The organism is Microvirga sp. RSM25 (assembly GCF_044784385.1).
Taxonomy (GTDB): domain Bacteria; phylum Pseudomonadota; class Alphaproteobacteria; order Rhizobiales; family Beijerinckiaceae; genus Microvirga; species Microvirga tunisiensis.
In genome coordinates, this window is the sequence record NZ_CP173040.1 from 55,494 (window position 1) to 113,164 (window position 57,671).

At 63.2% G+C, this 57,671-nt stretch carries 43 protein-coding genes and 11 pseudogenes (2 of these 54 cut by a window edge); 38 read left to right on the forward strand and 16 right to left on the reverse strand.

The features are described 5' to 3' along the window. The 12 genes from nifH to ACD578_RS26270 all read left to right on the forward strand — a co-directional run. Nucleotides 1-837: the 3' portion of a nitrogenase iron protein gene (nifH, locus tag ACD578_RS26215; protein ID WP_404294791.1), read on the forward strand. It extends 57 nt beyond the left edge of the window; 837 of the gene's 894 nt are visible here — the last part of the coding sequence; its start codon lies off the left edge, out of view; its stop codon occupies nt 835-837. A 103-nt stretch (nt 838-940) separates the two neighbouring features. Next, nucleotides 941-2,443 carry a nitrogenase molybdenum-iron protein alpha chain gene (gene nifD, locus ACD578_RS26220; protein WP_404294792.1) on the forward strand — a complete coding sequence of 501 codons (1,503 nt, stop codon included), beginning with the start codon at nt 941-943 and terminating at the stop codon, nt 2,441-2,443. A 125-nt stretch (nt 2,444-2,568) separates the two neighbouring features. After that, nucleotides 2,569-4,110, forward strand: coding sequence for a nitrogenase molybdenum-iron protein subunit beta (nifK, locus tag ACD578_RS26225; protein ID WP_404295598.1), 1,542 nt, complete (start codon nt 2,569-2,571; stop codon nt 4,108-4,110). A gap of 61 nt (nt 4,111-4,171) precedes the next feature. Then, nucleotides 4,172-5,662, forward strand: a complete 1,491-nt coding sequence (gene nifE, locus ACD578_RS26230; protein WP_404294793.1) for a nitrogenase iron-molybdenum cofactor biosynthesis protein NifE — start codon at nt 4,172-4,174, stop codon at nt 5,660-5,662. A 9-nt stretch (nt 5,663-5,671) separates the two neighbouring features. After that, complete coding sequence (gene nifN, locus ACD578_RS26235) at nt 5,672-7,054, forward strand: nitrogenase iron-molybdenum cofactor biosynthesis protein NifN (RefSeq protein ID WP_404294795.1); 1,383 nt, start codon at nt 5,672-5,674, stop codon at nt 7,052-7,054. Then, on the forward strand, nt 7,020-7,511 hold the full coding sequence (gene nifX, locus ACD578_RS26240; protein ID WP_404294797.1) for a nitrogen fixation protein NifX: 492 nt from the start codon (nt 7,020-7,022) through the stop codon (nt 7,509-7,511). The genes nifN and nifX overlap by 35 nt, the downstream gene beginning before the upstream one ends. Nucleotides 7,512-7,527: 16 nt before the next feature. Then, the gene (locus ACD578_RS26245; RefSeq protein WP_404294799.1) at nt 7,528-8,007 is read left to right on the forward strand and encodes a NifX-associated nitrogen fixation protein; all 480 of its coding nucleotides are present in this window, start codon (nt 7,528-7,530) and stop codon (nt 8,005-8,007) included. A gap of 26 nt (nt 8,008-8,033) precedes the next feature. Next, complete coding sequence (locus ACD578_RS26250; protein WP_404294801.1) at nt 8,034-8,237, forward strand: CCE_0567 family metalloprotein; 204 nt, start codon at nt 8,034-8,036, stop codon at nt 8,235-8,237. Beyond that, a complete protein-coding gene (gene fdxB, locus ACD578_RS26255) occupies nt 8,234-8,551 on the forward strand; it encodes a ferredoxin III, nif-specific (protein WP_404294802.1) in 318 nt (105 codons plus the stop codon). Before ACD578_RS26250 ends, fdxB begins: the two co-directional genes overlap by 4 nt. An 84-nt stretch (nt 8,552-8,635) precedes the next feature. Next, nucleotides 8,636-8,779, forward strand: a complete 144-nt coding sequence (locus tag ACD578_RS26260) for an exopolysaccharide production repressor protein (protein ID WP_404295601.1) — start codon at nt 8,636-8,638, stop codon at nt 8,777-8,779. A 111-nt stretch (nt 8,780-8,890) separates the two neighbouring features. Then, entirely contained in the window at nt 8,891-9,904 is a 1,014-nt protein-coding gene (locus tag ACD578_RS26265) for a 1-aminocyclopropane-1-carboxylate deaminase (protein ID WP_404294804.1), read from the forward strand. Nucleotides 9,905-10,208: 304 nt separating this feature from the next. Further along, complete coding sequence (locus ACD578_RS26270; protein WP_404294806.1) at nt 10,209-11,582, forward strand: IS110 family transposase; 1,374 nt, start codon at nt 10,209-10,211, stop codon at nt 11,580-11,582. 7 nt (nt 11,583-11,589) lie between these two features. Here ACD578_RS26270 and ACD578_RS26275 read toward each other — a convergent pair whose 3' ends face one another. Continuing rightward, on the reverse strand, nt 11,590-13,269 hold the full coding sequence (locus ACD578_RS26275) for an IS1182 family transposase (RefSeq protein WP_404294807.1): 1,680 nt from the start codon (nt 13,267-13,269) through the stop codon (nt 11,590-11,592). 141 nt (nt 13,270-13,410) lie between these two features. Between ACD578_RS26275 and ACD578_RS26280 the strand changes: the two genes are divergently transcribed. Next, nucleotides 13,411-14,112, forward strand: coding sequence for a transposase (locus ACD578_RS26280; RefSeq protein ID WP_404294809.1), 702 nt, complete (start codon nt 13,411-13,413; stop codon nt 14,110-14,112). A gap of 7 nt (nt 14,113-14,119) precedes the next feature. Here ACD578_RS26280 and ACD578_RS26285 read toward each other — a convergent pair whose 3' ends face one another. Then, complete coding sequence (locus ACD578_RS26285) at nt 14,120-15,493, reverse strand: IS110 family transposase (protein ID WP_404294811.1); 1,374 nt, start codon at nt 15,491-15,493, stop codon at nt 14,120-14,122. Nucleotides 15,494-15,772: 279 nt separating this feature from the next. On the opposite strand from ACD578_RS26285, the pseudogene ACD578_RS26290 reads away from it, so the two are divergent. Further along, a pseudogene (locus ACD578_RS26290) lies at nt 15,773-16,871 on the forward strand (IS3 family transposase); the annotation flags it as partial. Here ACD578_RS26290 and ACD578_RS26295 read toward each other — a convergent pair. Further along, entirely contained in the window at nt 16,871-18,940 is a 2,070-nt protein-coding gene (locus ACD578_RS26295) for a recombinase family protein (RefSeq protein ID WP_404294813.1), read from the reverse strand. The pseudogene ACD578_RS26290 and the gene ACD578_RS26295 sit on opposite strands and share 1 nt — an antisense overlap. Beyond that, on the reverse strand, nt 18,930-19,169 hold the full coding sequence (locus ACD578_RS26300; protein WP_404294815.1) for a hypothetical protein: 240 nt from the start codon (nt 19,167-19,169) through the stop codon (nt 18,930-18,932). The genes ACD578_RS26295 and ACD578_RS26300 overlap by 11 nt, the downstream gene beginning before the upstream one ends. A gap of 447 nt (nt 19,170-19,616) precedes the next feature. Between ACD578_RS26300 and ACD578_RS26305 the strand changes: the two genes are divergently transcribed. Together ACD578_RS26305 and ACD578_RS26310 are read left to right on the forward strand one after the other, a co-directional pair. Continuing rightward, nucleotides 19,617-21,263, forward strand: coding sequence for a recombinase family protein (locus tag ACD578_RS26305; protein ID WP_404295604.1), 1,647 nt, complete (start codon nt 19,617-19,619; stop codon nt 21,261-21,263). A 478-nt stretch (nt 21,264-21,741) separates the two neighbouring features. Further along, nucleotides 21,742-22,776: an IS630 family transposase gene (locus ACD578_RS26310; RefSeq protein ID WP_404292134.1), complete on the forward strand. Its 1,035-nt coding sequence runs from the start codon at nt 21,742-21,744 to the stop codon at nt 22,774-22,776. A 171-nt stretch (nt 22,777-22,947) separates the two neighbouring features. On the opposite strand, the gene ACD578_RS26315 is transcribed toward ACD578_RS26310, so the two are convergent. Continuing rightward, complete coding sequence (locus ACD578_RS26315) at nt 22,948-23,922, reverse strand: D-alanine--D-alanine ligase (RefSeq protein ID WP_404294817.1); 975 nt, start codon at nt 23,920-23,922, stop codon at nt 22,948-22,950. 766 nt (nt 23,923-24,688) lie between these two features. Here ACD578_RS26315 and ACD578_RS26320 point away from each other — a divergent pair. Then, a pseudogene (locus tag ACD578_RS26320) lies at nt 24,689-25,042 on the forward strand (transposase); the annotation flags it as partial. 306 nt (nt 25,043-25,348) lie between these two features. On the opposite strand, the pseudogene istA reads toward ACD578_RS26320, so the two are convergent. Beyond that, nucleotides 25,349-26,887: pseudogene (istA, locus tag ACD578_RS26325) on the reverse strand (IS21 family transposase). A 176-nt stretch (nt 26,888-27,063) separates the two neighbouring features. Between istA and ACD578_RS26330 the strand changes: the two are divergent. The 3 genes and pseudogenes from ACD578_RS26330 to ACD578_RS26340 form a co-directional block, all read left to right on the forward strand. After that, on the forward strand, nt 27,064-27,516 hold the full coding sequence (locus ACD578_RS26330; RefSeq protein ID WP_404294819.1) for a group II intron maturase-specific domain-containing protein: 453 nt from the start codon (nt 27,064-27,066) through the stop codon (nt 27,514-27,516). Between the two features lie 82 nt (nt 27,517-27,598). Beyond that, complete coding sequence (locus ACD578_RS26335; protein WP_404295606.1) at nt 27,599-27,796, forward strand: HNH endonuclease; 198 nt, start codon at nt 27,599-27,601, stop codon at nt 27,794-27,796. Between the two features lie 525 nt (nt 27,797-28,321). Further along, a pseudogene (locus ACD578_RS26340) lies at nt 28,322-28,624 on the forward strand (maturase); the annotation flags it as partial. Between the two features lie 123 nt (nt 28,625-28,747). On the opposite strand, the pseudogene ACD578_RS26345 reads toward ACD578_RS26340, so the two are convergent. After that, nucleotides 28,748-28,900, reverse strand: a pseudogene (locus ACD578_RS26345) (reverse transcriptase N-terminal domain-containing protein); the annotation flags it as partial. Between the two features lie 800 nt (nt 28,901-29,700). Here ACD578_RS26345 and ACD578_RS26350 point away from each other — a divergent pair. Beyond that, nucleotides 29,701-30,003, forward strand: a complete 303-nt coding sequence (locus tag ACD578_RS26350; RefSeq protein ID WP_404294820.1) for a helix-turn-helix domain-containing protein — start codon at nt 29,701-29,703, stop codon at nt 30,001-30,003. Nucleotides 30,004-30,176: 173 nt separating this feature from the next. Then, nucleotides 30,177-31,550, forward strand: coding sequence for an IS110 family transposase (locus ACD578_RS26355; protein WP_404294694.1), 1,374 nt, complete (start codon nt 30,177-30,179; stop codon nt 31,548-31,550). Nucleotides 31,551-31,557: 7 nt separating this feature from the next. Here the strand turns inward: ACD578_RS26355 and ACD578_RS26360 are convergent, their stop codons facing one another. Then, nucleotides 31,558-33,237 (reverse strand): IS1182 family transposase, encoded by a 1,680-nt coding sequence (locus ACD578_RS26360; protein ID WP_404294568.1) that lies wholly within the window; start codon nt 33,235-33,237, stop codon nt 31,558-31,560. A gap of 241 nt (nt 33,238-33,478) precedes the next feature. On the opposite strand from ACD578_RS26360, the gene ACD578_RS26365 reads away from it, so the two are divergent. The 6 genes and pseudogenes from ACD578_RS26365 to ACD578_RS26390 all read left to right on the forward strand — a co-directional run bounded on the left by ACD578_RS26365 (nt 33,479) and on the right by ACD578_RS26390 (nt 39,037). Beyond that, the gene (locus ACD578_RS26365) at nt 33,479-33,661 is read left to right on the forward strand and encodes a winged helix-turn-helix domain-containing protein (protein WP_404294822.1); all 183 of its coding nucleotides are present in this window, start codon (nt 33,479-33,481) and stop codon (nt 33,659-33,661) included. Nucleotides 33,662-33,699: 38 nt separating this feature from the next. Further along, entirely contained in the window at nt 33,700-34,839 is a 1,140-nt protein-coding gene (locus tag ACD578_RS26370; RefSeq protein ID WP_404294824.1) for an IS110 family transposase, read from the forward strand. A gap of 282 nt (nt 34,840-35,121) precedes the next feature. After that, nucleotides 35,122-35,433 (forward strand): hypothetical protein, encoded by a 312-nt coding sequence (locus ACD578_RS26375; protein WP_404294826.1) that lies wholly within the window; start codon nt 35,122-35,124, stop codon nt 35,431-35,433. A 338-nt stretch (nt 35,434-35,771) separates the two neighbouring features. Further along, entirely contained in the window at nt 35,772-37,247 is a 1,476-nt protein-coding gene (gene ltrA / locus ACD578_RS26380; protein WP_404294828.1) for a group II intron reverse transcriptase/maturase, read from the forward strand. Between the two features lie 16 nt (nt 37,248-37,263). Next, nucleotides 37,264-38,326 (forward strand): annotated as a pseudogene (locus ACD578_RS26385) (IS110 family transposase). Between the two features lie 243 nt (nt 38,327-38,569). Next, nucleotides 38,570-39,037 carry a transposase gene (locus ACD578_RS26390; protein WP_404295609.1) on the forward strand — a complete coding sequence of 156 codons (468 nt, stop codon included), beginning with the start codon at nt 38,570-38,572 and terminating at the stop codon, nt 39,035-39,037. A gap of 2 nt (nt 39,038-39,039) precedes the next feature. On the opposite strand, the gene ACD578_RS26395 is transcribed toward ACD578_RS26390, so the two are convergent. The 3 genes and pseudogenes from ACD578_RS26395 to ACD578_RS26405 all read right to left on the reverse strand — a co-directional run. Further along, complete coding sequence (locus tag ACD578_RS26395; RefSeq protein ID WP_404294830.1) at nt 39,040-39,687, reverse strand: transposase family protein; 648 nt, start codon at nt 39,685-39,687, stop codon at nt 39,040-39,042. 295 nt (nt 39,688-39,982) lie between these two features. After that, nucleotides 39,983-41,293 (reverse strand): glutamine synthetase, encoded by a 1,311-nt coding sequence (locus ACD578_RS26400; RefSeq protein WP_404294832.1) that lies wholly within the window; start codon nt 41,291-41,293, stop codon nt 39,983-39,985. Nucleotides 41,294-41,616: 323 nt separating this feature from the next. Then, nucleotides 41,617-41,838, reverse strand: a pseudogene (locus ACD578_RS26405) (SDR family NAD(P)-dependent oxidoreductase); the annotation flags it as partial. An 827-nt stretch (nt 41,839-42,665) separates the two neighbouring features. On the opposite strand from ACD578_RS26405, the gene ACD578_RS26410 reads away from it, so the two are divergent. Further along, entirely contained in the window at nt 42,666-43,892 is a 1,227-nt protein-coding gene (locus ACD578_RS26410) for an ATP-grasp domain-containing protein (RefSeq protein ID WP_404294834.1), read from the forward strand. A gap of 218 nt (nt 43,893-44,110) precedes the next feature. Next, nucleotides 44,111-44,971 carry a MurR/RpiR family transcriptional regulator gene (locus ACD578_RS26415; protein WP_404294836.1) on the forward strand — a complete coding sequence of 287 codons (861 nt, stop codon included), beginning with the start codon at nt 44,111-44,113 and terminating at the stop codon, nt 44,969-44,971. Nucleotides 44,972-45,183: 212 nt separating this feature from the next. Here ACD578_RS26415 and ACD578_RS26420 read toward each other — a convergent pair whose 3' ends face one another. Continuing rightward, nucleotides 45,184-45,579, reverse strand: a complete 396-nt coding sequence (locus tag ACD578_RS26420) for an IS110 family transposase (protein WP_404294837.1) — start codon at nt 45,577-45,579, stop codon at nt 45,184-45,186. A 79-nt stretch (nt 45,580-45,658) separates the two neighbouring features. Here ACD578_RS26420 and ACD578_RS26425 point away from each other — a divergent pair, with 79 nt between their 5' ends. Together ACD578_RS26425 and ACD578_RS26430 are read left to right on the forward strand one after the other, a co-directional pair. Continuing rightward, complete coding sequence (locus ACD578_RS26425; protein WP_404294839.1) at nt 45,659-46,684, forward strand: IS110 family transposase; 1,026 nt, start codon at nt 45,659-45,661, stop codon at nt 46,682-46,684. Nucleotides 46,685-47,405: 721 nt separating this feature from the next. After that, on the forward strand, nt 47,406-48,389 hold the full coding sequence (locus ACD578_RS26430) for an IS110 family transposase (RefSeq protein WP_404294841.1): 984 nt from the start codon (nt 47,406-47,408) through the stop codon (nt 48,387-48,389). Between the two features lie 7 nt (nt 48,390-48,396). Here ACD578_RS26430 and ACD578_RS26435 read toward each other — a convergent pair. Both ACD578_RS26435 and ACD578_RS26440 read right to left on the reverse strand, forming a co-directional pair. Continuing rightward, nucleotides 48,397-50,096: pseudogene (locus ACD578_RS26435) on the reverse strand (IS1182 family transposase). A gap of 80 nt (nt 50,097-50,176) precedes the next feature. Next, complete coding sequence (locus ACD578_RS26440) at nt 50,177-51,550, reverse strand: IS110 family transposase (protein ID WP_404294843.1); 1,374 nt, start codon at nt 51,548-51,550, stop codon at nt 50,177-50,179. 280 nt (nt 51,551-51,830) lie between these two features. On the opposite strand from ACD578_RS26440, the pseudogene ACD578_RS26445 reads away from it, so the two are divergent. Then, nucleotides 51,831-52,091 (forward strand): annotated as a pseudogene (locus ACD578_RS26445) (transposase); the annotation flags it as partial. Nucleotides 52,092-52,149: 58 nt separating this feature from the next. After that, nucleotides 52,150-53,308: pseudogene (locus tag ACD578_RS26450) on the forward strand (IS30 family transposase). Between the two features lie 9 nt (nt 53,309-53,317). Here the strand turns inward: ACD578_RS26450 and ACD578_RS26455 are convergent. Further along, nucleotides 53,318-53,497, reverse strand: a pseudogene (locus tag ACD578_RS26455) (transposase); the annotation flags it as partial. 178 nt (nt 53,498-53,675) lie between these two features. Here ACD578_RS26455 and ACD578_RS26460 point away from each other — a divergent pair. Further along, a complete protein-coding gene (locus ACD578_RS26460; RefSeq protein ID WP_404294845.1) occupies nt 53,676-54,662 on the forward strand; it encodes an IS481 family transposase in 987 nt (328 codons plus the stop codon). A gap of 94 nt (nt 54,663-54,756) precedes the next feature. On the opposite strand, the gene ACD578_RS26465 is transcribed toward ACD578_RS26460, so the two are convergent. Beyond that, nucleotides 54,757-55,704 carry a LuxR family transcriptional regulator gene (locus ACD578_RS26465; protein WP_404294847.1) on the reverse strand — a complete coding sequence of 316 codons (948 nt, stop codon included), beginning with the start codon at nt 55,702-55,704 and terminating at the stop codon, nt 54,757-54,759. 440 nt (nt 55,705-56,144) lie between these two features. Between ACD578_RS26465 and ACD578_RS26470 the strand changes: the two genes are divergently transcribed. The 3 genes from ACD578_RS26470 to ACD578_RS26480 form a co-directional block, all read left to right on the forward strand. Beyond that, nucleotides 56,145-56,315 (forward strand): hypothetical protein, encoded by a 171-nt coding sequence (locus tag ACD578_RS26470; protein ID WP_404295638.1) that lies wholly within the window; start codon nt 56,145-56,147, stop codon nt 56,313-56,315. A 200-nt stretch (nt 56,316-56,515) separates the two neighbouring features. Continuing rightward, nucleotides 56,516-57,049, forward strand: a complete 534-nt coding sequence (locus ACD578_RS26475) for a transposase (protein ID WP_404294849.1) — start codon at nt 56,516-56,518, stop codon at nt 57,047-57,049. Beyond that, nucleotides 57,046-57,671, forward strand: the 5' portion of a protein-coding gene (locus ACD578_RS26480) for an IS630 family transposase (protein WP_404295611.1). 409 nt of this gene lie beyond the right edge of the window; only the first 626 of its 1,035 coding nucleotides appear in the window; it begins with the start codon at nt 57,046-57,048; the stop codon falls past the right edge of the window. Before ACD578_RS26475 ends, ACD578_RS26480 begins: the two co-directional genes overlap by 4 nt.

The following is a 57,671-nucleotide window of genomic DNA, read 5'->3' on the forward strand; positions in this document are numbered from 1 at the left end:
ACCTCCCAAAACACGCTCGCCGCCCTTGTCGACCTCGGGCAGAAGATCCTCATCGTCGGCTGCGACCCCAAAGCCGACTCCACCCGCCTGATCCTGAACGCGAAGGCGCAGGACACCGTCCTGCATCTCGCGGCGCAGGAAGGCTCGGTGGAAGACCTCGAACTCGAGGACGTACTCAAGGTCGGCTACCGAGGCATCAAGTGCGTGGAGTCCGGCGGCCCCGAGCCGGGCGTCGGCTGCGCCGGCCGCGGCGTCATCACCTCGATCAACTTCCTCGAGGAGAACGGCGCCTATGACGATGTCGACTATGTCTCCTATGACGTGCTCGGCGACGTGGTGTGCGGCGGCTTCGCGATGCCGATCCGCGAGAACAAGGCCCAGGAAATCTACATCGTCATGTCCGGCGAGATGATGGCGCTCTATGCCGCCAACAACATCGCCAAGGGCATCCTGAAATATGCCCATGCGGGCGGCGTGCGGATCGGCGGTCTGATCTGCAACGAGCGCCAGACCGACCGTGAGCTCGACCTCGCCGAGGCGCTGGCGGCCAAGCTCAATTCCAAGCTCATCCACTTCGTGCCGCGCGACAACATCGTCCAGCACGCCGAGCTCAGGAAGATGACAGTGATCCAGTACGCGCCGGACTCCAAGCAGGCCGGGGAATACCGCGCGCTGGCCGAGAAAATCCATGCTAATTCGGGCCAGGGCACCATTCCGACCCCGATCACCATGGAAGAGCTCGAGGACATGCTGCTCGACTTCGGCATCATGAAGACCGACGAGCAGATGCTTGCCGAGCTTCAGGCCAAGGAAGCGACGCGGGCGGCCGCCCGGTAACCGCCGCTGCCGACAGGAGGCGCCGACCTTGACCCGGCGTGCCTTTCCACGAACGGCGCCTCGTCGGCGAGGCGTCACCCGAACCTTGAAAGGGGCAGGGCCCATGAGCCTGGACCACGAGAATAACGGCGCTCTCCATGAGAAGCTCATCGAGGAAGTGCTGTCGCAATATCCAGATAAGGCGGCGAAGCGCCGCAAGAAGCACCTCAGTGTTGCCACGCGCAGGGATGAGATCGGCGAGGCGGGCAAGGTCCTGTCCGAATGCGACGTCAAATCGAACATCAAGTCCATTCCGGGCGTGATGACAATCCGCGGCTGCGCCTATGCCGGCTCCAAAGGTGTGGTGTGGGGTCCGGTCAAGGATATGGTCCACATCTCGCACGGGCCAGTCGGTTGCGGTCAATATTCCTGGTCGCAGCGCCGCAACTACTACACTGGCATGACGGGCATCGACACGTTCGTGACGATGCAGTTCACCTCCGACTTCCAGGAGAAGGACATCGTTTTCGGTGGCGACAAGAAGCTGGAACAGGTCATCGACGAGATCGAGGAACTGTTTCCGCTGAACAAGGGCATTACCGTGCAGTCCGAATGCCCGATCGGCCTGATTGGCGACGATATCGAGGCGGTGTCGCGCAAGAAGGCCAAGGAGCACGACAAGACGATTGTGCCGGTGCGCTGCGAGGGTTTCCGCGGCGTCTCGCAATCGCTCGGCCACCACATCGCCAACGACGCGATCCGCGACTGGGTCTTCGACAAGAAGGAAGTCGAGTTCGAGTCCAGCCCTTACGACGTCAACGTCATCGGCGACTACAATATCGGCGGCGACGCCTGGGCCTCGCGCATCCTGCTCGAGGAGGTGGGGCTGCGCGTGGTCGGCAACTGGTCCGGGGACGCCACGCTCGCCGAGATCGAGCGCGCGCCGAAGGCTAAGCTCAACCTCATCCACTGCTACCGGTCGATGAACTACATCTGCCGGCACATGGAGGAAAAGTACGGCATCGCCTGGATGGAATACAATTTCTTTGGCCCCTCCCAGATCGAAGCCTCTCTGCGCAAGATTGCCAAGCATTTCGGGCCGGAAATCGAGGACAAGACCGAGGCGGTCATCGCCAAGTACCGGCCCTTGGTCGATGCGGTCATCGCCAAGTATCGGCCGCGCCTCGAGGGCAAGACGGTGATGCTCTATGTCGGCGGCCTGCGTCCCCGTCACGTCATCACGGCCTACGAGGATCTCGGCATGGAGATCGTCGGCACCGGCTACGAGTTCGGCCACAACGACGACTATCAGCGCACTGGCCATTACGTGAAGAAGGGTACGCTGATCTATGACGACGTGACCGGTTACGAGCTGGAGAAATTCATCGAGGGGATCCGCCCTGATCTCGTTGGCTCCGGCATCAAGGAGAAGTACCCGGTACAGAAGATGGGCATCCCGTTCCGTCAGATGCACTCCTGGGATTATTCCGGCCCGTATCACGGCTATGACGGGTTTGCCATCTTCGCCCGCGACATGGATCTGGCCATCAATTACCCGGTCTGGGACCTCTACGACGCCCCCTGGAAGAAAAAGGCCGTGCCGCCGGCAGCGATCGCAGCCGAATGAGAACCTAGCCTCCCAGAGACAGGGAGGCCGATGAACGCCCGCGGGCTTTGATCCGCGGGAGACCTGAAACGTCTCGACATCCCTGTGCCGCCGTATGGCGCGGCCAGATGGAAGAGGTGACCACCATGCCGCAGTCGGCCGAAAAAGTTCTCGATCATGCTCCCCTGTTTCGCGAGCCGGAATACAGGCAGATGCTCGCCGCGAAGAAGCTGAATTTCGAATGTCCGCACCCGGATCAGGTCGTTGCTGATCAACGCGAGTTCACCAAGACCTGGGAATACCGCGAAAAAAACCTCGCTCGCGAAGCGCTCGTCGTGAACCCCGCCAAGGCCTGCCAGCCGCTCGGCGCAGTGTTCGCGGCCGCGGGCTTCGAGCGGACGATGTCCTTCGTCCATGGCAGCCAGGGTTGCGTGGCCTATTACCGCTCGCACCTGTCGCGCCATTTTAAGGAACCTGCGTCCGCCGTTTCCTCCTCGATGACCGAGGACGCGGCAGTGTTCGGCGGCCTGAAGAACATGGTTGACGGGCTCGCCAACACCTACACGCTCTACGACCCAAAGATGATCGCCGTCTCGACCACCTGTATGGCGGAGGTCATTGGCGACGACCTGCACGGCTTCATTGAGAACGCCAAGAACGAAGGCTCAGTCCCGCGTGACTTCGATGTGCCTTTCGCTCACACGCCGGCGTTCGTCGGCAGCCATATCGATGGCTATGACGGCATGGTGGAAGGCGTGCTGGAGCATTTTTGGGATGGCAAGGAGCGCACGCAAGCCGCTGGCACCATCAACATCATTCCGGGTTTCGACGGCTTCTGCGTCGGCAACAACCGGGAAGTGAGGCGCCTGCTCGACCTGATGGATGTGTCCTACATCTTCATCCAGGACGCCTCTGACCAGTTCGACACGCCGTCGGACGGCGAGTTCCGCATGTATGACGGCGGCACCAAGATCGAGGACGTGAAGGCGGCGCTTAACGCCGAGGCGACACTGTCGCTACAGCATTACAACACCCGCCATACGCTGAACTATTGCGCGGAAGTCGGGCAGACGACGGCCTCGTTCCATTACCCGCTCGGCGTCCAGGCGACCGACGAGTTCCTGATGAAGGTGTCGGCGATCTCCGGCAAGGAAATCCCCGAGGCCATCCGCCTGGAACGCGGCCGATTGATCGACGCCATGGCAGACAGCCAGTCCTGGCTGCACGGCAAGAAATACGCGATCTACGGCGATCCTGACTTCGTCTACGCCATAACCCGGTTCATCATGGAGACCGGCGGCGAGCCGACCCACTGCCTCGCCACCAACGGCACGGCGACCTGGGAAGCCGAGATGAAGGAACTACTTGCATCCTCGCCTTTCGGCAAGGATGCCCAGGTCTGGGCGGGCAAGGACCTCTGGGCGATGCGCTCGCTACTCTTCACCGAGCCGGTGGACCTGCTGATTGGCAACTCCTATGGCAAGTATCTGGAGCGCGACACCGGTACGCCGCTGATCCGGCTGACGTTTCCGATCTTCGACCGGCACCATCACCATCGCTTCCCGCTCATGGGCTACCAAGGCGGGCTGCGCGTCTTAACGACGATCCTCGACAAGATCTTCGACAAGCTCGATCGCGAGACGATCGAGCCGGGCGTGACGGACTATTCGTACGATCTCACCCGCTAAGAGTGGCGGCCGGCCTTCGTCGAGGCCGGCCGTCTTCCGATGGCCTTTGGAGACCGGCGCCATGTCCTCGCTCAGTGCCAAAATCCAGGATGTCTTCAACGAGCCCGCCTGCGAGAAGAACCACGGCAAGGATGCCAAGGCGCGCAAAAAGGGCTGTTCGAAGCCGCTGACCCCCGGGGCGGCAGCCGGCGGCTGCGCCTTCGACGGCGCCAAGATTGTGCTGCAGCCGATCACCGACATCGCGCATTTGATCCATGCGCCGCTCGCCTGCGAGGGCAATTCCTGGGACAACCGCGGCGCGGCTTCGTCCGGGCCAACGCTGTGGCGCACAAGCTTCACGACCGACCTCAGCGAACTCGACATGGTCATGGGGCAGAGTGAGCGGAAGCTCTTCAAAGCGATCCGCGAGATCAAGGAAGCGTATGCGCCGCCGGCGATCTTCGTCTATTCGACCTGCGTGACGGCGTTGATCGGCGACGACATCGAGGCCGTCTGCAAGCGCGCGGCGGAAAAGTTCGGCTTGCCGGTGGTGCCGATCAATGCGCCAGGCTTCGTCGGCTCCAAGAACCTCGGCAACAAGCTCGCCGGCGAGGCGTTGCTCGATCATGTCATCGGCACGGTGGAGCCCGACGATGCCGGCCCTTACGACATCAATATCCTTGGCGAATTCAACCTCTCCGGCGAGTTCTGGCTGGTGAAGCCGCTTTTGGACAAGCTCGGCATCCGGGTGCGTGCCTGCATTCCGGGCGACGCGCGCTACCTCGACGTTGCCTCCGCGCACTGCGCCCGGGCGGCGATGATGGTGTGCTCGACCGCGCTCATCAATCTCGCCCGCAAGATGGAGGAGCGCTGGGACATCCCGTTCTTCGAGGGCTCCTTCTACGGCATTACCGACACCTCGGAAGCACTTCGGCAGATCGCTGACCTGCTCGTGAGGAAGGGCGCCGATCCGGAGATCCTCGACCGCACCGAGGCGCTGATTGCAGAGGAGGAGGCAATTGCGTGGAAGAAGCTTGAGGCTTACCGGCCGAGGCTCGAAGGCAAGCGCGTGCTGCTCAACACCGGCGGTGTGAAGTCCTGGTCGGTCGTCCATGCGCTGATGGAAATCGGCATTGAGATCGTCGGCACCTCGGTCAAGAAATCAACGGTGGAAGACAAGGAGCGCATCAAACAGATCCTCAAGGACGAGAACCACATGTTCGAGTCGATGGCGCCGCGCGAGCTTTACGCCATGCTCTCAGAGCACAAGGCCGACATCATGCTGTCGGGCGGGCGCACGCAATTCATCGCGCTGAAGGCCAAGATCCCCTGGCTCGATATCAACCAGGAGCGTCACCATCCCTATGCCGGCTATGACGGCATGGTGGAACTCGTACGCCAGATCGACCTCGCCATTCACAACCCGATCTGGTGTCGAGTGCGGGAGCCGGCACCGTGGGATTACCTGCCTGCCGTGGAGGACGAGATGCTGGGAGAAGAGGGAGCAAGAGCTACCGTCGACGCCTTCAAAAAATTCGCCGGCACGACGGCCGGCGACTTCGGCGAGTGTTGAGGTAAGCCGATGGTCCGCATCCTTCCCCAGACCAAATCGGCGGCGGTCAACCCGCTGAAGTCGTCGCAGCCACTGGGCGCGGCCTTCGCCTTTCTTGGCGTCGAGGGTGCGATGCCGCTGTTTCACGGCAGCCAAGGCTGTACCAGCTTCGCGCTGGTGCTCTTCGTGCGGCACTTCAAGGAGACGATCCCGCTGCAGACAACGGCGATGGATGAGGTCGCGACGATCCTCGGTGGGGCGGACCATTTGGAGGAGGCGATCCTCAACCTCAAGACCCGCACCAATCCGAAGCTGATCGGGGTCTGCACGACGGCACTGGTGGAAACCCGTGGTGAAGACTTCGCAAGCGACATCGCCAATATCAGAGCGAAACGTGGCGAAGAACTCGCCGGCACGAAAGTCGTGCTGGCCAACACACCGGATTTCCACGGCGCGATCGAAGACGGCTGGGCCACGGCCGTCACGGCCATGATCGAGACCATCACGCGGTCAGGCAAACAGGCGCGAGACACAAAAAAGATCGCCATCCTGCCCGGCTGGAATCTGACCGTGGCCGATATCGAGCATCTACACGAGACAGTGGAGAGCTTTGGACTGCAAGCGGTGATTTTCCCGGATGTTTCCGGCGCACTCGACGGCACGGTTCCTGATCGCTGGATTCCGACCACATATGGCGGGACGACCATCGACGAGATCCGCGAGCTTGGCACGGTGGCGCACTGCATCGCCATCGGCGAGCATATGCGCCGCCCGGCTGAGGTGCTGCAGCGGCTGACCGGCGTGCCTTACGTGCTGTTCCAGTCGCTGACCGGATTGAAAGGCGTCGACCGGTTCGTCTCGCTGCTGTCCGCGATTTCGGGCGCCGCGGTGCCGGCCAAGCTCCGCCGTCGCCGGGCGCAACTGCTGGATGCGTTGCTCGACGGACACTTCCATTTCGGCGGCAAGAGAATTGCGATCGCCGCCGAACCAGACCAGCTCTACCAGCTTGCGACCTTCTTCATCGGCATGGGCTCCGACATCGCGGCCGCCGTCACCACGACCGATACGTCGAAAATTCTCGAGCAAGTGCCGGCGGAATCGGTCCAGGTCGGCGATCTCGGCGATCTGGAAGGTCTTGCCGCCGGCGCTGATCTTCTCGTCACCCATTCGCACGGACGCCAAGCGGCGGAGCGCCTCGGCATTCCGCTCATGCGCGTTGGCTTCCCGATCTTCGACCGGCTCGGCAGTCAGCACAAGCTCACAATCCTCTATCAAGGGACGCGCGACCTGATCTTCGAGATCGCCAACATCTTCCAGGCCAACCAGGACGCGCCGACGCCTGAGACTCTTGATCCATTCCGTAACCGAGACATGCCAGATGGCTCTCGTTCGTCGCCTCTCGCTCGTCACTGACGCGGTTCACGCATTGATGCCGGAGCGGCAAGCCGGCGCATTGCGCGTAGCGATCGCCACACAAGACATAAAAGGCTGCAACGCCCATTTCGGGTCGGCCAAGCGCTTTGCCGTCTACGACGTGACGCCCGACGCGTGGAATTTCGTGGAAGCCGTGGCCTTCGATGACGTTTCCGACGAGAGTGGGAAGCATCGGACCGAGGGCGACGACCGCATCACCCCGAAGGTGGAGGCGTTGAAGGGCTGCCATCTCCTGTTTTGCCTGGCTATCGGCGGGCCTTCGGCAGCCAAGCTTGTTTCGGCAAACATTCATCCGGTCAAAGTGCCGCATCCTCAACCCATCGAAGAGGTGCTGTCGCGCACCCAGACGATGCTCAGGACGGCTCCTCCGCCCTGGCTGCGCAAGGTGCTGGCGGAAGCAGGCGTCCCCGACAAGAAACCGTCCTTCGAGGACTGAAATGAGGAGACGCGAGATGTCCGATGCCGCAGTTAGCCCTGCTGTCAACGAGGACGAAACGGCCCATGCCACCCCTTTTGTCAAATGCCTCGTGCGGCTCATCCGCGCTCAGGATTCTTATGGGTCATGGGAAGGCCAATCGGATGCCGAGCTGCTGGCCGACTTCATCGTCACCAAGGAGCAGCGCCGTGCGATCCCAATCATTGGCGATCCCGATCCGGACGTGTTGTGGCGGCTCGACCTTTTTTACACCGCCGTCGGGCTTGCGATCGAGGAGCGCTCCAGCCTGATGGCATCGCCGATGATGGAGATGAGCCATGAGGGCTTCGGGTGCGTGCTTCTCACGACCGGGCGGTTGGTCGTTCTGTCGAAATCCCTGCGCGACGTCCACCGGTTCGGCTTCGAGACGCTTTGGAAACTCGCTGCGGCCGGTACGAAACTGGTCGACGATGCGATCACCGTCATCGAAGCCTATCCCGACGTGGCGCGGGCGTGATGAAACCGGTTTTCGAGGAAAGGATCATGCCGGACGTTGAAGAGCTGCAGAAGAAGGTCCGCAAGCTGCAGTCGCGCGCGGGAACTGCGAAGATGGAATTGCACGATCTTGCCGAGGACCTGCCGGTCAGCTGGACCGAGATCAAGGCGGTCGCCGAGAAAACGTTCAACGCTTTTGCCGAGTTGGACGCTGCCAAGAGGGAGCTCGCTGCGTTGGAGAGTTTACGATGACGAACCATTTTCTCACCCGCGACGGCTCCAGATGGATACCGGACTATCTGACCGCTATCGATGGCACGATCTGCATCGGCTGCGGCCGCTGCTTCAAGGTCTGCTCGCGCGAGGTCATGCACCTTTACGGCATCGATGACACGGGTGAAATCCTCGGCGTCTGCGACGGCGAGGACGACGACTTCGATGGCCAGCTCAATCGTATGATCATGGTCATCGACCATCCCGGCCGCTGCATTGGCTGCGGAGCCTGCGCCCGTGTCTGCCCGAAGAACTGCCAGACCCATGTTGCGGCCGACACGGTGCCTGCATGATCTGACGGACAAACCCGCGAGAACGGCGTGCCCTTCAGGATCTTTGATCACGTCCTGCAGCTGGCCCTGTACACCAACACTCTGATGGTCTGCTTCGTCCCGCATGCCATTCGCACAGTAATCGTCACAACGGTGGCCTGTGCGCTGCTTCTTCAGGTAGGCTATTTCGGAAGCGTGCTCCTTCTGACCAGGCTGCTTTGTCTGGAAAGGAGGATCTGGAAATCATGACGGGGCTCTTCTGGGACATCGGAGAACGCAGCTGACCTCACGTCAAACACGCCTCTTACAATGACTTGCGAATTGCCAATTTCAGTTCAATCGCCAACCGCTGGGGAGAACATGCTGGAAAAGTTCGAACGCCACCCGCTCACCTTTGGACCCACGCCTATCGAGAAGCTCGACCACCTCGGCCAGCATCTCGGGGGAAAGGTGGAAATCTACGCCAAACGTGAGGACTGCAACTCCGGTCTCGCGTTCGGCGGCAACAAGCTCCGCAAGCTCGAATACATCGTCCCCGACGCGATCGCGTCAAAGGCCGATACGCTTGTCTCCATCGGCGGCGTGCAGTCCAACCACACGCGGATGGTCGCCGCGGTTGCCGCCAAGATCGGTATGAAATGCCTCCTGATACAGGAGAGCTGGGTACCACATGAGGATGCCGTCTACGACCGAGTCGGCAACATTCTCTTGAGCCGCATCATGGGAGCAGAGGTACGCCTAGTCGAGGAGGGCTTCGATATCGGCATCCGCCGCAGTTGGAAACAGGCGTTCGACGAGGTCAAGTCAAGGGGCGGCAGACCCTATGCGATCCCAGCCGGGGCCTCCGTTCACAAATATGGCGGTCTCGGCTACGTCGGGTTCGCGGAGGAGGTGCGCGCCCAGGAGAAGCAGCTTGGATTGGCCTTCGACTTTATCGTGGTTTGCACGGTCACGGGCTCGACGCACGCCGGCATGGTCGTCGGATTCGCCAAGGATCGGCGACAGCGCAAAGTGATCGGGATCGATGCCTCCGCCACCCCCGCCCAAACCAAGGCGCAGGTGCTCAACATTGCCCAGCATACTGCGAAGCTCGTCGACCGTGGCGCGGAAATCGTCGAGGATGACGTGGTGTTGCTCGAGGAGTACGCGTATCCGCGTTACGGTATTCCGTCCGAGGAAACGAAGGAGGCCATTCGCCTGTGTGCGCGGCTCGAGGGGATAATTACTGATCCCGTCTACGAGGGCAAGTCGATGCAAGGGCTGATTGACCTCGTCCAGAAAGGCTTCTTTCCGGACGGATCGAGGGTCCTCTATGCGCATCTCGGCGGCGCGCCGGCGATCAACGGATACAGCTACACGTTTCGCAACGGCTGACGCTCGGCAGCGGCTGGTGTCCGCTAGGTCTGATCGGCGTCGGGGTGGACTTGCTTCGAAAAGGATACTGCTGGCGAACGGGCGCGGATTTTCCATCCGCCTGTGGCGGGAGAAACAGGGCGCCCTATGATCGGCTGCGGAGGGGAGCGGCCGATGTGAATGTGGTGGTCCCAACCCCGATGGCGAACATGGTCCACGGGCTGCTGCGCCCTTGAGAGTGGTGACGCCCAGGCGATCCCGGTTAGGAATGTGATGATTTCGCGCAGCCCCGCCCTCCGTTGATGCCACCCAGGAGGAGCCTGCCATGACGCGCAAGTCGCCGTCCCGCCTGCAGCGGGAACTTGCCCCGATCCACCCCCATGCGGCCGCTGTCGACATCGGCGCCACGATGCACGTGGCGGCCGTTTCGCCCCGCTGCGATCCCGAGCCGGTGCGCACCTTCGGCACCTTCACGGGTGACCTGCAGCGCCTCGCCGACTGGTTAGAGCAGTGCAAGGTCACCACGGTGGCCCTGGAGTCGACTGGGGTCTCCTGGATCCCGCTCTATGAGATCCTCACCCAGCGCGGCTTCGCGGTGGTGGTGGTCAATGCCCGCGAGGTCAAGCAGGTGCCGGGCCGCAAGACGGACGTGTGCGACGCCCAGTGGCTGCAGCGCCTGCATGAGTACGGGCTCCTGCGGGCCAGCTTCCAGCCGCAAGGCGAGATCGCCACCCTGCGCGCTTATCTGCGCCAGCGCGAGCGCCTCCTGGAAGCTGCCGCCGCCCACATCCAGCCCATGCAGAAGGCGCTGACCCAGATGAACCTGCAGCTCCAGCACGCCGTGGCCGACATCACCGGCCAGACGGGGCTGCGCATCATCCGGGCCCTTGTCGCCGGCGAGCGCGATCCCGACCGCCTGGCCACCTTGCGCGACGGACGCTGCAAGACCCCGCTCGCGACTTTGCGCGCCGCGCTGGTCGGCAACGATCGGGAGGAGCACGTCTTCGCCCTGGCCCAGGCGCTGGAGCTGTATGAGATCTACCAGACCAAGGTGGCCGCCTGCGACGAGCGCATTGCGGCCGTGCTGGAGCGCCTGCAAGCCCAGAACCCGCCTCCGGCGGCGGCGCTGCCGCTGCCCCGTCGCGCGCAGCCGCAGGCCAATGAGCCGGCCGTACCGGTGCGCGCGGCCCTGCATGCGATCCTCGGGGTCGACCTGACCCAGATCGATGGGATTGGACCCTACTTGGCGCTCAAGCTGGTCAGCGAGTGCGGCACGGATCTCGCGGCTTGGCCGAGCGCCCAGCACTTCACCTCCTGGCTCGGCCTCGCGCCGCACAACAAGATCTCCGGGGGCAAGGTGCTGTCGAGCCGCACGCGCCGCTCCGGCAGCCGGGTCGCGGCGCGGTTGCGGCTGGCCGCGGGCGCGGTTGGGCGCACCCAGACGGCGCTGGGGGCTTTCTACCGGCGGCTCGCCGCGCGGGTGGGCAAGGCCAAGGCGATCACCGCGACGGCGCGCAAGATCGCGGTGCTGGTCTACAACACGCTGAGCCACGGCATGGCCTACGCCGATCCCGGGGCGTCCTACTACGAGGAACGCTACCGGCAGCGGGTGCTGAGCAATCTTCGCCGCCGCGCCAGGTCGCTCGGCTATGTCCTGGAAAAGGCAGAGCCCGCCTCAGCCGCAGTGGTTGTTTCTTAGGAATTCATCACGCTGGGATGGGAGCCATCATGAGCTTGGTGGATGCGGATTGCCGCGTTCGTGCGAGCGGCGTGCCCGCAAACCAAGCCCCTAGGCGGATGAGGTTCATGGCGGCTGCCGTCAGCACGTGCTGGAGATGCGTCTTGGTGAGACCGATGTAGCGCGAGCGCCGCAGGTGCAGGCCCCGAACGCCTGCCGAAATCGTTCCCTCGATGCCAGCGCGCCGTCGATACTCTTTCGAGAAGGCAAGCTGCTCCTCACGCTGGCGAGCCGCCTCCAGCGTCTCGTGTTCCTCGCGTGGTCGGAGCGTGAGCAGGCGCCGCCCGCTTCGGGTACACTGTGTCTTCAGGGGACAAGATCGACAATCTGTTGTCGAGAAGCGAACTTTGAACGCGGTTCGCCCCTGATGGTCGTCGGGGGCCCAACTCTTGCTCTGGTGCCCGGCCGGGCAGGTCGCCATTTCCCGATCCCAATCGAGGCGGAAGTCCTGCACCGTGAAGCCTTCTCCTGAACGGGCCTGCCATTGATCATCCTTGGGAGCCGGCCCGAACAGCGTGACGCCTTTCTTCCGGCTGGCGACAAGCTGGTCAGCCGCAACATAACCGGCATCGGCCAGATGAGTACCGGGCAGCAGGCCCTTGGCTTCGAGCGCTGCATGGATGTCTTCGAGCGCGTCGCGATCAACGACAGGTGCCGGCGTAGTCTCCACATGCGTGATCAGGTGTGGTCCGCCCTCATCGCACGTCTCGGTCAGATGCACCTTGTAGCCGATCCAGATCGTGGACTGCTTCCTGGCGTAGTGCACCTCCGGATCGTAGGGCGAGGCGAGCATCAACAGCGAGGGTGGAAATCCCTCCTGTTCGGTCCGCCATCGCACCAGGGGAGTGGCCTTAGATCCGGCGGCCGGGACATCGCCAATGATGGAGAAATTCTGGAGCCAGGCCTGCCGCAGCAACTCAACGGCCGGGATCTGACGCAGCCATATCGGAGCGCCAGGAGCCATGATGGCCGCAAGCAACTGATGACCATCGCGGCCGATCTGCTCGGCATGAGCACGCCGCTTCGTCTCGCCTTGCGGCACGTCATGATCGCCAGCCCGCCGGTCATATCGCTCCAGCCAAGCAGGATCCGCCTCAGCGCGCAGCCACTCGGGGGCCGCTATCGCCAAGGCATTCAGGGCCGCGCGCAGGGTTTCGGTCACGCATTCGAGACGGTTCAGGGAACGGACGGTTCCGAGCACATGGGTCGAGTCGGTGCGCTGCCGGCCCCGGGCACTGAGCAGCTTCAGGTCACGGCACAGCGCCAACAGCGTGTCGAGCAGATGCTCCTCCGCGCCGCCGGCCACGAGACGGCCGCGGAACTCGCTCAGAACCGAAGCGTCGAAGCCAGGGTCGGTCAGCTCCAGGCCGAGCAGATACTTCCAGTCGATGCGACCGCGGACCGCATCGGCCGCGCGCCGGTCGGGCAGGTTCTCGGCGAACTGGAGCAGGGTCACCAGCGCCAGCCGCCACGGGCATTCCGCCGGTTGCCCGCAAGGGGCGAAGAGGGGTGCGAACTGGGCGTCGGTAAAAATCGTCCCGAGGTGGTCACGCAAGCGCAGATAGGGATTGCCACGGGGAAAGGCCGCACGGGCAACGGTTGCGGTTGACGCTGGGACATTCCCACTCAAAGTCGGGCGGAGCGACATGAGAACCCTCCAGGTCTGAACCCAAGCCCCCTACAGCCTGAACGCCGAGCCTGCCTCAATCGCTCCACCCCGTTCGCCAGCAGTATCTTTTTCGATGCAAGTCCAACGTGCGACGAGGGCGGACCGCATCTGATCACGCCTGTGGAGACCACGCCGGCACCCGTCGTTGATCGCGACGCGCTCGACGACATCCATGCGGCCCTTGATACCAAAGGTCTGCTGCCCGACACTCATCTGGCCGATGCCGGTTATGTTGCGGCTGACCAGCTTGTCGCCAGCCGGAAGAAAGGCGTCACGCTGTTCGGGCCGGCTCCCAAGGATGATCAATGGCAGGCCCGTTCAGGAGAAGGCTTCACGGTGCAGGACTTCCGCCTCGATTGGGATCGGGAAATGGCGACCTGCCCGGCCGGGCACCAGAGCAAGAGTTGGGCCCCCGACGACCATCAGGGGCGAACCGCGTTCAAAGTTCGCTTCTCGACAACAGATTGTCGATCTTGTCCCCTGAAGACACAGTGTACCCGAAGCGGGCGGCGCCTGCTCACGCTCCGACCACGCGAGGAACACGAGACGCTGGAGGCGGCTCGCCAGCGTGAGGAGCAGCTTGCCTTCTCGAAAGAGTATCGACAGCGCGCCGGCATCGAGGGAACGATTTCGGCAGGCGTTCGGGGCCTGCACCTGCGGCGCTCGCGCTACATCGGTCTCACCAAGACGCATCTCCAGCACGTGCTGACGGCAGCCGCCATGAACCTCATCCGCCTAGGGGCTTGGTTTGCGGGCACGCCGCTCGCACGAACGCGGCAATCCGCATCCACCAAGCTCATGATGGCTCCCATCCCAGCGTGATGAATTCCTAAGAAACAACCACTGCGGCTGAGGCGGGCCCTGCCTTCTCCAGGACATAGCCGAGCGACCTGGCGCGGCGGCGAAGATTGCTCAGCACCCGCTGCCGGTAGCGTTCCTCGTAGTAGGACGCCCCGGGATCGGCGTAGGCCATGCCGTGGCTCAGCGTGTTGTAGACCAGCACCGCGATCTTGCGCGCCGTCGCGGTGATCGCCTTGGCCTTGCCCACCCGCGCGGCGAGCCGCCGGTAGAAAGCCCCCAGCGCCGTCTGGGTGCGCCCAACCGCGCCCGCGGCCAGCCGCAACCGCGCCGCGACCCGGCTGCCGGAGCGGCGCGTGCGGCTCGACAGCACCTTGCCCCCGGAGATCTTGTTGTGCGGCGCGAGGCCGAGCCAGGAGGTGAAGTGCTGGGCGCTCGGCCAAGCCGCGAGATCCGTGCCGCACTCGCTGACCAGCTTGAGCGCCAGGTCGGGTCCAATCCCATCGATCTGGGTCAGGTCGACCCCGAGGATCGCATGCAGGGCCGCGCGCACCGGTACGGCCGGCTCATTGGCCTGCGGCTGCGCGCGACGGGGCAGCGGCAGCGCCGCCGCCGGAGGCGGGTTCTGGGCTTGCAGGCGCTCCAGTACGGCCGCAATGCGCTCGTCGCAGGCGGCCACCTTGGTCTGGTAGATCTCATACAGCTCCAGCGCCTGGGCCAGGGCGAAGACGTGCTCCTCCCGATCGTTGCCGACCAGCGCGGCGCGCAGAGTCGCAAGCGGGGTCTTGCAGCGCCCGTCGCGCAAGGCGGCCAGGCGGTCCGGATCGCGCTCGCCGGCGACAAGGGCCCGGATGATGCGCAGCCCCGTCTGGCCAGTGATGTCAGCCACCACGTGCTGGAGCTGCAGGTTCATCTGGATCAGCGCCTTCTGCATGGGCTGGATGTGGGCGGCGGCGGCTTCCAGGAGGCGCTCGCGCTGGCGCAGATAAGCGCGCAGCGTGGCGATCTCGCCTTGCGGGTGGAAGCTGGCCCGCAGAAGCCCGTACTCATGCAGACGCTGCAGCCACTGGGCGTCGCACACGTCCGTCTTGCGGCCCGGCACCTGCTTGACCTCGCGGGCATTGACCACCACCACGGCAAAGCCGCGCTGGGTGAGGATCTCGTAGAGCGGGATCCAGGAGACCCCGGTCGACTCCAGGGCCACCGTGGCGACCCTGCATTGCTCAAACCAGTCGGCGAGGCGCTGCAGGTCGCCCGTGAATGTGCCGAAGGTGCGCACCGGCTCGGGATCACAGCGGAGCAAGACGGCCGCCACATGCATCCGGGCGCCGATGTCGACAGCGGCCGCATGGGGGTGGATCGGGGCAAGTTCCCGCTGCAGGCGGGACGGCGACTTGCGCGTCATGGCAGGCTCCTCCTCGAGACATCAACGGAGGGCGGGGCTGTGCGAGATCATCACATTCCTAACCGGGATCGCCTGGGCGTCACCACTCTCAAGTGCGCAGCAGCCCGTGGACCATGTTCGCCATCGGGGTTGGGACCACCACATTCACATCGGCCGCTCCCCTCCACGGTCGATCATAGGGCGCCCTGTTTCTCCCGCCACAGGCGGATTGAAAATCCGCGCCCGTTCGCCAGCAGTATCGAAAAAGTGGAGAGCTCTGTATGAAGCAGGAGGATCTCCATGCCGAAGAGCCGTTTTACGAGAGAGTTCCAGGATGAGGCCGTCCGCCTGGTTTTGACGAGTGGGCGCTCCCAACGTGCCATCGCCGACGATCTTGGGGTGAACCGTTCGACGCTCGCGCGCTGGATGGCGGAGCACCCGGACACACGGCCCTCGTCGGCCACCCCGCCCCATGAGGACGTCATGGCCGAGCTCAAGCGGCTGCGTCGCGAGAACGAGGTGCTGCGCCAAGAGCGCGACATCCTCAAGAAGGCGACCGCTTTTTTCGCCAAGGAGGGAAGTCGATGAGGTTCACGTTCATCGATGCGGCGAAAGCGGAATTCCCCATCCAGCGCCTGTGCCAAGTTCTTGAGGTGAGCCAGAGCGGGTACTTTGCCTGGCGAAGTCGTCCGGCTTGCCAGCGTCAGCGCGAGGATCTGGTGCTGCTCGCCCATGTCCGATCCGCCTTTCGAGAGTCGAATGGCACCTATGGCAGCCCACGGATGACGCGCGAACTCCAGGATCAGGGCCTGCCCATCGGGCGCCGTCGGACCGCTCGACTGATGCGCGAGAATGGGCTCAAGGCCCGGCAGAAGCGTCGGTTCAAGCGCACCACCGACAGCCATCACGCCTTTCCGATCGCGCCCAACCTGCTCGAGCAGGACTTCTCAGCCACACGCCCGAACCAGAAATGGAACGCGGATATTTCGTACGTGTGGACGGGTGAGGGCTGGCTCTACCTAGCCGTGGTCCTGGATCTCTTCGCTCGCCGGGTGGTTGGCTGGGCGGTGAGTGACCGGCTGCACAAGGAACTGGCGCTCGAGGCGCTGCGCAAGGCTCTGGCGATCCGAAGACCCGGTGAGGGGCTGATCCATCATTCCGACAGGGCAGCCAATATGCGGCCGAGGCTTATATCCGGCAGCTGGCTTCCATGACGGCCAAGGCGTCGATGAGCCGGACAGGATGCTGCTATGATAACGCCCCGATGGAGTCGTTCTTCCATTCCTTGAAAGTGGAGCTAGTCCATCAATGCCGTTGGACGACACGCGAAGAGGCGCGACGCGACCTGTTCGGCTACATCGATGGGTTCTACAACCCTGCATCACAACACCCATCTGTCTATGTCATTGAAGAGAAGAGGCTTTGTTGCGCGGGATGCGATCCCGCGGGGTATTTTGGGTTCTGGCGCGCCCGCTCGGTGATTGACATGGCCGCCTCTGTCGTCAGCGCCGCGCGCGCGAAGATCCACGGTCCATCCGACAGAGGGTGGATGGCCTCGATCTCGCCGGCTTCGGCAGCCAGACGGAGCGTCTTGGGCGCAACCTTCAGGAGTCTGGCGGCCTGGCCGAGATTGAGCCAGGGCTCGATGCCGTCTGATGCCGGCTTGAACACCGGGATCCGGTAGTTCGATCGCATAGAGGTGACGCGCTCGCGGGTCCAGCGGTTGCCGTTGCCTGTCTTGAGGCCGTTGCGGTTGAGCAAGCCTGCGATCAGATCATCGCTGGCGATGAGCACCAATCGGCGCACCGCCTCAAGGATGTCGGCGGACGTGCTGTTGCGCTGTCCGCGGCGGCGCTTTGGCAACCGCATCTCGCTATGCACACCGCCTACCCAATGCACGATGATCACGATCTCGGACGCTGCGTCATCGATATCGGCGATGACCTCGTGGATGAGCGTGCGGACGATGCGCTTCTTCAGGCGCGCATCAGTGGTTGGCGCCGACCAGACCGTCTTGAGGTTCTCGGCCAGGTCACCGAGAGCCTCCGGGGCGACGGCCGATGGCACGGCTGCCGCCTCATGCGCGGCGATCTTGCTCTCCACCTCGGCAACACGGGCAAGCGAGCGGTTCCAGCGCGTCTCAAGCTCGCCGGCGACCAACCGGTTCGCCGGATCGGCGGCGTCGTACTGCCGGAAGGCCCGGTCGGCGGCATAGCGCGCCGCTTCGAGATCGCGGCCAAGGGCCTCGCGCACCTGGTCCCTCTGGTGCGTGGCCTGGGCGGCCGCGGCCGTCGCCGCGGCGATGGCGCCAGGTCCGACGACGCCGAGCAGCGCCTCTTCGATGGCATCATCAACCCGCAGACCGCCAAAGGCGATGCAATGGGGACCACCATTGTCCATCCAGGCACGGCTACAGCTGTAGCGCGGAATGCGGTGCCGTGTGCCCGTGTACCGAAGCGTCAGCTTCCGACCGCATCGCCGGCAGCGGATCAGCCCGGCCAGCAGCGCATCGCCATGCTTGGGCGCGCCGTGATGCTTGCCGGTTGGAACGTTGCCTGAGACCATCGTGCGGATCGCTTCGAACCTCTCCCAGCTGACATAGCCTTCATGGGCCTCGGGGATCAGCGCCAGCCACTGCGACCGTGCCTTCCGATGGATCGTCACACTCACCCCATCAGCACCATACCCTGCCGAGGCAGCAGTCTTACCATAGGCATAGGCGCCGCCGTAAACCGGGTTCTCAATGATCCGGTGGATAGAGGCATAGCTCGGCCTGCGCCAGGCCGTGTCGCCGTTCGCCTGCTTCACCGGCAGAGCGAGATCGTGCTCGTGCAGCCAGCAGAGCGCCTGCCGTGCACTGCCCAGTTCCTCGACCTTGTCAAAAACGAGAGCGATGGCTTCCTGCACCCGCCGATCCGGGTCCTTCTCATACCGGTCGCCGGCCTTCACGAAGCCGACGGGGGCTGTGACGACCAATTCGCCGCGGCGGGCCTTCTCGTAGCGCGCGGCGAGCGAGCGCTGTCGCAGCAGCTCAAGCTCGTACTCGTTCAAGCTGCCCTTGAGGCCGAGCAGCAGCCGGTCATTGCCATGCCGTGGGGCGTAGATCGCCTCCTGATCGACCAGCACCGTGTCGACGACGCGGCACATCTCAATCAACTGCTGCCAGTCCCGGCTGTTGCGGGCAAAGCGCGAGACCTCCCGCGCGCAGACCACGCCAACCTTCCCGAGACAGACCTCCGCCACCATCCGCTCGAAGCCGGCGCGCTGGACCCCGCCGGCGGCCGAGCGCCCGAGATCATCGTCGATCACCTCGATCTCGGACCATCCCAGCGCGATCAGCCGGTCCCGCATGGCGTATTGCAGCGCGCTGCTCTCGCGGTTGTGCAGCACCTGATGAGTGGAGGACTGGCGCACATAGAGGATCGCCTTGCGCTCCAGGTGGTGAGGGCGGACCTTGTCAGTGATCATGGCTGCCCTCCATGGTCCCCGGCGCCACCGCGCGCCTTTGAGCATGCTCCAGGATGAGTTGCATCATCAGGCTCACCACCGTCGCCTGCGCCTCCCGCGGCAGCTCGCGCCACGCCGGCGCGCCGCTGACACTGTGTGACGCGCTGCTGCCGAACAGGTCCAACTGCTGCGGACCGAGCCGCCGATTGCGTTGATCCGCATCCGCGGATGCCCCCATCTTCCGTGCCATGGATCTCTCCCCGATTCTGATCGCGAGAGACTCCCCATGCGCCCGAAAGCCGGGGATTCGATGATCGGCTGGCGATCTTCATCGACAGATCGAGAAGCGCAGACAGGGCCATCAGCGCATCCAGGCCGACAAAGGGACACGTCGTCAGGGTCTGATCCCGGGCACACGACGCTCGGTCGAACATCCACGCCGGGATCTCAAGCCATCGCTCGGTCTCCGATCCGTCGGGCGTGCAACGGAAAACAGTGCCATCCGCCTTATCGATCACCGCATGGATGGCCACCTCGCGGCCGGCCCAGGGGTGAAGCCAATACAGAACTTCACGTCGAGTGGTCCTGTGGGTGTTCTCAAACCTCGTTGTACAATCGCCAGCGCATCCACTCGGCCCTCGGGTATCTCACACCTGAACAGGCCGAAAGGAACGCAAGCTAACCCGGCGTCCACGCAATCGGGGGAAGATCAGCCCGGGTCTCCTCCGACCAGCAGGCTGAGCATCACACCATCGACAGCCAGTTGGCGGAGCTGACCGCACGGGCACAACAGGATGGCCATTGTATCCGAGACGATCTGCGGTTCATCGACAACGGCCACAGCAGTGCCAGCCTGATCCGTCCCGCCCTGGAGCGGTTGCGCGATCTCGTGGCGCTGTCGGCAATTGATCTCGTCTACGTCCATGCCCCGGATCGTCTCGCCCGCAGCTATGCGCATCAGGTTCTGTTGCTCGAGGAGTTCTCCCAAGCCGGCACGCAGGTGGTCTTCCTCAATCGCCCGATCGGAACCACGCCCGAGGACAGTTTGCTGCTGCAACTGCAGGTCATGTTCACCGAGTACGAGAGAGCCAAAGTGCTGGAGCGCAGCCGGCGCGGCAAGCGCCATCGCGCCCAAGCCGGGGCCGTCAGTGTCCTGTCCCGGGCGCCCTTCGGCTACCGCTACATCACGCGCGAGGCTGGCGGGGGAGACGCCCGCTACGAGATTGACGAGGAGGCCGCCCGGATTGTGCGCCAGATCTTCACCTGGGTCGGGCACGAGCGCTTGACGCTGGCGGGGGTCTGCCGGCACCTGCACGACAGCGGACTTCCGAGTCCGACTGGGCGGCGTCACTGGAGCCGGGCGATGATCCATAGCATGCTGCTCAACCCTGCCTATGCGGGACAGGCGCTTTATGGTCGCCGCCAGAGCGTGCCATGGCGGCCGCCGCTGCATCCGCCGCGCGGCCACGATGGCCTGCCGCGGCGGTCCTGGCGGCAAGTGCTCGCCCCGCCTGAGCGGCACATCCGCATTGCGGTTCCGGCTCTGATTGACGAAGACCTGTTTGTGAGTGTCGCCGAGCAGTTGGAGGAGAACCGCAGACGCAGTCGCGAGCGGCTTGCGGGCGTCCAGTATCTGCTGCGCGGTCTGCTCGTCTGCCAGAAGTGCGGCTATGGGTTTACCGGGTATCACCCCTGCGGACCACGGCGGTATTATCGCTATTGCGGCACGGACCGCAGCCGCTTTCACGGTGCGTTCCGGTGTGATGCCCGGCTGGTCGCCACGGAGTTGCTCGATGAGGCGGTGTGGAACGAAGTCTGCCGGCTGCTCGACGACCCGACGCGGGTGATCGCCGAGTATCAGCGGCGCTTGGACGCCGTGCAGGCCACGCCGCATCGGCTCGAACTTGATACTGTTGAACGTCAACGGGCCAAGGCCCGCCGCGCGATCGAGCGGCTGATCGACAGCTACACGGAGGGCCTGATCGAGAAGCCTGAATTCGAGCCGCGCCTGGCCGCGTTGCGCCGCCGGACAGCCCGGCTGGAAGCTGAAGCCAAGGCTCACCAGGAAGCCGATGAGCAAATCCGGTCGCTGCACCTCGTCATAGGTAAGCTGGACCTATTTGCCGCGCTGGTGCGCGAGCGGCTCGGGGCTACGGATTGGGCGACGAAGCGCGACATCATCTGTACCCTCGTCAAGCGCATCGAGGTCGCCAAAGATGTGGTTCGGGTGATCTTCCGGGTTGATCCCGGCGTCTCAGATCCACCTGAGACAGGGCGAACTTTGCACCATTGTCCAACACGTCGTCATCATGCACACGATGCTGAAAACCGGCGAGTTCTTTGATCGGTCCGCCAGCACGAGCGCATGAGAGCGCACCGCAGCCTGGGTGACCGGCTATGATCGGAAGCTGAGCCACTGCCAGATTGCGCTCGCTCGCCGGACGCGCCGAGACGTCCCTGCCGGGACGTAGGTCAGGTCATTCCGTTGATGGGACTGCAGGTGCGCGTCATCGACCCGCAGACTGCGTCGAATACATTGGAAGGCCCCACCTGCGAAGACCATCATGCGGCGAACTGGTGTCGACCGCGAAGACAACCGTGCTCCCGGCAAGCGACCATCACTGGCGCCAAGAAGAACAGGCAACGCGATCACAATATCACCCCTCTGTTCGCAATCCGTCGAACAATCGGTAATGGCATCGTCCATGCAATTCGATAAAGGACTTGATCAAGAGGCTGCGATTAGACAACCCCATCTAAACACTTATTGATCCGGCTTGGGTGCTCTTGAAATCTGCGGCTGGGTGATCCAGTTTGACGGGATGAAACATGTTGACATGCGCAAGCTGCCCGCAGCCGCGCAAGAGGAGCGCCGCCGGCAGGTGATCGGCCTGCGCGAGAGCGGTCTGACGTATGATGCCATCGCCGCCCAGGTGGGCCTGACCCGCACCGGCGTGTTCGATATCTGCCGCCGCTTCGCCGAGCAGGGTCTGGCCGGACTGGCCAGCGGGCCGCGCGGCCCGGCGCCCGGCACGGGACGGTTTCTCGAGGCCGAGCAGGAAGCGCAGGTCCGCGCTCTGATCCGCCGGCACACGCCCGACGACCTCGGCCTGCCCTTCGCCCTATGGAGCCGGGCGGCGGTGCGGATGCTGATCGAGCGCCACTGTGGGGTCCGGCTGGCGGTGCGCACGATGAGCACCTACCTGGCGCGCTGGGGCTTCACGGCCCAGAAGCCGCTCCGACGGGCCTACGAGCAGTCGCCGAAGGCGGTGCGGCACTGGCTGCGGCAGGACTATCCGGCCATCGTGGCGCAAGCCAGAAGAGAGAAGGGCTCGATCTTCTGGGGGGACGAGACCGGCCTGCGCTCCGATGATGTGCGCGGCCGCAGCTTCGCCCCGCGGGGCCGCACCCCTGTCGTCCGCCCCAACCACAGGCGCGCGGGGCTGGGCCTGATCTCGGCTGTGACCAACAAGGGCGAGCTGCGCTGGATGGTGCTCAATGGTGCCGTCACGGCCCCGAGCCTGATCCGCTTTCTCGGCCGGCTGATCGAGGATGCCAACGGCAAGGTGTTTCTGATCTGGGACAACCTGCCGGTCCATCGGGCCCGGGCGGTGCAGGACTGGTTGGCTGAGCGCCCAGAGCAGATCGAGGTCTTTCACTTGCCTCCCTACAGCCCAGAACTCAACCCGGACGAGGGCCTGAACGCCGACCTGAAGCACGCCGTGACGCGCAAGCCGCCGGCCCGCAGCAAGCCCGAACTTAAGCGCGCCATCATCAGCCACATGCGCCGGCTCGCCAAGTTGCCCGACCGGATCCGCAGCTACTTCAGGCATCCATCTTTCCGTTATGCCGCGTAATTCAAGATCACCCAAGCCGGATCAATAATGTGAGTGTCCGCGCCAAGGCCAAAGAACGACGAAACTTGCCTTCGCCGCGATGCGGCTGAAGCGGACCCGCGTTTAGGTCCTCTTCGGTACTTAGCTGGCGAGCGCTGCTGGAGTGTGCCGGATATCTCCTGAACCTTGGTCTCATTTTAGCTGCCCAGGAATTTGCGCAGCAGTGCTCAGTGTGAGGAGATCTTCGAATGAGAACCGTGATTGGAAGGAGAGTGCCGCATCGCTTTCAGGGTCCAGTGCTGGGATGGTGTTAGCCTCGAGATAGACGGGGGCGCCGTCGTTATAGATAAAGTCGAAGCGTACAAGCCCTTTGTAGTTCATTTGCCTATAAAGCCTGAGGGCATCATCGCGGATACGTTCTGCCGCCGGTCCATGGAGTATCTTGGATGAGGCACGCTCATCGACCAATTTCTGTTTCAGCCGGTCATCGTAGAAGCGCCAGCCGTCTGGAAGGTCGAATAGTACGGCATCGCCGATGACAAGCTCTGTGCCAACTTGAAAGATACCGATGGTACCGAATGGCCCTTCAATGAATTCTTCAAGGCGCCATCTGGAGCGGTCAGTAGGTTCGATTCGGGTAATTGCCTCCACGGCTGCAGCCTGGCCATCCAGCATCTTGATTCCAAGACTGTCCCCCTCGTCAATCGGTTTGAGGACCAGTACCCGCGATTGCTGGAGTTCGCGCGGCCAGGAGCGCGGATCTCCAAGGGCTGTTACTAAGCAGCCGTGTGGGACTGGATAGCCCCAATCCCGAAGCAAGGAGACAAAGATCTCTTTGTTCATTCCGATTGCGGAGGGCAGGGTTGATGGCCCGGAGTAGGGAACGCGCAGGATGTCAAGGAACCCCTGCATCGTACCGTCTTCGCCTCCTGCGCCATTGACAACATCTAGCACGAAGTCGCATTGGCGGACGGCGCGGAGCATGTGGTCTACATCGTTCGGGTCCACAACTTCAACTGAACGGCAAAGCTTTTGCAGGTATGGCAATAGTGCATCTCTAGTTTCAAGTGAGCACCTGCGCTCAGTTGATGAGCCTCCAGCAAGAAGAACTAAATGCGTCTTGGATAGAACCTCTCGTGCGGCCGAGAGCAGTGTGGTGTCATGCATATTGTCCTCCTCCTTGAATGCGAACTCGTACTGAGTATCCGTCTGCGCGGCATTGTCGACTTAACGGGTCGACGTGCCTTGTTGATCATCTCGGCCGGGAGCCCCGGCGCTGTCCTTACAATGGCTCAGGGCTGGCCGGGAGGGCCTGAAAGAGCGCTTCTCGGCTTAAAGTGATGGTGCTGTCCTGACATGTTGCTCTCCTTCCTTCGGTCCATCGATCGCGATGTCACCCACGACATGAATATCGGTCGGCAGCTCCTGCCGCCCCGCGACGAGAGAGTTTCAATACTCGTGCCAATTTGGCGGATCGAACCGAAGAACGAACTTTGCGATTGCTATTCAGCTACTTAGCCTGAGGCGCAACAAGTGACGGGCTCAACAAACCGGTGTCTCGGACCCGACAAAGGCGACAGAATAGTGTCGGATGGGGTTACTGGACTTGCTTCGAAAAAGATTCTGCTGGCGAATTGGTTGGAGCCCTTGAGGCGTGATCGGAATTCTGGATTCGGGGGAGGCACCGCAATCCCGGAGGTCTTTCATGTCGCTCCGTCCGGCCCCATGCCATGATGTTCCGGCCTCAGCTGCAGCCGTCGCTGCCGGATTCAAGCGGTCGTCGCAACACGGTTCTGTTGCCCTCCCGCAGCCATTCGGGTGCCGTCGTAGGAGTGGTAGGAATTGAGGGTTGGCGTAGTCTCCGGGGTGATCAACCTCGAATCATCCGACGTTAGAGCGCCGGACTGGAGACCACGCCATGGCAAGCCGTACCATGAATGCCGAAGCCGATCATCCTGGGGATGAGGCGACGAGCTATCTTTTCGACAACTGGTTTGATCCGATCGAAGCAGGCCTGCGCGAGCGGGTGCGCGGCTTCATCGAAACGATGCTCGAGACAGAGTTGGAGGCGGTGCTGGCCCGTCCGCGTTATGGCCGGCCGCCGGCGGATGAAGGTGCCGGAATTGCCGGCCATCGCCACGGCCGTCGGACACGGACGCTAACGGGCACCTTCGGCGCGACCGAGATTGCGGTGCCGCGGGCACGCCTTGAGGCTGGCGACGGTAAGACGGCGGAGTGGAAGAGCAAGGCCCTGCGCGCCTACCAGCGGCGCACGATGGCGGCCGACGCGCTGATCACTGCGGCAATGCTATTCTGGGCCCTGATGGCGTCCGGCCAAATCTCGATGCGCAAAATCGATGGCTGGCAGACGTTGTCTATGAAGCCCCTCGATCAGCAGATTGACCTCGCCGCTTGAACCGATAAGCTCAACCTACCGGAGGCTGCTCCGCCGAATTCCAACACCATCAGCTACGGCACCATTGCCGCCGCGTCGGGGTTGTTCTGCAACTCGATCAGCGTGTCGGCCATGGTGGTCAGGCCAAGGGCCCGCAGGCGCTCGACGGTAGGATGAAGCAGCATGAGGATCTCCTGATCAGTGGTAGTAGCCGGGGCCACGGATGTTGGCGTGGACGAGAACCGGCGCGTCCTGCGCCGGCTGAGAGGCCTTGTGCGTCCCGCTCTTCAGGATGGCGGCGACGGAGGTGTAGGACCGGGTGTTGATCGCCAGAGCCTGAGCGCAGGCCGCATCGACCCGCTCCGCCCCATAGCGCTTGACCAGCCCGAGAATGCCGATCGCCGACCGGAAGCCCTGCTCGGGATGCGGCCGGGAGCGCAAGATGACGTCGATCAAGGTGGCCGCGTCGGCTCCGACCTTGCCCGCCTCGCGGCGGATGCGCTCATGCGTCCAGTCGCGGTAGCGCCGATGCGAACTCGGCATGTGCTCGGCCACGGTGGTCGGCCGATGCGGGCGGTGGGAGCGCATATGCGAGGCCACGCGCTTGCCGCGCCAGAAGACTTCGACGCTGGTCGCCGTGATCCGCGCCTCGACCTCCTGCCGAACGAGGCTGTGCGGCACGCTGTAGTAATGCTTGGCGATCTCGATGTGATCATCGAGACCGACGCGGCAGCGCTTCCATTCCGCATACTCGTAAGGTTCGGCCGGCAACGGCAGGAGGGCCGGACGGTCGAGCGTCTCGAACAGCTCGCGCCGGCTGCGGCCCCAACCGCGCAAGGGCCGCTCATTCAGGTCGCGCAGCAGATCCTGGATGGCGTCGTTGAGGGCCGGCAACGAGAAGAAGCGGCGGTTGCGCAGGCGGGCCAGGATCCAGCGCCCGACCACCTGAACACCGACCTCGACCTTCGCCTTGTCGCGCGGCTTGTAGGGCCGGGCCGGCACGATGGCGGTGCCGTAGTGGCGTGCCGCGTCGGCATAGGTGCGATTGACCATCGGCTCGTGGAAGCAAGCCTTGGTGATCCCGGCCTTGAGATTGTCGCTGACCGTCTGGCGGGTGGCGCCGCCCAGGAAGGCGAAGGTGCGCACGTGCGAACCGATCCAGTCCGGCAGGCTCTGGGTGAAGCTGGCCTCGGCATAGGTGTAGTTGGAGGCCCCGAGCACCGCGACGAAGATCTGGACCGGGCGGACCTCGCCGGTGAGCCCGTCGATCACCTCCATGGTGTGGCCGGACTAGTCGACGAAGAGCCTCTCGCCGGCGACATGGACCTGGCGCAGGGTGGGCTTGAGCCGGCTTGCCCATTCCTTGGAGCGCTCGCAGAACCAGGAATAGCTGAAGGCCTCGGGCGTGCTGTCGCAGTATTCCTCCCACAGGAGCATGAGCGTCACGCCCGGCCGGCGCAGTTCGCGATGGACCAGCGCCCAATCGGGCTGACTGCGCTGCTCGGCGGGGAGATCGGAGGGCGGCGGATAGAGCCGGTTCTCCAACAGGACATCGTCGTCGAGTTCGGGCGGCAGCGGCCAGGTCAGGCCGGCCCGCCGGACGCGGTTGATGTATTTGCTCACGGTGCCCTGGGCCAGGCCCAGGCTGGTGGCGGTGGCACGCTGGGAGAGCCTGACACTGTGGTGCAGGCGTAAGACTTCACGGATGTGGCGCATCGACAGTCTCTCGGTCGGCATCTTGGTCCTCGGCCAGGGAGCAAAAGCCAAGATTACCGTGGGTTGCGGACTGCCAGCGGGAAGCACCTCTTCACGGCTCCACGAACCGATCACGATCGCTGGAATGAGCGATCACGATCCTCTGGAAACCATGATCACGATGCCCTGGAACGGATGATCACGATCCTCTGGAATCCGTGATCACAATCGCCTGGAACGCGCACCTTGGGTTCACAATCCGGAAGGTCCGCAATGGGAAGCTGCTGATCATGCCCGAGAAGGCCAAGGTCCGCGCACACCTGCGCGCGATCAAAGCGTATCTCGACGCCCATCGACAGGTTCCCGCCGGAGCGGTGGTGCGGGCTCTGACTCCGATGATCCGGGGTTGGACGCTGTACTACCGCCACGCCTGTTCCGCCACCACCTTTGCCTATCTCGATCATCGGGTCTGGCAGATGCTGTGGGCGTGGGCCAGGCGGCGGCACCCGCAGAAGAGCAGACGATGGGTCAAGGCGCGCTACTTCAGGCCGACCCGGACGCGGGTGTGGAACTTCGCTGACGCGGCCATCCCAGGGACGGCGATGCTGCCCTGTACAGCGACACCAAGATTGTCCGCCACATCAAGGTCAAGGGGCGCGCCAGCCCCTTGATCCTGACGCCCAACCCTACTGGGACGAGCGGCGGCGGACACGACTGGCGGCGTGCTGCATCTCCAGACGGCGGCAGGCGCTCCTGCGGGCCCAGGGCTATGCTTGTGCCGCATGTGGTGTCCCTTTCGATCCGGATGAGAACATCAACATGATGGACGTGCATCATGCCCAGCCTCGCCACACAGGTGGCGGGGACGAGACGGGGAACCTGCGCCTCCTGCATCGATGGTGCCACCGTCAACACCATCAGCAGGTCGGGTATCGGGCGGCTGAGGCTTGAGCCGGATGACGAGCAATCGTGCGCCGTGAAAACGGCGAGTCGAATCCTCATCCAAGATGAGAGGAGCCGGGAGAAATGCTTCTGGGTCAACCACCTTACCGGATGGCGAAAGCCTCAAGGGACAAGAGCATGGTGGTAAAGCGGGGGCTGGGCGAACATGCCAGACCCAACGCCCCGCAAGGCCTGCGCGATAAGGTTAAGGCTGGATTGCTTGAACCCTAGTCTCCAGCGATGGAACGTCACATCCCGCGCCACGGCATGTCAGGGCGCGGTCGGCAGGATAGGACGGTTTACGTTTCGCCGCCCGAAACTCCCCCTGCCGAACGACGGCCAATGAGGCTGTTCAAGGGGACGAACGGGGGACCTACGTCGCGCTAACACGTTCGACTCGCACGGACACGGGATCGCCTACCGGCCGCGAGGCCCATGGCGACGGAGCGGTCGTAGTAGTTCGAGGACGGGAAAGCCGTCCACATGGCGAAGGACCGCAGGTGCCTTGATGGTCAAAGCTATGAGGTAGCCGAAATGGCAAGCGCCGAAACAGTCATGGCCGTCTACTCTGATCGTGGCAAGCGAGGCCTGCCACTCGAAGGTGTCTACCGGCAACTCTACAGCCGGGACCTCTACCTACGCGCCTATGGGCGCATCCACCGCAACGACGGAGCGATGACCCCTGGCGTCACGGCTGAGACCGTCGACGCCATGTCACTGGAGAAGATCGACGGCATCATCGGCACACTGCGCCGAGAAGCCTACCGATGGCCCCCAGCGAGACGGACGTATATCCCCAAGAAAGATGGGAAGAAGCGCCCGCTCGGTCTTCCGACTCCGGCCATCCGCTTTCGGGATATACACCCGACGAACTGGCTGGGGACGGTAGTTCTTGAGGCTCAGATCATTGATCAGCCTCATCCGGCTTTCAGGCGTCTTGCACTCCACGCCGTCAATGCCGGGTGTGTTGCGGCCTGCGTTCTGCTGGGTGACCCTGCGGACCGCAAGTCGTTTCGCAGATGTTGAGCGAACCAGGAGTTTTTGCAGGTTATTGGCCTGCCGCCCATTCCCGGCCGCCGCGGCAATGTAGATTCGTCCTTGAAGGCGCTTCACGACGGCTTCCGTTGCAGTCCAACTGATCTCGGACCACGCCGATCTCGGCCGTCGTTCACCGGTCTATTCGGTTTGTACCATCCAACGTCTCCGGCAATCCCAAGCGTCTCAAGAGGGTTCGACCGTTGAGACCATGGCGGAAGTCTGCGCCCTTTCGGGCTGGGTTATGTCCTCCTTGCCGAGGCCCTGTCCATCCCATTACAAGATGGCCTTCGCTTTCTCCGCCGTTCCTCTACCCCCTTCACCGTCTCTTCCCTTGCGGTCAGAATACCGTCGCTTTGCGGCAGACGGGGTGAATGGGGCGTACCCTGTTGTCTGATGTGAAGAAACGGATGGGGCGGCTGCGCCGTATAGTCCGACAGGTCTTCGTGCCACCGTCGTCGGGGCTGGCAACCGACGATCCGACCTGCGTGCCATTTTGGCGCCGACCTGTCAGCACCTTAGGCCGGTTGCCGATGCCGGACCTTAACAACGAGCGTTCACTTGCGTTCAGCCTCCCATCCTCTGCTGGGCCGCCTCCGGATCGGTGCTCCCAGATTATGGCCGTTGTTCCCAGAGCTTCATACGTTGGATTGCTCCTTCGCATGTCTGGGTAGCAGCACTTGCGTGGACAAGGGTCCTTCATAGGATACTCCATCACCAGACCTTGCGGGTTATCAGGAAGGTGTGTTTCCCAATAACCCTCAGGTCACACGCCAGCGATCGGCAACATGCAGTGCGGTAGGAGCCCCCTGGCGCACACCCTAAGTAGGTCGCCGAAAGTCTTGCAACGCGAGGGCTGCGGGTGTTTCCTGGGGAGCATGCAACGACATGATCACTCTCCCGGGACAGGGCTCGACGAGGCGGATCGCAAGCGGCTGGCCGCAGCGCTTGCTGGCGCCCGTGAGGCTCGTGTGTATCGCCGCCTCGAAGCGCTGCTGCTGGTGGCCGAGGGGCATTCTATGGCGGAGGCGGCCCGCCGCTGCCGCGTCAACCGCTCCAGCGTCCACCGATGGTTGATGCAGTACAAGGCTGAGCATGGACTTGCATCGAAAAAGATACTGCTGGCGAACGGGCGCGGATTTTCAATCCGCCTGTGGCGGGAGAAACAGGGCGCCCTATGATCGACCGTGGAGGGGAGCGGCCGATGTGAATGTGGTGGTCCCAACCCCGATGGCGAACATGGTCCACGGGCTGCTGCGCACTTGAGAGTGGTGACGCCCAGGCGATCCCGGTTAGGAATGTGATGATCTCGCACAGCCCCGCCCTCCGTTGATGTCTCGAGGAGGAGCCTGCCATGACGCGCAAGTCGCCATCCCGCCTGCAGCGGGATCTCGCCCCGGTCCACCCCCATGCGGCCGCCGTTGATATCGGCGCCCGGATGCATGTGGCGGCCGTCTTGCTCCGCTGTGATCCCGAGCCGGTGCGCACCTTCGGCACCTTCACGGGCGACCTGCAGCGCCTCGCCGACTGGTTTGAGCAATGCAGGGTCGCCACGGTGGCCCTGGAGTCGACCGGGGTCTCCTGGATCCCGCTCTACGAGATCCTCACCCAGCGCGGCTTTGCCGTGGTGGTGGTCAATGCCCGCGAGGTCAAGCAGGTGCCGGGCCGCAAGACGGACGTGTGCGACGCCCAGTGGCTGCAGCGTCTGCATGAGTACGGGCTTCTGCGGGCCAGCTTCCACCCGCAAGGCGAGATCGCCACGCTGCGCTCTTATCTGCGCCAGCGCGAGCGCCTCCTGGAAGCCGCCGCCGCCCACATCCAGCCCATGCAGAAGGCGCTGATCCAGATGAACCTGCAGCTCCAGCACGTGGTGGCTGACATCACTGGCCAGACGGGGCTGCGCATCATCCGGGCCCTTGTCGCCGGCGAGCGCGATCCGGACCGCCTGGCCGCCTTGCGCGACGGGCGCTGCAAGACCCCGCTTGCGACTCTGCGCGCCGCGCTGGTCGGCAACGATCGGGAGGAGCACGTCTTCGCCCTGGCCCAGGCGCTGGAGCTGTATGAGGTCTACCAGACCAAGGTGGCCGCCTGCGACGAGCGCATTGCGGCCGTACTGGAGCGCCTGCAAGCCCAGAACCCGCCTCCGGCGGCGGCGCTGCCGCTGCCCCGTCGCGCGCAGCCGCAGGCCAATGAGCCGGCCGTACCGGTGCGCGCGGCCCTGCATGCGATCCTCGGGGTCGACCTGACCCAGATCGATGGGATTGGACCCGACCTGGCGCTCAAGCTGGTCAGCGAGTGCGGCACGGATCTCGCGGCCTGGCCGAGCGCCCAGCACTTCACCTCCTGGCTCGGCCTCGCGCCGCACAACAAGATCTCCGGGGGCAAGGTGCTGTCGAGCCGCACGCGCCGCTCCGGCAGCCGGGTCGCGGCGCTGTTGCGGCTGGCCGCGGGCGCGGTCGGGCGCACCCAGACGGCGCTGGGCGCCTTCTACCGGCGGCTCGCCGCGCGGGTGGGCAAGGCCAAGGCGATCACCGCGACGGCGCGCAAGATCGCGGTGCTGGTCTACAACACGCTGAGCCACGGCATGACCTATGCCGATCCCGGGGCGTCCTACTACGAGGAACGCTACCGGCAGCGGGTGCTGAGCAATCTCCGCCGCCGCGCCAAGTCACTCGGCTATGTCCTGGAAAAGGCAGAGCCCGCCTCAACCGCAGTAGTTGTTTCTTAGGAATTCATCATGCTGGGATGGGAGCCATCATGAGCTTGGTAAAGGCGGATTGCCGCGTTCGTGCGAGCGGCGTGCCCGCAAACCAAGCCCCGAGTCGGATGAGGTTCATGGCGGCTGCCGTCAGCACGTGTTGAAGGTGCGTTTTGGCGAGACCGATATAGCGCGAGCGCCGCAGATGCATGACCCGGACGCCTGCCGAAATCGTTCCCTCGATGCCAGCGCGCCGTCGATACTCTTTTGAGAAGGCAAGCTGCCCCTCGCGCTGGCGAGCCGCCTCCAGCGTCTCGTGTTCCTCGCGTGGTCGTAGCGTGAGCAGTCGCCGCCCGCTTCGGGTACACTGTGTCTTCAGGGGACAAGGTCGACAATCTGTTGTCGAGAAACGAACCTTGAAGGCGGTCCGTCCCTGATGGTCGTCGGGACTCCAGCTCTTGCTCTGATGCCCGGCCGGGCAGGTCGCCACTTCCCGCTCCCAATCGAGGCGGAAGTCCTGCACCGTGAAGCCCTCGCCTGAACGGGCCTGCCACTGGTAGTCCTTGGGAGCCGGGCCTAACAGCGCGACACCCTTCCTCCGGCTGGCGACAAGCTGGTCGGCCGCAACATAACCGGCATCGGCCAGATGAGTACCGGGCAGCAGGCCCTTGGCTTCGAGCGCTGCATGGATGTCTTCGAGCGCGTCGCGATCAACGACAGGTGCCGGCGTAGTCTCCACATGCGTGATCAGGTGTGGTCCGCCCTCATCGCACGTCTCGGTCAGATGCACCTTGTAGCCGATCCAGATCGTGGACTGCTTCCTGGCGTAGTGCACCTCCGGATCGTAGGGCGAGGCGAGCATCAACAGCGAGGGTGGAAATCCCTCCTGTTCGGTCCGCCATCGCACCAGGGGAGTGGCCTTAGATCCGGCGGCCGGGACATCGCCAATGATGGAGAAATTCTGGAGCCAGGCCTGCCGCAGCAACTCAACGGCCGGGATCTGACGCAGCCATATCGGAGCGCCAGGAGCCATGATGGCCGCAAGCAACTGATGACCATCGCGGCCGATCTGCTCGGCATGAGCACGCCGCTTCGTCTCGCCTTGCGGCACGTCATGATCGCCAGCCCGCCGGTCATATCGCTCCAGCCAAGCAGGATCCGCCTCAGCGCGCAGCCACTCGGGGGCCGCTATCGCCAAGGCATTCAGGGCCGCGCGCAGGGTTTCGGTCACGCATTCGAGACGGTTCAGGGAACGGACGGTTCCGAGCACATGGGTCGAGTCGGTGCGCTGCCGGCCCCGGGCACTGAGCAGCTTCAGGTCACGGCACAGCGCCAACAGCGTGTCGAGCAGATGCTCCTCCGCGCCGCCGGCCACGAGACGGCCGCGGAACTCGCTCAGAACCGAAGCGTCGAAGCCAGGGTCGGTCAGCTCCAGGCCGAGCAGATACTTCCAGTCGATGCGACCGCGGACCGCATCGGCCGCGCGCCGGTCGGGCAGGTTCTCGGCGAACTGGAGCAGGGTCACCAGCGCCAGCCGCCACGGGCATTCCGCCGGTTGCCCGCAAGGGGCGAAGAGGGGTGCGAACTGGGCGTCGGTAAAAATCGTCCCGAGGTGGTCACGCAAGCGCAGATAGGGATTGCCACGGGGAAAGGCCGCACGGGCAACGGTTGCGGTTGACGCTGGGACATTCCCACTCAAAGTCGGGCGGAGCGACATGAGAACCCTCCAGGTCTGAACCCAAGCCCCCTACAGCCTGAACGCCGAGCCTGCCTCAATCGCTCCACCCCGTTCGCCAGCAGTATCTTAAGCGAAGCAAGACCAGCATGAGGCCACGGCCCTGATCGACCGGCCGCGCAGCGGGCGTCCACGCCTTCACCACACCCTCACGCCGCGGCGGCTGGCGGCGGCCCTGGCCCGCGACCCACGCCGCTGCGGCTACCAGGCCACGAGCTGGACGGTGCCGCTGCTGGCGCACGACCTGGCCGCGAAGGGCCTCGCCGTCAGCCCCCAGACGCTGCGGCGGCGGCTGCACGAGGCCGGCTATCGCTGGAAGCGGCCGCGCTATGTCTATGTCGAGCGCGCAGCTCATCTGCCGCAGAAAAAAGATCCTATGAGGCGACGGACAGCGGAACTCGGGTAGGGTTTCGGGGTCCGACATCCGAACCCTGGAGACGCCTCATGGACCTCTCAACCGTTGCTCTGCCGCCCGTCAGCGAGAAGCCTGCCACACTTTTTGTGGCCCTGGAATTGAGCAAGGCGACTTGGCTTGTCGCGCTCCACTCGCCAGCGGCCGACAAGGTCAGCCTGCATCGCCTGGCTGGGGGCGACACGCAGGAGTTGCTCACGCTGATCGCCCGCAAGCGCGATCAGGCGCAAACCGCCCTGGCGCGTCCGGTGCACGTGATGTCGTGCTACGAGGCAGGCTATGACGGGTTCTGGCTGCATCGTCTCTTGTGCGCGTCCGGTCTCGACAACCGGGTGCTGGACGCGGCCAGTATCCTGGTCGACCGCCGGTCACGCCAGGCCAAAACAGATCGGCTCGATGCTGCGGCGCTGCTGCGCACCCTGATGGCCCTCGACCGCGGGGAGCCGCGGGTCTGCCGCGTGGTGCGGGTTCCCAGTCCGGAGCACGAGGATGAGCGCCGGCGCAGCCGGGAGCGAGCCCGGCTTGTCAACGAGCGGGGTCAGCATGCGAGCCGGATCAAGGGATTGCTGATGACCCAGGGCATCCGCGACTTTGCGCCCACGCGGCGCAATTGGCGCGAGCGGCTTGCAGAGCTGCGCACGGCTGATGGGCGGGCTCTCGCCGCCTGCCTGACGGCCGAGATCGAGCGGGAGTGCCGCCGCTTGTGGCAGGTGATCGGCATGATTGCAGAGGTTGAGGCCGAACAGGTTCACGCCGCTGAGAAAGCGGCCACCGGGGCCGTCCAGCTAAGCCGGCTGCGCGGCATTGGCCTGACCAGCGCCAGCATCCTGGCCGACGAGGTCTTCTTTCGCAGCTTTCAGAACCGGCGCGAGATCGCCGGCTATCTCGGCCTGGCCTCCAGCCCCTGGAACAGCGGCGCGGTCAGCCGCGATCAAGGCCTTCAGCGATCCGGCAACCCCCGCGCGCGCCGCACCGCGATTGAGCTGGCCTGGCTGTGGCTGCGGCACCAACCCGAGAGCGATCTGGCCCGCTGGTTCCAGGAGCGCGTCGGCGCCGGCAAGGGGCGCATCCGCCGCACAATGATCGTAGCTCTGGCCCGCAAGTTGATGGTCGCCCTGTGGCGGTATGTGACGCAAGGGCTGGTGCCGGAAGGAGCGGTCATCAAGGGCTAGCTCAGAGTTCGACGCGTAGTGACCAGCGTTGCTCGCGACGAAGCAGGATGGATGTGGACCGTATGCCCCCCAGGGCTTTGATGCCGTCAAAAAGATGGGTTCCATCCCTCCTGGCCTCGCAGACTGACCCGTGCATGCGGGATATGGGTGCAGGCTCCTGGTGAGCCGACCGGATATGAGGTGATGTGGACTTTTGCTCCACAGCTGACCGCGAGGCCGATCCTGATGTCGTCTGCAAGCGATCCCGTCGCTGCGCACCACCCTTGACGCGATAGGCCTCATATGAGGGGGATCACCCGACGTCTGAAGGCGGGCTGGCACAGAGGCGATCGGCTGCTGTGCCTCGATTGGACGCTGTTGCGGCTGTTCCCGCCGCTGCGGGCGACCTGGGCGCTCAAGGGCAGGCAGGCGGTTGTGCCGATCACCGGCCGCAATGCCAAGCGGGTGCTGTTTGTTGGGGTGGACGGCCCCCTTACGGCATCGCTGTGCCAGAATGAGGTCGTTGCCGATCTCAAAGACAGGAGACCGTCCGTGGACCAGATTATTCGCATCGGAATGGATACGTCAGTGCGCCGGGAGACCGGCAAGGAGTAGGAGGTGAAAGTCCCCCACGATGAAGGGCTAGCAACCCACATCGGCCCCAAGCCGTGCGCAGGCAACCGTGAGGATGTCGGCGAAGCGTCGGTAGGGGAGCGTGCAGGCCAGCCATTGAGCCGCGAAAGTCCAAACTCCCGGGTGCCGACGGCGTTGACGTTCCGGAAGGCAACACGGATGAGCGCGTTACGCGAGCGCTCAGCCGACCCGGCGTGGTCTGAGACCCTGGCATGCACGGAAGCTCCTTGTTCGGGAACCGGGAGATCTCTGGATTGGCCACCCAACCCGTCCTTAGGGTGGATGGTCCGCAGGGGGAAGGCGAGGAGCCGTAGCCGCTGATGAACGATCCAGAGAAGTCTGACCTCGGCATAGTAGCCGTGAAGCCGACGAACAAAGCCGGGCGACCGGTGGCGGAGTGGGCGGAGCGAAGGCCGGGGACCAAGGGGAACGCGGGACAGCAACGCATGCACCGGACACAGGGCCGGGATCGCATGTCCCAGTCGCTGGATCGCGTACGGAAAGCCGCAAGGCTGAGGAAGAAGGACAGGTTCACTGCGCTCTTCCACCATATCACTGTCGACGCACTCCGGACGGCGTTCTACGCGCTCAGGCGCAAGGCCGCCGCCGGGATGGATGGCATGAGGTGGCAGGACTACGAGGCAGAGCTTGAGCCCCGGCTCGAGGATCTGCATAACCGGGTCTGTCGAGGAGCGTACCGCCCGCAGCCGTCACGCCGAACGTATATACCGAAGGCAGACGGCAGCCAGCGGCCGTTGGCGATTGCAGCCCTGGACGATAAAATCGTCCAGGGAGCGACTGTCATGGTGCTCAACGCCATCTATGAGGGCGACTTCTGCGGTTTCTCCTACGGGTTTCGGCCCGGACGGGGCCCGCACGATGCGCTGGATGCGCTGTGCGTCGCGATCGACCATCGGAAAGTGAGCTGGATCATTGACGCCGATATCCAAAACTTCTTTGGGGCTGTCAGTCAGGAATGGCTGGTTCGCTTCCTGGAGCATCGGATCGGTGACAAGCGCATCATCCGTCTGATCCAGAAATGGTTGAAGGCGGGTATCCTCGAAGACGGGGTCGTGACTGTGGAAGATAAGGGGACGGGTCAAGGTTCGGTGATCTCACCGCTCCTCGGCAACATCTACCTCCACTATGTTCTCGACCTCTGGGCCAAGCGCTGGCGACAGCGCGAGGCTACCGGCGACATGATCATCGTGCGCTATGCCGATGATCTGGTCGTTGGCTTTGAGCATGAGGACGACGCTCGACGTTTCCTTGATGCAATGCGTGCGAGGCTTGAGGAGTTCATGCTGTCGCTCCATCCGGACAAGACCCGTGTGATTGAGTTTGGCCGCCGTGCTGCGGCCAACCGCAGGAAGAGCGGGCTCGGAAAACCGGAGACCTTCATGTTCCTCGGGTTCACGTTCATTTGCGGCAAATCGCGCAGCGGGCGCTTCCAGCTTCAACGGAAGACCCGCGGCGATCGCATGCGGACGAAGCTCAGGACCATCAAGGAGGAGCTGTGGCGTCGGCTGCACTGGCCCATACCCGAACAGGGGAAATGGCTCAAGCAGATCGTGAATGGGCATTTCGCCTACTTCGCGGTGCCGACAAACGCGCGGGCATTAGCCGCGTTTCGGCACCATGTGGAAGAACTCTGGAGGCGCACGCTTCGGCGGCGTAGCCAGAAGGACGGATTCACATGGGACCGGACCACAAAAGTGGCAGACCACTGGCTCCCGAAGCCACGCATCCTTCATCCATGGCCCGACGTGCGCTTCGCCGTCAAACACCCAAGGTAGGAGCCCGGTGCCTTAATTGGGCTCGCCGGGATCTGAGCGGGGGGCGCCTGGTAACGGGCGTCCCTACCGCAAAAAACACATCTTTCAGCTGCACGGGGTAAATGCCGCCGAGGAGCCGGTCCTACGCAAGAAGCTGCGGCGCCAGGATCTTATCGCCTTCTTCACGAAGCTGCCGCCGACGGTGATCGGCATTGAGGCCTGTGGTGGATCCCACAACTGGGCGCGCCAGCTGCAGTCGCTGGGCCATCAGGTGAGGATGCTCCCACCCCAGTACGTGAAACCTTACCTCAAGCGCGGCAAGAACGATGCCGCTGATGCCGAGGCGATTTGCGAGGCGATGAGCCGGCCGACCATGCGCTTCGTGCCGGTCAAGAGCGCAGACCAGCAGGCCGCCCTGATGCTGATAGGCTTGCGCGACCGGCTGATCCGCCAGCGCACCCAACTCGCCAATGCCATCCGCGGCTATGCGGCGGAGTTCGGCCTAGTGGCCGCCAAGGGGATCTGCCGGATCGAGCCGCTGCTGGAGCGGATCAAAGCGGACGATACGCTGCCAGCCTTAGCGCGGGAGCTCTTCGTGATCCACGAGACGGAATACCGCGCAGCTGCAGGCGCAGTTGGAGGAGGTCGAAGACAAGCTGATGGCCTGGCATCGGGCCGATGAGTGCAGCCGACGTCTGGCCAAGATCCCGGGCATCGGGCCGATCGGCGCCTCCATGCTGGTGATGAAGGCGCCGGCCCCCGAGATCTTCCGATCGGCCCGCCACTTCGCCGCCTGGCTTGGCCTGACACCCAAGGATCACTCCACCGCCGGCAAGGTCCGGCTGGGCGTGATCACCCGCGCCGGGGACGAGGCCTTGCGCAGTGTGCTCGTGGTCGGCGCCACCGCTGTCATCCGGCATGCGCGGCGGAGACACGGCAGGGCGTCGCCCTGGCTGATCGCGTTGCTCAAGCGCAAGCCGCCGAAGCTGGTTGCGGTGGCGCTGGCCAACAAGATCGCCCGGATTGCCTGGAAGCTGATGGTGTCGGGTGAATGCTATCGCGCGCAAGCAGCATCGACCGAGGTGGCGTGCGCAGGATAGAGATCAGTCGGACACGGGAACAACCCGCAACTCTCCCGTGCTGATCTGATGCCGGACTTGCAAGAACACGAGCAGATGGTGTGATCGATCGATCCAAGACACGCGAAACTCCGCATCGCCCCACGGCAGTGACAGGCCGCCAGTTTGTTTGGAACGCGTGTCGCGGAAGCCATCTTGGCCGCGGTCAGGTGCGACCGCAACAACAGGCCGGACATATGACCGCAAACGATCCGATCCAAAATTCTGTTCAACACCCTTGCAAGCAGGGGGCCGTCCACATATGGGGCGATCGACCTGGGAAGCGCGCGCCGGGTGGTGCTGATTCGCCAACGTGCCGGTCAGGCCGACGCTCAAGAGTTTCTGCGCGCGCTGCGGCGCCGCTATCGCGGCCCCGGCTGGCTCTGGCTGCTGAGCGACCGGGCGAGTGCCCACACCGCCCCGCAGACCCAAGCGCTGGCAGACCGGCTGCGCATTCGCTTCGTGTGGTTGCCGCGGCAGGCGCCCGAACTGAGCCCGATGGATCAGCTTTGGCGCGAGCTCAAGCGGCTCATCGCCGCCAACCGGCAGGCCGCCTCCATCGATGCTCTGGCCGCCGACGCCGCGGCTTGGGTTCTGATGCTGACGCCGCAACAGGCGCATCGCAAGGCTGGCATGGCATCCAAACACTTCTGGCTCAGAAAGCTGTTGCAGAACTTTTGGCGACCTACTTAGCCTTAGACCTCCGCGCGGTTGCGGGCGACGACCGAAATCTCCGGGTGGCTGGCCAACCACGTCTGTGCGGTGGCCTGCTCCCGATCCGGGAGGAGCGATGCGATTCGCCGCCGTTCGAGATCGCAGATAATGCTGCCGTAGCGGTGATTGCGGCGCCAGGCCCAATCATCGGCCCCGATGATGCTCAGCGGCTCGGACGGAAGGTGGGCATGCCGGGGCACAATGCGCAAAAGAGTATCCTTGCTCACAGGCAGCATCAGCCGCCGGGCCAGGCGCGTGGCGGGTCGTCCGCCGAGAGCCAAGCCGAGATGGTGGGCAATGCCCTCGAGCCGGGTTGTAGGCCGGACATGGCGGGCGATCACGTCCGGAGCAAAGCGTTCGGTAAGGATCCGCCGCCCACACCGCACAGCATCGCAGCGAAAACGCCGTGCCCAGATCAGGAACTGGACGGGTCGACCGGCCAGCGGCAGATCCGCCACGTGCCGGAGATAGTGGCTATGCACCCGCGAGGAGAGTGTGCCGCACGATGGGCATGCGGCAGATCGGTGACCGGAATGGACCGCGATGGTTACTTGCTGTGGATCAGCGTGGATCTGATCCACGATCAGGCCAGGCGGGATCAGAGCTGAGGGGCGCAGGCTTCGGTGCATGATGTGGCCTCTGGAAAACAGCATTAGTTCAGTCCTCAACTGCACCAAAACTGCGTCAGACCCAACATTGCATGCCGAAACACACCGATCTGCACCGGCTGGCCCGCCGCGAGTTCGTCCGCCTCCAGCGCTGACCCGAGTTGATCGTCAGCTTCTTTCGCCACGCAGGCCTCTCCGTTGCAGGCCTTCCGTGAAGATCACTAGTATGTTGGGGCGGCGCTGCTCATCACCCACAGCTACCAAACATACTCGCCGAAGAGATAGGGTTACAGCACCACGTTGGTCCTTCTATTGTTCAGTAAACCTGCTCATACAAGCCGCAGATCTCCTCTCGGGACCTTCCCTCAAGGAACGCCATCTCACCCTTCTTGTGCTTTGCGTACGTGTCAGCAAACCCTGCAGGAAACCATCCGATGACTGTCGGACTCCCCAACATGCAATCAAGTGCTTCGGGCAGCGACTTCGGCAGGCGGACACTGCCCCGCGCCAGCAAACTTGATGGATTAAGGAGCGAGAGGTCGTCGGTGGTCACATCGGGTGTTGGCAGCTCTTCTTCAATGCCCTGAACCCCCGCGTGTACGATAGCCGCAAGCTGCAAATGCGGGCTCGCGGTAGCGTCGGCTGCGCGGAACTCGAAATTGAATTGAGCCGCTTTGGAGACATCGCTTAAATCAGAAACGGGGCAGATACGTATTGAAGCTTCGCGATCGCGGAAGCCGAGATTGTTGAAGGCCGCGCTCCAGCGATGCGGTGTTAGCCGAAAATAGGACACGACGCTCGGCGCGGTAATCGCGACGATCGCGTCGAGATACTTAAGAATGCCAGCGATGAATTGGCCAGCGGGTTTGGCAAGCTCATGTTTGCCACTCGGATCCCAGGTTGCCGGCTTCTCGCCATCAAGGAAACTGAGGTGTATGTGCAGCCCGTTGCCTATGCCGGCCGGGTCGCGAATTGGTGTGAACGTAACCTCTTTCCCGGAGGCGTTTGCAACTAGACGCACCAGCTCGCATACGATCGTCGACTGATCCGCTATGGCAATCCCACGCGATGGCTCCATCGTGACTTCATACTGAGCAGCGCCGAACTCCTTCATGAAAGTGTCAGGCTCCAAACCTGCCGTGCGCATTGCTGCGACTAGCGTTTGAGCTAGACGCCGCTCGGCACGAAAACCGTTAGCAGTGTACGCGCTTCCAATTCTAGGCGCGCCGTCCCGAAACTGGAACTCGTGTTCGAAAGCGCCAAACAGCGTCAAGCCGGCAACGCGATCAAGACGGTCGAGAGCGCCCTTGAGGATCGAGCGAGTGCAGAATTCCCATGGTCGACCATCCGTGTGATAAATGTCACCGAGCACGAAATGCTCTGTTGGCGCATCGTCACCAAGTGCTACCCGCACCCTCGCTGCTTGATCAGGAATGAGGACTAGGTCGCCGAGCGAACCAAACGGGCTTTCGGCAATGGTATCGAAACAGGTGATTTGGACGTTGGTCGGCGTCCAGCCGATCCCTCTTTTCATACGCGTCTCAAACTGTGTGGCAGGAAACGCCTTGCCTCGAACCTTGCCCGCAAGATCGGTGCAGCAGGCAATAACCATTTCCTCAGTGATCATCCTTTTCCTCCAAAGATGCGATTTCGACCGGTGGTACGAAAACGGGGTCGCCGCTATGATGTGCGACTGGCAACAACTGCTTGTCGGTGATCAGCACAACTGGCGGCCGACACTCTTTGCGACGATCACCGTGAGAGATGCTAGGTCTCCCGGAAGTGACGAAAGTCGAACATGTTCAGGACATCTTGCTTGCGCATTGCCAGCAGCAGTTCCGGCCGGTGCTCAGCGTTGGCGAAAGATGATAAACCTTAGGTCGGATCTACTTGAGATGATTCGACAGGAGAATTGCGATCCTTTCGCTGACGTGCTCGCCGAGCACAACGCCCGCGTTCGGCTTCGACCGCCTGGATGCCGCTTTCGCAGGAGGTCGCATCGGAAACATCGAACTTGAAGACCGGAATGCCGGTCTCCGCTTGGAACTCGTTGGTGGCTTCGTCATTGCCGCCGTAGTTCGCGGCAACCGTGTAGCCTGCGTCTTGCAAGCCTTTTGAGATCGCGGCACCGATGCCGCGGGTGCCGGCGGTAACCAATGTGACGCGCGCCATGCTGTTACTCCTCGGTTCTGAGTTGATGGGGTATCCTACTGGCATTGTCGACTCAACGGGTCGACGTGCCTTGTTGATCATCTCGGCCGGGAGCCCCGGCGCTGTCCTTACAATGGCTCAGGGCTGGCCGGGAGGGCCTGAAAGAGCGCTTCTCGGCTTAAAGTGATGGTGCTGTCCTGACATGTTGCTCTCCTTCCTTCGGTCCATCGATCGCGATGTCACCCACGACATGAATATCGGTCGGCAGCTCCTGCCGCCCCGCGACGAGAGAGTTTCAATACTCGTGCCAATTTGGCGGATCGAACCGAAGAGGGAATGTTCTGCTTCTTGTTCAGGAGCTTCAATGAGAATGCTGAAAGCGAGGCGGAGCACCACCGTGTCACGGACTCGACAAACCCGACAGCGGGTGTCGGGCCGACGTTTGTCTCGGAATGGCGGAAAGAATGCTCCGCGGGAAAGCGGAACTCACACGTCGTCCAACCGCACGTCGCGTTGTCCGATGTCCGACGATGTCGGACATGCGACATAGTAGATAAGGCCCATCACACTATTTAGAAACGACTTTTCCTTTGGCACAGTACATGCTTGGCAATACACGCCGAGCTGCGAACGCGTCACAGACTGAGGAGAACTCGTCTCATGATCCAACTCATCGAAAATGCCGTCACTACAGTGAGGACCGCGCCTTCCCGAACCGCCGATCCAGCGGAAAGGCCTGGCAATCTAATGGCAGTCTGACCGAAAAATCTGAGGTCGGGTCCGGATGAGAAGCAGATGCCGATCTAGGGCCAGACTACCGCATCGCATTCAACGAAAGGCCAACGCAAATGGCAACTAGAGTACTCATCCTGGTTGAAGGCAGTCCAATGGGTAATGGTCTGCTATATATCCAAGCGGCCCAGCGTCTTGGCCTTCATCCAGTTATCCTGTCGGCTGAGCCGGCTCAATACGACTGTCTTGCGGCGGAAAGGATTGAGGCCGTCCGGGTCGACACCCACGATCTCGATGCGCTGATCTACGAATGTTCCCGGCTGCGTGCGACCTACGACATTGCTGGTATTACGGGCTCCTTGGACTCGGTCTATGCGACCGTTGCCAAGCTGTGCCAGCACTTCGATCTACCGGGACCGGACCCCGCAGCGATTGAACAATGCTATGACAAATTCGCTCAGCGTCAGCTCCTCGCGGAGGCCGGCGTTCCCATGCCGTCTTATCGCGTGGCAGCGAATGCGACGGACGTAGAAAGCTGCGCCGCGGAGATCGGCCTGCCGCTGATTCTTAAGCCAGTTGCGGGTAGCGGCAGCAGCGGTGTCCGATTGTGCCGCGATGTCGATGAGGTAGCTGAACATACGACCTATCTGTTGGGCGGGACACACATATGGCGGTGTTCGCCGCGGATACTGGTCGAAGAATTCGCACAAGGCCCTCATTATATTGCTCATACAATGGGACATGACGTCATTGGGATTGAGGCCGCTGAGTTCGACTGCCCACCGCATTTCGTCTTTCGTGAGTCTACCTTTCCGGCCCTGCTGACTGATGACGAGCATGAGCGTATTGCCGATATTTCGCTGAGCTGTTTGCGAGCTCTCGACCTTGGCTGGGGACCCACGAACATTGAACTCCGGTGGACGAAACGTGGCCCAGTCGTCATTGAAGTTAATCCGCGTCTTGCTGGCGGTCCTCAACTGGTTCAGCTGGCTTACGGTGTCGATCTCGTCACTGAGCACATCAAGCTTGTCGTCGGTGTCAAATTCGACTTGCGTAGAAGGCGCTCGCAGATTGCGGCCTGGCGGAACCTACTTCCTGATCGCGATGGCACCCTCGATTGGATCGATGGCGCCAGTCGGGCGGCCGCTATACCCGGTGTCGTAGAGGTGAAATTCGATGTTGAACCCAAGACGCCGATCGTCAGGAAAGGCGATGACCGAGACCGCATCGGATATGTCATCGCCGTGTCATCTGGCCGTGCTCAGACCGAGGCGATACTTCAGCGCGCCGTCGACTTAATCGGTTGGTCGATCACACCGTTTCTGACCCTTGGCGAGGAATAATCTGCGGCCCTCACCTCCCTCCATCAGAGCAGGTGGCGCCAAGGAAGAGGTGATCATCGCCGCATCGTCACATGAGCCTTCCGCATCTCCGAACCAGCTATGAATTCTTCACAATAATGCTGTCGAGGCAGTTTTCTGGTTATTTCTTACCATTTGAGGGTGCTGTGAGAATAGCGATGCGATCCGGCAAGTTGGGCGGATTCGAGAGGTAAAATTCGATGGGAGAATCGCAATGCAAGATCGCCGACCGCATCTCAGCGGTTATGAGTTCGATGACCAGTTCGGAAAAGCGTGCTGCGCGCGTGCTACTTGCATGCTATCCCGTCGTTGGGCTCGGAAGCGTCACTGCATTCGCCAAACAGGCAAAAGTCAGCGCACCCACTGTACTTCGCTTTATTGCCAAACTTGGATTCTGCGGATATCCGGAATTCCGCCGGGGGCTCCTTGATGAACTGGACGCAAACCGCGAAAACCCGCTGACGATACGGCGCAGCGGCGTGACGGGTGCTGGCAGCGAACACCTCAATGAATTGCTGGATGTAGTGCGGTCCACTCTCGTGGAACTCAATCGCGAGCAAGTCGAGCGCGTTGCGGAACTTTTTTCCGATGAACGGCGGAACGTTTACGTTCTCGGGGGAGCCTTTACGGTGAGCGCTGCCGCTCAGCTCTCCTACCACCTCCGTAAGATGAGACGGTTTGTGTTCGATTTGCCCGTCGAGATTGACGCACGTGCTGGCCGCATTGCAGACATCGGCAAGCGGGACATTTTGGCTGTGTTTGACATCCGGCGTTACCAAGCTGATATACTGGCAACGGCCCGTATAGCCTCCCAGCGCGGATGTACCGTTATCGTGTTTACAGACCAACGGATGTCCGAAGCTGCCGAATTCGCCACATATGTTTTCCGCGCCGAGGTTGAGGCGATGTCGCCTTGGGGTACCCTATTGGGTGTCAATGCCATCGTCGAAATGATCGCGCTGACACTTTGCCAGCGCCTTTGGTCTATGGTTCGACTGCGCCTTGAGACAATTGAACAAAATAAGCGCAACCTCCTGAACGAAGAACAGGAAACCGATTGATCGCCCGACGACATTGAAAAAAGTACTGATGGGACACCCCACTGTTTAGCAAGCCGGTTCTGAGTGATTGTGTCGGCCTAGACTTATGCGCTGGAAGGAAGCTTCCGGGCGGCCTCAGGGTTGAAGAGCGTACCGTCTCTCAGCATGGCGCAGGCCACGTTCAGGAGACGGTCGGCCACACTGCGCAGGGCACGTGGATGAGAATGACCGCGTTAGCGAAGTTGAGCATACCGGCTCCGGCTTGCCGCATCGTGTTGGATCGCAACCCGCGACCAGTGGTACAGTGCCAATCGAAGCCTCACGTGGGCGGCCCGGCGCATGCTCACTATGCAGCGTTTGCCGCTGCGGCGGGTCACAGGGGCCACACCGCAGAGGTTGCGCAGGGCCTGGTGATCTCGTCGGCTGAGGGGATCCGAGGCCTCGCTCAGGAACGTCGCCAGCACCATTCGGCCTACCCCGGGAAGAGACCGCAGGATAGCGGCATCACCGGGTTGTGCGTCCGGACCGTCTTCTTGACCAGGGCTGGCGATCTGGTCGCACAGCTCGTCGAGCTTGCGAGAGGTCTCCTTGAGCTGACCGTTCACCAGCCGGACACGGGCTGCCAGCATCCGGATGTGATGGGGTGGACGCCCCCGACGGCCTCGCTGTGGCAGAGTGGGTGTCGAACACCCGTTGAAGGAGGCGTCTGTGGGTCAGGTGAGCACAATCGGATTGGACATCGCTAAGCACGTTTTCCAGGCGCATGGAGCGGATGCGTCGGGTCATGTCGTCTTTCGCAAGAAGATCACCCGCGCGAAACTGATCGCGTTCATGGCCTCGCAGCCGCCGTGCCTGGTGGCCCTGGAGGCGTGCGGCGGGGCTCATTACTGGGCCCGCGAGATCACCCAACTGGGTCACACGGTCCGCCTGATCCCGCCGGCGTATGTCAAACCGTTCGTCAAGCGGCATAAGAATGATGCGGCGGATGCGGAGGCGATCTGCGAGGCGGCTCAGCGGCCCAATATGCGGTACGTGGCCGTGAAGGATGAGGAGCAGCAGGCCAGGACCGTTGTCTTCCGGGCGCGTGATCTTCTGGTGCAGCAGCGGACCCAGCTGATCAATGCTCTGCGCGGTCACCTGACGGAATATGGATGGATCGTGCCAAAGGGTCCGGCGCACGTGGCGCGGCTGATCGCATGGATCGAGGACCCTGCCTCGCAGCTGCCGGAGAGCGCACGGGCGGTGTTCAAGGTGCTGATCGACAGCCTGAAGGTGGTGGACACGCAGATCGCCGGTCTGGATGCCGAGATTGCCCGGCGCTCGCGCGAGGATCCGGTCGCCCGCCGGCTGATGACCATTCCCGGGATCGGCCCCCTCACGGCCACCGCGATCACGGCGCTGGCCCCGCCTCCGGAAACATTCCGCAAAGGCCGGGACTTTGCCGCCTGGCTGGGGCTCACGCCCTTGCAGAAGTCGACCGGCGGCAAGCAGAGGCTCGGGGCGATCTCGAAGATGGGCGAACGAACTCTGAGGCGGCTGCTGATCATCGGTAGCAGCGCCGTGGTGCATCAGGCGTGCAAGCGCGGAGCGCCCGCCGGCTCGTGGCTGGCCCAGATGTTGGCGCGCAAGCCGCGCATGCTGGTCACGGTCGCGCTGGCGAACAAAATCGCTCGCGTGGTTTGGGCCCTACTGGCGAAGGGCGAAGTTTATCGAGCTCCGGTCGCAGCGGCGTAAAGCTGGCTGCGAGCGCGAGGCTGTCGACGGCGTAGGCGGGCGAAGGAGGGTATGGCACAACAGTCGGCGAGACGGGGCTGGAAGAACCAGGCAAACTCAGAGCGCTTCGAGCGCGCGGATGTGATTTGGATCCGGCCCGCGAACTCCCATACAGGCCCGCAGCGTTCATGCTGCACTTAGAGGCCGGACAGATGGCAGCATCCGACTACGTGTCTATAGCCTCTAAAAATCGCTTGCGTCGGACGGGGCGTCCACAGATGAGCAACAGCCGCCTCTGCGGTACCCGGCGCAACTGTGATCGCTGGCTGGCGGAGAATAGCAAGGACCTCACCGGCCGTGAGGCGTCGAATGCGATGCTCTGTGAGCTTACGCGACACCGAAGCTGAGCGAAGGCGAGCCGCGGCTGCCGGCGTCGGGGCGAGATGCCACAGATCGAGCAGCCAGTCGGCCACGATATCATCCTGGGCTTGCTTCAAACAGGATACTGCTGGCGAACGGGCGCGGATTTTCCATCCGCCTGTGGCGGGAGAAACAGGGCGCCCTATGATCGGCTGCGGAGGGGAGCGGCCGATGTGAATGTGGTGGTCCCAACCCCGATGGCGAACATGGTCCACGGGCTGCTGCGCCCTTGAGAGTGGTGACGCCCAGGCGATCCCGGTTAGGAATGTGATGATTTCGCGCAGCCCCGCCCTCCGTTGATGCCACCCAGGAGGAGCCTGCCATGCCGCGCAAGTCGCCGTCCCGCCTGCAGCGGGAACTTGCCCCGATCCACCCCCATGCGGCCGCTGTCGACATCGGCGCCACGATGCACGTGGCGGCCGTTTCGCCCCGCTGCGATCCCGAGCCGGTGCGCACCTTCGGCACCTTCACGGGTGACCTGCAGCGCCTCGCCGACTGGTTAGAGCAGTGCAAGGTCACCACGGTGGCCCTGGAGTCGACTGGGGTCTCCTGGATCCCGCTCTATGAGATCCTCACCCAGCGCGGCTTCGCGGTGGTGGTGGTCAATGCCCGCGAGGTCAAGCAGGTGCCGGGCCGCAAGACGGACGTGTGCGACGCCCAGTGGCTGCAGCGCCTGCATGAGTACGGGCTCCTGCGGGCCAGCTTCCAGCCGCAAGGCGAGATCGCCACCCTGCGCGCTTATCTGCGCCAGCGCGAGCGCCTCCTGGAAGCTGCCGCCGCCCACATCCAGCCCATGCAGAAGGCGCTGACCCAGATGAACCTGCAGCTCCAGCACGCCGTGGCCGACATCACCGGCCAGACGGGGCTGCGCATCATCCGGGCCCTTGTCGCCGGCGAGCGCGATCCCGACCGCCTGGCCACCTTGCGCGACGGACGCTGCAAGACCCCGCTCGCGACTTTGCGCGCCGCGCTGGTCGGCAACGACCGGGAGGAGCCCGTCTTCGCCCTGGCCCAGGCGCTGGAGTTGTATGAGGTCTACCAGACCAAGGTGGCCGCCTGCGACGAGCGCATCGCGGCCGTGCTGGAGCGCCTGCAAGCCCAGAACCCGCCGCCGGCGGCGGCGCTGCCGCTGCCCCGTCGCGCGCAGCCGCAGGCCAATGAGCCGGCCGTGCCGGTGCGCGCGGCCCTCTACTACGAGGAACGCTACCGGCAGCGGGTGCTGAGCAATCTTCGCCGCCGCGCCAGGTCGCTCGGCTATGTCCTGGAGAAGGCAGGGCCCGCCTCAGCCGCAGTGGTTGTTTCTTAGGAATTCATCACGCTGGGATGGGAGCCATCATGAGCTTGGTGGATGCGGATTGCCGCGTTCGTGCGAGCGGCGTGCCCGCAAACCAAGCCCCGAGTCGGATGAGGTTCATGGCGGCTGCCGTCAGCACGTGCTGGAGATGCGTCTTGGCGAGACCGATGTAGCGGGAGCGCCGCAGGTGTAGGGCGCGCACGCCGGCCGAGATCGTTCCCTCGATGCCGGCGCGCTGCTGGTACTCTCGTGCGAAGGCGGGCTGCACCTCGCGCTCGCGAGCCGCCTCCAGTGTCTCGTGTTCCTCCTGAGGGCGCAGCGTGAGAAGCCGCCGGTCGCTCCGGGTACACTGTGCCTTCAACGGACAGGGGCGACAGTGGGTCGTCGGGAAGCGCACCTTGAAGGCAGTCCGTCCCTGCCAGTAATCCGGAAGCCAGCTCCTGCTCTCGTGCCCGGCCGGACAGATCGCGACTTGCCGATCCCAATCGAGGAGGAAGTCCTGCAAGGTGAAGGCCTCACCGGATCGGGTCTGCCACTGATAATTCTGGGGAGCCGGTCCCAGGAGCGTGACGCCATAGTTCCGGCGACTGGCGACGAGTTGATCGGCCGCGACATAACCAGCATCGACGAGGTGAGTGTCGGGCAGCAGACCCTTGGCCTTGAGCCCATCATGGATGGTGTCGAGGGCGTCGCGATCGACGACCGGCGCCGGCGTGGTTTCCACGTGTGTGATCAGGTGCGGGCCGCCCTCATCGCAAGCCTCGGTGAGATGAACCTTGTAGCCAATCCAGGTCGTCGTCCCCTTCTTGGCATCATGGACCTCTGGATCGTAGGGTGACGCGGCCATCAGCAGGGAGGGTGGAAATCCCTCATGCTCGGTTCGCCACCGCACCAGGGGAGTGGTCTCAGAGAATGCGCCAGCCCCGGGTTCCCCAGTCTGAGCGTCGCCGGTGAGACAGAAATTCTTCACCCAGACCTGCCGCAGCAACTCAACAGCCGGGATCTGCCGCAACCATGCTGGTGCATCAGGGGCTGTGATCGCCGCGAGCAACTGATGACCATCGCGCCCGATCTGCTCGGCATGGGCGTGCCGCTTCGCCTCGCCCTGCGGCACGTCATAATCGCTCGCCCGTTTGCCATAGCGCTCCAGCCAGACCGGATCGGCATGGACGCGCAGCCACTCGGGGGCTGCGGACGCCAAGGCATTTAGGGCAGCCCGCAGCGTCTCGCTCACGCATTCGAGACGGTTCAGGGAGCGGACCGCTCCGAGCACGTGCGTCGAGTCGGTGCGCTGTCGGCCACGGGCACTCAGCAGCTTTTGCTCCCGGCACAGCGCCAGGAGGGTGTCGAGCAGGTGTTCTTCCGCGCCGCCTGCCACAAGACGGCTGCGGAACTCGCTCAGGACAGAAGCATCGAAGCCAGGGTCGGTCAGCTCCAAGCCCAGCAGATACTTCCAGTCGATGCGGCTGCGGACAGCATCGGCCGCCCGCCGGTCGGACAGGTTCTCGGCAAACTGGAGCAGGGTCACCAGCGCCAGCCGCCACGGGCGTTCGCCGGTTGTCCGCGATGGGCGAAGAGAGGTGCGAACTGGGCGTCAGTGAAGATCGTCCCAAGGTGGTCGCGCAAGCGCAAATAGGGGCTGCCATGCGGGAACGCGGCACGGGCGACGCTTGCGGTCGAAGCGGGAACATCACCACTCAAAGTCGGGCGGAGCGACATGGAACCCTCCAGGTCTGGACCCAAGCCCCTACAGCCTGAACGCTGACCGCGCCTCAACCGCTCCACCGAATCATGAATTCCTAAGAAACAACCACTGCGGCTGAGGCGGGCCCTGCCTTCTCCAGGACATAGCCGAGCGACCTGGCGCGGCGGCGAAGATTGCTCAGCACCCGCTGCCGGTAGCGTTCCTCGTAGTAGGACGCCCCGGGATCGGCGTAGGCCATGCCGTGGCTCAGCGTGTTGTAGACCAGCACCGCGATCTTGCGCGCCGTCGCGGTAATCGCCTTGGCCTTGCCCACCCGCGCGGCGAGCCGCCGGTAGAAAGCCCCCAGCGCCGTCTGGGTGCGCCCAACCGCGCCCGCGGCCAGCCGCAACCGCGCCGCGACCCGGCTGCCGGAGCGGCGCGTGCGGCTCGACAGCACCTTGCCCCCGGAGATCTTGTTGTGCGGCGCGAGGCCGAGCCAGGAGGTGAAGTGCTGGGCGCTCGGCCAGGCCGCGAGATCCGAGCCGCACGCGCTGACCAGCTTGAGCGCCAGGTCGGGTCCAATCCCATCGATCTGGGTCAGGTCGACCCCGAGGATCGCATGCAGGGCCGCGCGCACCGGTACGGCCGGCTCATTGGCCTGCGGCTGCGCGCGACGGGGCGGCGGCAGCGGCACCGCCGGCGGCGGGCTCTGGGCTTGCAGGCGCTCCAGCACGGCCGCGATGCGCTCGTCGCAGGCGGCCACCTTGGTCTGGTAGACCTCATACAACTCCAGCGCCTGGGCCAGGGCGAAGACGGGCTCCTCCCGGTCGTTGCCGACCAGCGCGGCGCGCAAAGTCGCGAGCGGGGTCTTGCAGCGTCCGTCGCGTAAGGTGGCCAGGCGGTCGGGATCGCGCTCGCCGGCGACAAGGGCCCGGATGATGCGCAGCCCCGTCTGGCCGGTGATGTCGGCCACGGCGTGCTGGAACTGCAGGTTCATCTGGGTCAGCGCCTTCTGCATGGGCTGGATGTGGGCGGCGGCAGCTTCCAGGAGGCGCTCGCGCTGGCGCAGATAAGCGCGCAGGGTGGCGATCTCGCCTTGCGGCTGGAAGCTGGCCCGCAGGAGCCCGTACTCATGCAGGCGCTGCAGCCACTGGGCGTCGCACACGTCCGTCTTGCGGCCCGGCACCTGCTTGACCTCGCGGGCATTGACCACCACCACCGCGAAGCCGCGCTGGGTGAGGATCTCATAGAGCGGGATCCAGGAGACCCCAGTCGACTCCAGGGCCACCGTGGTGACCTTGCACTGCTCTAACCAGTCGGCGAGGCGCTGCAGGTCACCCGTGAAGGTGCCGAAGGTGCGCACCGGCTCGGGATCGCAGCGGGGCGAAACGGCCGCCACGTGCATCGTGGCGCCGATGTCGACAGCGGCCGCATGGGGGTGGATCGGGGCAAGTTCCCGCTGCAGGCGGGACGGCGACTTGCGCGGCATGGCAGGCTCCTCCTGGGTGGCATCAACGGAGGGCGGGGCTGCGCGAAATCATCACATTCCTAACCGGGATCGCCTGGGCGTCACCACTCTCAAGGGCGCAGCAGCCCGTGGACCATGTTCGCCATCGGGGTTGGGACCACCACATTCACATCGGCCGCTCCCCTCCGCAGCCGATCATAGGGCGCCCTGTTTCTCCCGCCACAGGCGGATGGAAAATCCGCGCCCGTTCGCCAGCAGTATCGAAAAGACGGAGAGCCTCTCATGAAGCAGGAGGATCTCCATGCCCCACACACGTTTTACCAAAGAGTTTCAGGATGAGGCGGTTCGGCTTGCTCTGACCAGCGGCCGCAGTCGACGCGCGATCGCCGAGGATCTCGGGATCGACCTGTCGACCCTGCGCCACTGGATCGACCGCCGCCGCGAGCGCGAGATCGACGCTCCGCCCGCGGAGCGCCAGGAGGACATGGTAACCGAGCTGAAGCGGCTGCGGCGCGAGAACGAGATCCTGCGCCAGGAGCGGGAGATTCTGAAGCGGGCCACGATGGATTCAACGGATCAGCGCACCATGATCGATTTTTCGGTGTCTGAAAGGATCCATGATGGCGCGTACGGGGCGGCCGGGCTTATCGGCGGAGCAGAAAAGGGAACTCTGGGCCCGGTGGAGAGCTGGCGAGTCGCTGAGTGACATCGGCCGTGCTCTTGGCAAGCAGGCCGGATCAGTCTTTGGCGTCGTGCTCGCCAAGGGAGGCATTGCTCCATCGCCGAGGACACGCTCTCGGCTTTCGCTTACGTCTGAAGAACGCGAGGAGATATCGTGGGGCCTCGCAGCCGGGTGGTCATTCCACCAGATCGTGGACCGGCTTGGGCGGTCGCCGTCGACCATCAGCCGGGAAGTCCGTCGCAATGGGGGCCGAAGGAGATATCGTGCCACGCGAGCCGATGAACGTGCTTGGCAACACAGTTTGCGTCCGAAGGCTTGCCTTCTGGCAATCAACAAGTCTCTTCAGGAGTTGGTAGCGAGAAGCTCCAGAACCAATGGTCTCCTGAGCAGATCTCAGGGTAGCTCAAGGCTGAATATCACGATGTCAGAACGATGCGCGTATCCCACGAGACGATCTACAAGAGCCTGTTCATCCAAGCCCGCGGCGTTCTGCAAAAGGAGCTGGCCTGCCATCTGCGGAGCCGACGGGTCATGCGGCGCGGCAAGACAGCCAGCACGGCTGGCCAGCCGAGGGGCCAGATTATTGATGCTATCTCCATCAGAGATCGCCCTCCCGAGATCGAGGATCGGGCTGTGCCGGGGCATTGGGAAGGCGATCCGCTCGCGGGCGGCAAGAACCGCATATTGCCACCCTGGTTGAACGCCAATCCCGGTTTGTCATGCTGGTCCATGTCGAAGGCAAAGACAGCACCAGCGTGGTGGAGGCTCTTGTTCGCCAGGTGCAGCAACTTCCCCAGGGATTGATGTCGTCGCTGACCTGGGACCGCGGCATGGAACTGGCCCACCACAGGCGGTTTAGCGTCGCGACGGATGTGGACGTCTACTTCTGTGATCCGCAAAGCCCCTGGCAACGCGGGAGTAACGAGAACACCAATGGCTTGTTACGCCAGTATCTCGCCAAGGGATCGGACCTGTCCGTCTATAGCCAGAATGATCTCGACGCGATTGCCCTCAGCCTCAATACCCGGCCGAGGAAAACCCTTGGCTTTAGAACCCCTGGCGCTATGCTGGCCGAAGCTGTTGCGCTGATCGATTGAACTCACCGTCTGAGCCGCGCGCCACCACGGCCCCAACTCAGCGGGGACGGCCCGCCATTTGGCACTATTCTCATGCCGCCAGAGAATGGCCTCAACGGTCCGCCGCAGATCCTGCGGCGGTGTCTTGCCCTTGGGACGGCACTGTTCCACCAAAGGCTCCAGCATCGCCCATTGTGCGTCCGTCAGCATGGCTCCTCCTCAGATCAGGACGAGCGAAACGCCCTCAGACGCAATGAGTTCAAGCGCTAACAGGCCTTAGCTGTTTGGTGGCGGAACGTCGTTGGGACCGAGTGCGTTGGGCGATTGAGAACTATGCCTGGCGCTTCGAGCGGGCTGTCCGCTCCTCGCCGCACCGAGGGAGGGAGTGATGCTGTCCATCCACCCGCAAGCCCGCACCACCCCGGCCATTCGGAGCGAGATTGCCCGCTCACACGAGCCCACGGGTGTGCTGGCCCAGCGCTTCAGCGTGAGCACCGAGACCATCCGCAAATGGCGCAAGCGCGGCGCTGAGGACTGCCAGGACCACAGCAGCCGGCCGCACAAGCTGCCCTGGAAAGCCACGGACGAGGAGCGGGCCATTGTCTGCGCTCTGCGCCGCTCGACTGGCTTTCCGCTCGATGATCTGACCTTCATCGTCACGCACTTCCTGCCGCATCTCAACCGCGATGCGGTCTACCGCATCCTCAAGGCCGAGGGGCTCGGCCGCCTGCCGCCGGCGCAGCAGCGCCAGCGCAAGAGCGGCACGTTCAAGGATTACGATCTTGGCTTCGTCCATATCGACATCAAGCACTTGCCCAAGCTGAGAACCGCCAATGGGGAGAGCCGCAAGCGCTTCCTCTATGTGGCCATCGACCGCTGCTCGCGCTGGGTGCATCTGGCGGTCAAGGACGACGAGCTGACCACGAGCGCAGTCGCCTTCCTGAAAGAGGCGATCCGCACTTTCCCCTTCAAGGTCACGCACATCCTGACGGACAGAGGATCCTGCTTCACGGCTGATGGCTTTGAACACGCCTGCCACCAGCTGAAGGTGGAGCACCGCACGACCAAGCCCTACACGCCTCAGACGAATGGTCTCGTGGAACGCTTCAACGGGCGCGTGCAGCGCGAGGTGCTGGGCATCACGATCGATAGCCATCGGGATCTCGAGACGCTGCTCAAAGGCTTCAACCAAGCCTACAACAGGAGACGCCAGCGCGTGTTGAAGGGGCGATCCCCCGAGCAGGTCGTACAACGGCGCTTGGAGGCCGAGCCTAAACTCGCCAACCGCCGCTTCAAGCCGCCTGATTCAGACGCTTTGCCCCAAGCGCTCCAGGTCGTCGCTCATGCCAAGGAGGTCTCGCATCCAGACAGTTAGCAGAGAGGCTCTCAGACTGATCCCGCCACCGCCAAACTACAAATCAACTTCAAACTCGCGCCACTAGGGCACGACGTTTCTTGGATGCCGCCTTTTACACTTCGATAATTCCGAAGTTTACTGCTTTTATAGCAGCGACCGTTCTGCTGGCAGCATCCAATTTTCGCATTACCTTTTTTATATGGAAATTGACCGTATTTGCGGATATTCCAAGAATAATTCCTACCTCCCACGACGATTTCCCTCTTGCTGTCCACAGAATGCACTCTTTTTCTCTTAGAGAAAGGTTAGGAGCTTCCTCGATGCCACTCGAATTTGCGAACTTCGCGACCCTCAGATGGAAATGTACTGCGGCAAGTTGCAAGTATGTGATTGTTCTGCTTTGGAATCCGCGGTCCCAGGGTTGAGCAAAGCTCATGATCGCAAAGCTGCCATTGGGGCCGTGCAATGGAACAGTGATGCCCGACCTTAAGCCGAACGTCGCAGCCTCGTCGAAAACGCGCCGTTCGTTTTCGGTCGTGCTTGCGTCATTGTAAACCTCACTCCATTGAAAGGCATCTGCCCGCTTTCGACACGTCTTGGCGATGGGGTCTATCCTGTCATACCCCATTTCGAAACAGCGCTCCTGCCATTCATCAGGATAATTCAGCATGACCGCCGGACCGCGTCGGACCGGCTTCACAAACTTTTGGTCGGGTGTAAGAGAACCATAGGCGACCCACGGGCAATTAAAATTCAAGGCAAAAGCGGACAACAGGTCGAACAAGTGTTCGGAGTAAGCAACACCATCAGTCTGGTCGAGAAATCGGCCGAACTCGACCGCAAACGCCTCCCTGGATCCTTCGGGAAATGCGTCGACGGAACCAAAGAAAACTTCATCCGCGGGCGTTCCATAGTCACTCCTCAGCAGCCATTTGCACCGGATGCTGTCACCACTGGTGCACAAAGCTGTCTCTGTAAGAGACTGCGGCTCTGCGCGCCCTCGTCGGCAGGCCGGCCCCGCTAAAGCTCTATCAGTGCGGATCTGACGCAGATCTGACATGTTGCCTTACTTCCTTTGTTCAATCGAGCGATGTCATATCGATTGGCAACTCCTGTCGCCTCGCGACGGAGAGCTTCAAAAATCGTGCCAATTCCGCACAAGAGCCTCAGAGAGAAAATTGTTGGAATATTCTTCAGTGACCTAAGTGAGAGTGTGACAGGACGCCGGCCTGAATATTCCCGTGGCGCGGATTGGACAAACCCAACAGCAAGTATCGGGGCCTGACGTTTTTGCAGCGATGGCGAACAAGATTGCTCCGCGGGGGAGCGGGCTTCACGCGTCATGCAACCGGGCTCCGCATTGTTCGATGTTCGACACTGTCAGACATGCGACATAGCAGTATGAGAGCTATCATATTGGTTCGGAATGACTTTATTCATTTGGTATGGTACATGCGTGGTTATCCGCGAACGCGTCACGGACTGAGGAGAAATTGTCCCGTGATCATAGTTATCGACAATGCTGTTGCCACCGTGAAGACCGTACTTTCCCACGTCGCCGAGCCGGCAGAAGGTTGGCACCGGAGCTACAATCTCAGCCGGCGAGATCTGGAAGAGATGATCACCGAGCGCGGCATCTCGGTCGATCACGCGACGATTCACGACCTGTGAGAAAATCCTCTGGGAGCCCCGACGTGCTACAATAGCCGGAGCTTTCCCAGGGAGATCAGGCGATGGACCCTGTAGATCCGCAGGCCTCAAGTGAGACGGCTCAAGCATCCTGCTCAGATCCATCGCGACGGAAGCGCGTTCGGCTGGTGTGCGCTGATCGCCGGCAGTTGTGTTGGACCATGCTCGACGCCGAGCGATTAGTGGATGAAGACCATCCGGTTCGGGCAATCTGGGACTTGGCAACCCGGCTTGATCTGTCAGCCTTTGTAGACCGGATCGGTTCGCTTGAAGGTGGAGCTGGACGCCCCGCCTACGATCCTCAGCTTTTGGTGAGCTTATGGATCGACGCCTACAGCCGCGGCATCGGCTCGGCGCGCGAGGGCGAGCGACGCTGCGAGCACGATCCCGGCTTTCACTGGCTGACGGGGCTCCTCGCGATTAATCATTACACCCTGTCCGACTTTCGCTTGGCCCACCATGACGCGTTGGACGAGGTCTTCACGCAGGCTCTCGGGATCTTGAGTGCGGAGGGGCTGATGACCCTGAAGACCGTCATGCACGACGGCACGAAGATCACCGCGCAGGCCGGACCAAGCTCGTTCAAGCAAGAGGAGCAGATCAGGAAGCATTTGGCTGCGGCTCGGGAGCATGTTGCGGCTGGATTTGCTTCACTTATTGATCCGGCTTGGATGATCTTGAAATTCGCAGCCCGTCGACCCAGGTCGGCGGGATGAAGCATGTGGACATGCGCAAGCTGCCCGCAGCAGCGCAAGAAGAGCGTCGGCGGCAGGTGATCGGACTGCGCGAGAGTGGCCTGACTTACGAGGCCATTGCCGTGCAGGTCGGCCTGACCCGGACCGGCGTGTTCAACATCTGCCGCCGTGTCGCCGAACAGGGCCGGGCGGGATTGGCGAGCCGGCCGCGCGGCCCGGCCGCCGGTACGGGACGGTTTCTCGCGCCCGAGCAGGAAGCGCAGATCCGCGCTCTGATGAGCCAGCACACGCCCGATGAACTCGGTCTGCCCTTCGCCCTGTGGAGCCGGGCAGCGGTGCGGATGCTGATCGAGCAGTCCTGTGGGGTCCGGCTGGCGGGGCGCACCGTCGGCACCTATCTGGCGCGGTGGGGCGTCACGGCTCAGAAGCCGCTCCGACGGGCCTACGAGCCGTCGCCGAAGGTCGTACGGCGCTGGCTGCGGCAGGACTACCCGGCCATCGTGGCGCAAGCCAGAGCTGAGAAGGGCACGATCTTCTGGGGGGACGAGACCGGTTTGCGCTCCGATGATGTGCGTGGCCGCAGCTTCGCCCCACGCGGCCGGACGCCCGTGGTGCGCCCCTGTCACAGGCGAGCGGGGCTGGG

Bases quoted from the DNA above. Each gene is read 5' to 3' on its own strand.
- nifD (WP_404294792.1), top strand. From the start codon at position 941: ATGAGCCTGGACCACGAGAATAACGGCGCTCTCCATGAGAAGCTCATC.
- nifK (WP_404295598.1), top strand. From the start codon at position 2,569: ATGCCGCAGTCGGCCGAAAAAGTTCTCGATCATGCTCCCCTGTTTCGC.
- nifE (WP_404294793.1), top strand. From the start codon at position 4,172: ATGTCCTCGCTCAGTGCCAAAATCCAGGATGTCTTCAACGAGCCCGCC.
- nifN (WP_404294795.1), top strand. From the start codon at position 5,672: ATGGTCCGCATCCTTCCCCAGACCAAATCGGCGGCGGTCAACCCGCTG.
- nifX (WP_404294797.1), top strand. From the start codon at position 7,020: ATGGCTCTCGTTCGTCGCCTCTCGCTCGTCACTGACGCGGTTCACGCA.
- ACD578_RS26245 (WP_404294799.1), top strand. From the start codon at position 7,528: ATGTCCGATGCCGCAGTTAGCCCTGCTGTCAACGAGGACGAAACGGCC.
- ACD578_RS26250 (WP_404294801.1), top strand. From the start codon at position 8,034: ATGCCGGACGTTGAAGAGCTGCAGAAGAAGGTCCGCAAGCTGCAGTCG.
- fdxB (WP_404294802.1), top strand. From the start codon at position 8,234: ATGACGAACCATTTTCTCACCCGCGACGGCTCCAGATGGATACCGGAC.
- ACD578_RS26260 (WP_404295601.1), top strand. From the start codon at position 8,636: ATGGTCTGCTTCGTCCCGCATGCCATTCGCACAGTAATCGTCACAACG.
- ACD578_RS26265 (WP_404294804.1), top strand. From the start codon at position 8,891: ATGCTGGAAAAGTTCGAACGCCACCCGCTCACCTTTGGACCCACGCCT.
- ACD578_RS26270 (WP_404294806.1), top strand. From the start codon at position 10,209: ATGACGCGCAAGTCGCCGTCCCGCCTGCAGCGGGAACTTGCCCCGATC.
- ACD578_RS26275 (WP_404294807.1), bottom strand. From the start codon at position 13,269: ATGTCGCTCCGCCCGACTTTGAGTGGGAATGTCCCAGCGTCAACCGCA.
- ACD578_RS26285 (WP_404294811.1), bottom strand. From the start codon at position 15,493: ATGACGCGCAAGTCGCCGTCCCGCCTGCAGCGGGAACTTGCCCCGATC.
- ACD578_RS26295 (WP_404294813.1), bottom strand. From the start codon at position 18,940: ATGATCACTGACAAGGTCCGCCCTCACCACCTGGAGCGCAAGGCGATC.
- ACD578_RS26300 (WP_404294815.1), bottom strand. From the start codon at position 19,169: ATGGCACGGAAGATGGGGGCATCCGCGGATGCGGATCAACGCAATCGG.
- ACD578_RS26310 (WP_404292134.1), top strand. From the start codon at position 21,742: ATGAAACATGTTGACATGCGCAAGCTGCCCGCAGCCGCGCAAGAGGAG.
- ACD578_RS26315 (WP_404294817.1), bottom strand. From the start codon at position 23,922: ATGCATGACACCACACTGCTCTCGGCCGCACGAGAGGTTCTATCCAAG.
- ACD578_RS26350 (WP_404294820.1), top strand. From the start codon at position 29,701: ATGCAACGACATGATCACTCTCCCGGGACAGGGCTCGACGAGGCGGAT.
- ACD578_RS26355 (WP_404294694.1), top strand. From the start codon at position 30,177: ATGACGCGCAAGTCGCCATCCCGCCTGCAGCGGGATCTCGCCCCGGTC.
- ACD578_RS26360 (WP_404294568.1), bottom strand. From the start codon at position 33,237: ATGTCGCTCCGCCCGACTTTGAGTGGGAATGTCCCAGCGTCAACCGCA.
- ACD578_RS26370 (WP_404294824.1), top strand. From the start codon at position 33,700: ATGGACCTCTCAACCGTTGCTCTGCCGCCCGTCAGCGAGAAGCCTGCC.
- ACD578_RS26375 (WP_404294826.1), top strand. From the start codon at position 35,122: ATGAGGGGGATCACCCGACGTCTGAAGGCGGGCTGGCACAGAGGCGAT.
- ltrA (WP_404294828.1), top strand. From the start codon at position 35,772: ATGAACGATCCAGAGAAGTCTGACCTCGGCATAGTAGCCGTGAAGCCG.
- ACD578_RS26395 (WP_404294830.1), bottom strand. From the start codon at position 39,687: ATGCACCGAAGCCTGCGCCCCTCAGCTCTGATCCCGCCTGGCCTGATC.
- ACD578_RS26400 (WP_404294832.1), bottom strand. From the start codon at position 41,293: ATGATCACTGAGGAAATGGTTATTGCCTGCTGCACCGATCTTGCGGGC.
- ACD578_RS26410 (WP_404294834.1), top strand. From the start codon at position 42,666: ATGGCAACTAGAGTACTCATCCTGGTTGAAGGCAGTCCAATGGGTAAT.
- ACD578_RS26415 (WP_404294836.1), top strand. From the start codon at position 44,111: ATGGGAGAATCGCAATGCAAGATCGCCGACCGCATCTCAGCGGTTATG.
- ACD578_RS26420 (WP_404294837.1), bottom strand. From the start codon at position 45,579: ATGCTGGCAGCCCGTGTCCGGCTGGTGAACGGTCAGCTCAAGGAGACC.
- ACD578_RS26430 (WP_404294841.1), top strand. From the start codon at position 47,406: ATGCCGCGCAAGTCGCCGTCCCGCCTGCAGCGGGAACTTGCCCCGATC.
- ACD578_RS26440 (WP_404294843.1), bottom strand. From the start codon at position 51,550: ATGCCGCGCAAGTCGCCGTCCCGCCTGCAGCGGGAACTTGCCCCGATC.
- ACD578_RS26460 (WP_404294845.1), top strand. From the start codon at position 53,676: ATGCTGTCCATCCACCCGCAAGCCCGCACCACCCCGGCCATTCGGAGC.
- ACD578_RS26465 (WP_404294847.1), bottom strand. From the start codon at position 55,704: ATGTCAGATCTGCGTCAGATCCGCACTGATAGAGCTTTAGCGGGGCCG.